The organism is Mucilaginibacter aurantiaciroseus, assembly GCF_024055595.1.
Lineage (GTDB): Bacteria > Bacteroidota > Bacteroidia > Sphingobacteriales > Sphingobacteriaceae > Mucilaginibacter > Mucilaginibacter aurantiaciroseus.
Genome location: NZ_JAMXOF010000001.1, coordinates 1 through 57,671, shown reverse-complemented (window position 1 = coordinate 57,671; position 57,671 = coordinate 1). Strand labels below are relative to the sequence as shown.

Annotated in this window: 51 protein-coding genes and 2 pseudogenes (1 of these 53 running past the window's edge); 27 read left to right on the top strand and 26 right to left on the bottom strand. The window is 43.3% G+C overall.

The window, feature by feature from the left end; genetic code table 11:
- From atpA to NAF17_RS00220, 7 genes are all read right to left on the bottom strand, one after another.
- Nucleotides 1-694: the beginning of a F0F1 ATP synthase subunit alpha gene (gene atpA / locus NAF17_RS00250; RefSeq protein ID WP_252755967.1), read on the bottom strand. 881 nt of this gene lie to the left of the window's left edge; the window shows 694 of its 1,575 coding nt (coding positions 1-694); its start codon is at nucleotides 692-694; the stop codon falls past the left edge of the window.
- 32 nt (nucleotides 695-726) lie between these two features.
- Nucleotides 727-1,275, bottom strand: a complete 549-nt coding sequence (atpH, locus tag NAF17_RS00245; RefSeq protein ID WP_252755966.1) for an ATP synthase F1 subunit delta — start codon at nucleotides 1,273-1,275, stop codon at nucleotides 727-729.
- 80 nt (nucleotides 1,276-1,355) lie between these two features.
- Nucleotides 1,356-1,850, bottom strand: coding sequence for a F0F1 ATP synthase subunit B (atpF, locus tag NAF17_RS00240; RefSeq protein WP_252755965.1), 495 nt, complete (start codon nucleotides 1,848-1,850; stop codon nucleotides 1,356-1,358).
- A gap of 104 nt (nucleotides 1,851-1,954) precedes the next feature.
- On the bottom strand, nucleotides 1,955-2,164 hold the full coding sequence (gene atpE / locus NAF17_RS00235; RefSeq protein ID WP_067062340.1) for an ATP synthase F0 subunit C: 210 nt from the start codon (nucleotides 2,162-2,164) through the stop codon (nucleotides 1,955-1,957).
- Nucleotides 2,165-2,211: 47 nt separating this feature from the next.
- Complete coding sequence (atpB, locus tag NAF17_RS00230; protein WP_252755964.1) at nucleotides 2,212-3,294, bottom strand: F0F1 ATP synthase subunit A; 1,083 nt, start codon at nucleotides 3,292-3,294, stop codon at nucleotides 2,212-2,214.
- A 32-nt stretch (nucleotides 3,295-3,326) separates the two neighbouring features.
- Nucleotides 3,327-3,713: a hypothetical protein gene (locus tag NAF17_RS00225; RefSeq protein WP_252755963.1), complete on the bottom strand. Its 387-nt coding sequence runs from the start codon at nucleotides 3,711-3,713 to the stop codon at nucleotides 3,327-3,329.
- Nucleotides 3,710-3,940, bottom strand: coding sequence for an AtpZ/AtpI family protein (locus tag NAF17_RS00220; RefSeq protein ID WP_252755962.1), 231 nt, complete (start codon nucleotides 3,938-3,940; stop codon nucleotides 3,710-3,712). Before NAF17_RS00220 ends, NAF17_RS00225 begins: the two co-directional genes overlap by 4 nt.
- 563 nt (nucleotides 3,941-4,503) lie before the next feature.
- Here NAF17_RS00220 and porW point away from each other — a divergent pair.
- From porW to uvrC, 4 genes and pseudogenes are all read left to right on the top strand, one after another.
- Nucleotides 4,504-7,407, top strand: a complete 2,904-nt coding sequence (gene porW / locus NAF17_RS00215; protein WP_252755961.1) for a type IX secretion system periplasmic lipoprotein PorW/SprE — start codon at nucleotides 4,504-4,506, stop codon at nucleotides 7,405-7,407.
- A 6-nt stretch (nucleotides 7,408-7,413) separates the two neighbouring features.
- Entirely contained in the window at nucleotides 7,414-9,654 is a 2,241-nt protein-coding gene (locus NAF17_RS00210; protein ID WP_252755960.1) for a penicillin-binding protein 1A, read from the top strand.
- 143 nt (nucleotides 9,655-9,797) lie between these two features.
- Nucleotides 9,798-9,917, top strand: a pseudogene (locus NAF17_RS18215) (four helix bundle protein); the annotation flags it as partial.
- 177 nt (nucleotides 9,918-10,094) lie between these two features.
- Nucleotides 10,095-11,918, top strand: a complete 1,824-nt coding sequence (uvrC, locus tag NAF17_RS00205) for an excinuclease ABC subunit UvrC (RefSeq protein WP_252757464.1) — start codon at nucleotides 10,095-10,097, stop codon at nucleotides 11,916-11,918.
- A gap of 173 nt (nucleotides 11,919-12,091) precedes the next feature.
- On the opposite strand, the gene porN is transcribed toward uvrC, so the two are convergent.
- The 6 genes from porN to NAF17_RS00175 all read right to left on the bottom strand — a co-directional run bounded on the left by porN (nucleotide 12,092) and on the right by NAF17_RS00175 (nucleotide 18,800).
- Nucleotides 12,092-13,069, bottom strand: coding sequence for a type IX secretion system ring subunit PorN/GldN (porN, locus tag NAF17_RS00200; protein WP_252755959.1), 978 nt, complete (start codon nucleotides 13,067-13,069; stop codon nucleotides 12,092-12,094).
- A 7-nt stretch (nucleotides 13,070-13,076) separates the two neighbouring features.
- Nucleotides 13,077-14,594 (bottom strand): type IX secretion system motor protein PorM/GldM, encoded by a 1,518-nt coding sequence (porM, locus tag NAF17_RS00195; protein ID WP_252755958.1) that lies wholly within the window; start codon nucleotides 14,592-14,594, stop codon nucleotides 13,077-13,079.
- A 35-nt stretch (nucleotides 14,595-14,629) separates the two neighbouring features.
- Nucleotides 14,630-15,439, bottom strand: coding sequence for a type IX secretion system motor protein PorL/GldL (porL, locus tag NAF17_RS00190; protein WP_252755957.1), 810 nt, complete (start codon nucleotides 15,437-15,439; stop codon nucleotides 14,630-14,632).
- A gap of 44 nt (nucleotides 15,440-15,483) precedes the next feature.
- Nucleotides 15,484-16,812: a T9SS ring complex lipoprotein PorK/GldK gene (porK, locus tag NAF17_RS00185; protein ID WP_252755956.1), complete on the bottom strand. Its 1,329-nt coding sequence runs from the start codon at nucleotides 16,810-16,812 to the stop codon at nucleotides 15,484-15,486.
- Nucleotides 16,813-17,069: 257 nt separating this feature from the next.
- The gene (locus NAF17_RS00180; RefSeq protein ID WP_252755955.1) at nucleotides 17,070-17,834 is read right to left on the bottom strand and encodes a uroporphyrinogen-III synthase; all 765 of its coding nucleotides are present in this window, start codon (nucleotides 17,832-17,834) and stop codon (nucleotides 17,070-17,072) included.
- Between the two features lie 6 nt (nucleotides 17,835-17,840).
- Complete coding sequence (locus NAF17_RS00175) at nucleotides 17,841-18,800, bottom strand: DUF4271 domain-containing protein (protein WP_252755954.1); 960 nt, start codon at nucleotides 18,798-18,800, stop codon at nucleotides 17,841-17,843.
- A gap of 194 nt (nucleotides 18,801-18,994) precedes the next feature.
- On the opposite strand from NAF17_RS00175, the gene NAF17_RS00170 reads away from it, so the two are divergent.
- The 6 genes from NAF17_RS00170 (at nucleotide 18,995) to NAF17_RS00150 (ending at nucleotide 23,737) form a co-directional block, all read left to right on the top strand.
- Entirely contained in the window at nucleotides 18,995-19,783 is a 789-nt protein-coding gene (locus NAF17_RS00170; RefSeq protein WP_252755953.1) for a PhzF family phenazine biosynthesis protein, read from the top strand.
- Between the two features lie 63 nt (nucleotides 19,784-19,846).
- Complete coding sequence (hemW, locus tag NAF17_RS00165) at nucleotides 19,847-20,968, top strand: radical SAM family heme chaperone HemW (protein WP_252755952.1); 1,122 nt, start codon at nucleotides 19,847-19,849, stop codon at nucleotides 20,966-20,968.
- Nucleotides 20,969-21,323: 355 nt separating this feature from the next.
- Nucleotides 21,324-21,872, top strand: a complete 549-nt coding sequence (locus NAF17_RS00160) for a fasciclin domain-containing protein (protein ID WP_252755951.1) — start codon at nucleotides 21,324-21,326, stop codon at nucleotides 21,870-21,872.
- A gap of 231 nt (nucleotides 21,873-22,103) precedes the next feature.
- Nucleotides 22,104-22,283, top strand: coding sequence for a cupin-like domain-containing protein (locus NAF17_RS18210; RefSeq protein ID WP_370340858.1), 180 nt, complete (start codon nucleotides 22,104-22,106; stop codon nucleotides 22,281-22,283).
- A 76-nt stretch (nucleotides 22,284-22,359) separates the two neighbouring features.
- The gene (locus NAF17_RS18205) at nucleotides 22,360-22,488 is read left to right on the top strand and encodes a hypothetical protein (protein WP_370340284.1); all 129 of its coding nucleotides are present in this window, start codon (nucleotides 22,360-22,362) and stop codon (nucleotides 22,486-22,488) included.
- 367 nt (nucleotides 22,489-22,855) lie between these two features.
- A complete protein-coding gene (locus tag NAF17_RS00150) occupies nucleotides 22,856-23,737 on the top strand; it encodes a cupin-like domain-containing protein (protein WP_252755950.1) in 882 nt (293 codons plus the stop codon).
- Between the two features lie 84 nt (nucleotides 23,738-23,821).
- Here NAF17_RS00150 and NAF17_RS00145 read toward each other — a convergent pair whose 3' ends face one another.
- The 4 genes from NAF17_RS00145 to NAF17_RS00130 all read right to left on the bottom strand — a co-directional run bounded on the left by NAF17_RS00145 (nucleotide 23,822) and on the right by NAF17_RS00130 (nucleotide 27,142).
- Nucleotides 23,822-24,925 carry an NADH:flavin oxidoreductase gene (locus NAF17_RS00145; protein ID WP_252755949.1) on the bottom strand — a complete coding sequence of 368 codons (1,104 nt, stop codon included), beginning with the start codon at nucleotides 24,923-24,925 and terminating at the stop codon, nucleotides 23,822-23,824.
- Nucleotides 24,926-24,945: 20 nt separating this feature from the next.
- Entirely contained in the window at nucleotides 24,946-25,245 is a 300-nt protein-coding gene (locus tag NAF17_RS00140) for an ArsR/SmtB family transcription factor (RefSeq protein WP_252755948.1), read from the bottom strand.
- A gap of 278 nt (nucleotides 25,246-25,523) precedes the next feature.
- Nucleotides 25,524-26,651, bottom strand: coding sequence for a TPM domain-containing protein (locus NAF17_RS00135; RefSeq protein ID WP_252755947.1), 1,128 nt, complete (start codon nucleotides 26,649-26,651; stop codon nucleotides 25,524-25,526).
- A 68-nt stretch (nucleotides 26,652-26,719) separates the two neighbouring features.
- Nucleotides 26,720-27,142 (bottom strand): YybH family protein, encoded by a 423-nt coding sequence (locus NAF17_RS00130; RefSeq protein ID WP_252755946.1) that lies wholly within the window; start codon nucleotides 27,140-27,142, stop codon nucleotides 26,720-26,722.
- 254 nt (nucleotides 27,143-27,396) lie between these two features.
- Here NAF17_RS00130 and NAF17_RS00125 point away from each other — a divergent pair, with 254 nt between their 5' ends.
- The 6 genes from NAF17_RS00125 (at nucleotide 27,397) to NAF17_RS00100 (ending at nucleotide 34,059) form a co-directional block, all read left to right on the top strand.
- On the top strand, nucleotides 27,397-28,275 hold the full coding sequence (locus NAF17_RS00125) for a carbohydrate kinase family protein (protein ID WP_252755945.1): 879 nt from the start codon (nucleotides 27,397-27,399) through the stop codon (nucleotides 28,273-28,275).
- A 120-nt stretch (nucleotides 28,276-28,395) separates the two neighbouring features.
- A complete protein-coding gene (locus tag NAF17_RS00120) occupies nucleotides 28,396-29,496 on the top strand; it encodes a vWA domain-containing protein (protein ID WP_252755944.1) in 1,101 nt (366 codons plus the stop codon).
- Nucleotides 29,497-29,584: 88 nt separating this feature from the next.
- Nucleotides 29,585-31,084 carry a sigma 54-interacting transcriptional regulator gene (locus NAF17_RS00115; RefSeq protein ID WP_252755943.1) on the top strand — a complete coding sequence of 500 codons (1,500 nt, stop codon included), beginning with the start codon at nucleotides 29,585-29,587 and terminating at the stop codon, nucleotides 31,082-31,084.
- 28 nt (nucleotides 31,085-31,112) lie between these two features.
- The gene (locus tag NAF17_RS00110) at nucleotides 31,113-32,384 is read left to right on the top strand and encodes a metallophosphoesterase (protein WP_252755942.1); all 1,272 of its coding nucleotides are present in this window, start codon (nucleotides 31,113-31,115) and stop codon (nucleotides 32,382-32,384) included.
- A 168-nt stretch (nucleotides 32,385-32,552) separates the two neighbouring features.
- Nucleotides 32,553-33,446, top strand: coding sequence for a UbiA family prenyltransferase (locus NAF17_RS00105; protein ID WP_252755941.1), 894 nt, complete (start codon nucleotides 32,553-32,555; stop codon nucleotides 33,444-33,446).
- Entirely contained in the window at nucleotides 33,436-34,059 is a 624-nt protein-coding gene (locus NAF17_RS00100; RefSeq protein WP_252755940.1) for a class I SAM-dependent methyltransferase, read from the top strand. The genes NAF17_RS00105 and NAF17_RS00100 overlap by 11 nt, the downstream gene beginning before the upstream one ends.
- Before the next feature lie 18 nt (nucleotides 34,060-34,077).
- Here NAF17_RS00100 and NAF17_RS00095 read toward each other — a convergent pair whose 3' ends face one another.
- The 3 genes from NAF17_RS00095 to NAF17_RS00085 are packed head-to-tail and all read right to left on the bottom strand — an operon-like array spanning nucleotide 34,078 to nucleotide 38,317.
- Nucleotides 34,078-34,764, bottom strand: a complete 687-nt coding sequence (locus NAF17_RS00095) for a response regulator transcription factor (protein WP_252755939.1) — start codon at nucleotides 34,762-34,764, stop codon at nucleotides 34,078-34,080.
- Nucleotides 34,765-34,777: 13 nt separating this feature from the next.
- The gene (locus NAF17_RS00090; protein ID WP_252755938.1) at nucleotides 34,778-36,421 is read right to left on the bottom strand and encodes a sensor histidine kinase; all 1,644 of its coding nucleotides are present in this window, start codon (nucleotides 36,419-36,421) and stop codon (nucleotides 34,778-34,780) included.
- Between the two features lie 6 nt (nucleotides 36,422-36,427).
- Entirely contained in the window at nucleotides 36,428-38,317 is a 1,890-nt protein-coding gene (locus NAF17_RS00085) for a S9 family peptidase (protein ID WP_252755937.1), read from the bottom strand.
- Between the two features lie 103 nt (nucleotides 38,318-38,420).
- Between NAF17_RS00085 and NAF17_RS00080 the strand changes: the two genes are divergently transcribed.
- The 7 genes from NAF17_RS00080 to NAF17_RS00050 all read left to right on the top strand — a co-directional run bounded on the left by NAF17_RS00080 (nucleotide 38,421) and on the right by NAF17_RS00050 (nucleotide 49,101).
- The gene (locus NAF17_RS00080; RefSeq protein ID WP_252755936.1) at nucleotides 38,421-40,265 is read left to right on the top strand and encodes a tetratricopeptide repeat protein; all 1,845 of its coding nucleotides are present in this window, start codon (nucleotides 38,421-38,423) and stop codon (nucleotides 40,263-40,265) included.
- Nucleotides 40,266-40,486: 221 nt separating this feature from the next.
- On the top strand, nucleotides 40,487-40,789 hold the full coding sequence (locus tag NAF17_RS00075; protein ID WP_252755935.1) for a DUF4286 family protein: 303 nt from the start codon (nucleotides 40,487-40,489) through the stop codon (nucleotides 40,787-40,789).
- 2 nt (nucleotides 40,790-40,791) lie between these two features.
- Nucleotides 40,792-41,349 (top strand): dTDP-4-dehydrorhamnose 3,5-epimerase, encoded by a 558-nt coding sequence (rfbC, locus tag NAF17_RS00070; RefSeq protein WP_252755934.1) that lies wholly within the window; start codon nucleotides 40,792-40,794, stop codon nucleotides 41,347-41,349.
- A 271-nt stretch (nucleotides 41,350-41,620) separates the two neighbouring features.
- Nucleotides 41,621-42,457 carry a M57 family metalloprotease gene (locus NAF17_RS00065; protein ID WP_252755933.1) on the top strand — a complete coding sequence of 279 codons (837 nt, stop codon included), beginning with the start codon at nucleotides 41,621-41,623 and terminating at the stop codon, nucleotides 42,455-42,457.
- A 79-nt stretch (nucleotides 42,458-42,536) separates the two neighbouring features.
- Entirely contained in the window at nucleotides 42,537-45,344 is a 2,808-nt protein-coding gene (locus tag NAF17_RS00060; protein ID WP_252755932.1) for a S8 family peptidase, read from the top strand.
- 108 nt (nucleotides 45,345-45,452) lie between these two features.
- Nucleotides 45,453-48,278, top strand: coding sequence for an outer membrane beta-barrel family protein (locus NAF17_RS00055; RefSeq protein ID WP_252755931.1), 2,826 nt, complete (start codon nucleotides 45,453-45,455; stop codon nucleotides 48,276-48,278).
- 34 nt (nucleotides 48,279-48,312) lie between these two features.
- The gene (locus tag NAF17_RS00050; RefSeq protein ID WP_252755930.1) at nucleotides 48,313-49,101 is read left to right on the top strand and encodes a GLPGLI family protein; all 789 of its coding nucleotides are present in this window, start codon (nucleotides 48,313-48,315) and stop codon (nucleotides 49,099-49,101) included.
- 48 nt (nucleotides 49,102-49,149) lie between these two features.
- Here NAF17_RS00050 and NAF17_RS00045 read toward each other — a convergent pair whose 3' ends face one another.
- A complete protein-coding gene (locus NAF17_RS00045; protein WP_252755929.1) occupies nucleotides 49,150-50,019 on the bottom strand; it encodes a sugar phosphate isomerase/epimerase family protein in 870 nt (289 codons plus the stop codon).
- A gap of 557 nt (nucleotides 50,020-50,576) precedes the next feature.
- On the bottom strand, nucleotides 50,577-51,764 hold the full coding sequence (locus NAF17_RS00040; protein ID WP_252755928.1) for a Gfo/Idh/MocA family protein: 1,188 nt from the start codon (nucleotides 51,762-51,764) through the stop codon (nucleotides 50,577-50,579).
- Between the two features lie 557 nt (nucleotides 51,765-52,321).
- Between NAF17_RS00040 and NAF17_RS18200 the strand changes: the two are divergent.
- From NAF17_RS18200 to NAF17_RS00025, 4 genes and pseudogenes are all read left to right on the top strand, one after another.
- Nucleotides 52,322-52,453: pseudogene (locus tag NAF17_RS18200) on the top strand (helix-turn-helix domain-containing protein); the annotation flags it as partial.
- Complete coding sequence (locus NAF17_RS00035) at nucleotides 52,454-53,050, top strand: MjaI family restriction endonuclease (RefSeq protein WP_252755927.1); 597 nt, start codon at nucleotides 52,454-52,456, stop codon at nucleotides 53,048-53,050.
- A complete protein-coding gene (locus NAF17_RS00030) occupies nucleotides 53,043-53,363 on the top strand; it encodes a hypothetical protein (RefSeq protein WP_252755926.1) in 321 nt (106 codons plus the stop codon). Before NAF17_RS00035 ends, NAF17_RS00030 begins: the two co-directional genes overlap by 8 nt.
- A gap of 3 nt (nucleotides 53,364-53,366) precedes the next feature.
- The gene (locus NAF17_RS00025; protein WP_252755925.1) at nucleotides 53,367-53,900 is read left to right on the top strand and encodes a hypothetical protein; all 534 of its coding nucleotides are present in this window, start codon (nucleotides 53,367-53,369) and stop codon (nucleotides 53,898-53,900) included.
- A 208-nt stretch (nucleotides 53,901-54,108) separates the two neighbouring features.
- Here NAF17_RS00025 and NAF17_RS00020 read toward each other — a convergent pair whose 3' ends face one another.
- From NAF17_RS00020 to NAF17_RS00005, 4 genes are all read right to left on the bottom strand, one after another.
- Nucleotides 54,109-55,224, bottom strand: coding sequence for a DNA-methyltransferase (locus NAF17_RS00020; protein WP_252755924.1), 1,116 nt, complete (start codon nucleotides 55,222-55,224; stop codon nucleotides 54,109-54,111).
- Nucleotides 55,225-55,308: 84 nt separating this feature from the next.
- Nucleotides 55,309-55,767: a hypothetical protein gene (locus NAF17_RS00015; RefSeq protein WP_252755923.1), complete on the bottom strand. Its 459-nt coding sequence runs from the start codon at nucleotides 55,765-55,767 to the stop codon at nucleotides 55,309-55,311.
- Nucleotides 55,768-55,803: 36 nt separating this feature from the next.
- Nucleotides 55,804-56,022 (bottom strand): hypothetical protein, encoded by a 219-nt coding sequence (locus NAF17_RS00010; RefSeq protein WP_252755922.1) that lies wholly within the window; start codon nucleotides 56,020-56,022, stop codon nucleotides 55,804-55,806.
- A gap of 156 nt (nucleotides 56,023-56,178) precedes the next feature.
- The gene (locus tag NAF17_RS00005) at nucleotides 56,179-57,342 is read right to left on the bottom strand and encodes an AAA family ATPase (protein WP_252755921.1); all 1,164 of its coding nucleotides are present in this window, start codon (nucleotides 57,340-57,342) and stop codon (nucleotides 56,179-56,181) included.
- Nucleotides 57,343-57,671 lie beyond the last annotated feature (329 nt).

Genomic DNA, 57,671 nt, shown 5'->3' with positions numbered 1-57,671 from the left:
CAACAACGATAGAGAAAGGCATAGCACCGTTCTCTTCTAATGTGCGTACAATGTTTGCAACGGTTGAAGCCTTTTGGCCACAAGCTACATATATACAATATACCGGCGCGCCGGCATCGTAAAATTCTTTTTGGTTAATAATGGTATCGATACAAACGGCAGTTTTACCTGTTTGGCGGTCACCAATAACCAACTCACGCTGGCCACGGCCAATCGGGATCATCGCGTCAATAGCTTTGATACCTGTTTGTAATGGCTCGGTTACCGGCTGGCGATAGATAACACCTGGTGCTTTACGCTCCAACGGCATCTCGTAAGTTTCGCCTAATATAGGGCCTTTACCGTCAATTGGTGTACCTAAAGTGTCTACAACACGGCCAAGCATGCCTTCGCCAACGTTGATAGAAGCAATACGGTTGGTACGTTTCACATTGTCACCTTCCTTGATATCGTCAGACCTACCCAACAATACCACACCTACGTTATCTTCTTCAAGGTTTAATACAATACCTTGTAAACCGTTATCAAATTCAACCAGCTCACCTGATTGTACTTTAGTTAGTCCGTAAACACGTGCAATACCGTCACCCACCTGGAGTACGGTACCCACTTCTTCTAATTCAGATTCTGACTTGAAGCCGGCTAATTGCTGACGCAAAATTGCTGATACTTCATCTGGTCTTACCTCTACCATTTTTGAATTTATTTTAGAGTTTTAATTTAATACTATTTAATTGCAACCTGTGCAAATTCCTTTTTCATTCGTTTTAAACTGCTGGCAATGCTGGTATCAACCTGCCTGTCGCCTACAGTTAGTACAAAACCACCAATTAACGATGGGTCTACTTTATCAGCCAGCTTAACAGTACCGCCAATTGCTTTCTGTACATCGTCAAGCATTTTTTGCTTGTTCTCGGCAGATAGCGGTGATGCTGTTACCACTTTAGCATTGGTGATGTGATTCTTAATATCGTACAAGCCAATAAACTCATTCGCGGTGGTAAATAATACTTCGCCACGGCCTTTATTAACCATAATGTTTAAGAACGCAATAGTAACCTTGCTTACTTTGTTTCCAAAAATATCGGCAAGTATGTTTACTTTTTTGCTGTGCGATATAATAGGATTGCCTAAAACAGCTGCCAACTCTGCGCTACCTTTTACAGTATTCAGAAAAAGTTCCATATCAGTCTTAACCGCTTCAAGGGCTTTTTGCTCTTCGGCAAGGTCAATTAGTGCTTTCGCGTATCTTAATGCTACTGTTATTTCTGACATCGTTCTTGAGATTAGAGATGTGAGATTAGAGATGTGAGACTATTGTATTTTGTCTCAAATCTAGTATCTCGTGTCTATTATTATAATTTCACTTCTTTCAACAACTCTGCAACTAATGCATCCTGTTTGCCCTGGTCTTCAAATTGCTTGCGTAATACTTTCTCAGCAATTTCTATTGATAAAGCAGCAACCTGGTTTTTAACATCTGCCATAGCAATTGTTTTTTGGTTGTGGATATCAATACGGGCAAGCTCTATCTGGCGTGCACCCTCTTTATGTGCAGCATCTTTAGCATCAGCTATGATCTGGTCTTTAACCTTTTTAGCTTCCTGCAAAATCGTGTCACGCTCAATACGCGCTTGTTTTAAAAGAGCTTCGTTCTCGTTGGTTAAACGAGACATTTCTTCTTTAGCAGCCTCAGCTTTTGAAAGCGCATCTTCTATAAAGCGCTCGCGGTCGTCAAGGGCGCCCATAATAGGTTTCCAGGCAAATTTGGCAAGTAAGAAAAACAGTACTGCAAATGATACCGTTGTCCAGAACACTAAACCAATCTCGGGGGTAACTAATGGATTCATTATATATGATGTATATATTTTAAAAAATCAATTTTAATAACCGTGCCCGAAGCCAATCGCAACGGGAACGGTTAATTTTTTAATCCTCTTAAAGGGATGAAATATTATTTCAAGCCTAAGAAAGATACAACCACAGCAAACAAAGCAACACCTTCAACAAGTGCAGCAGCGATGATCATTGCAGTTTGGATCTTTGAAGCAGCTTCTGGCTGACGGGCGATACCTTCGCAGGCCTTACCACCAATTTGACCGATACCGATACCGGCACCAATTACTGCTAAACCTGCACCAAGTGCAGCGATACTTCCAATCATTGTTTTAAATTTAAAGTGAATATATAGTACATAATTATTTACAAATATTAATGGTGGTGCTCCTCAACAGCTGTACCGATAAACAAAGCGGTTAACAACGTAAAGATGAAAGCCTGCAATGCCGCTACCAGCAATTCCAATACATCCATAAACACCACAAAAGCAACTGATACCGGTGCAATAGCAAAAGACTTGAACACAAATATCAATGATATTAAACTAAGCACAATAATGTGCCCTGCCGTAATATTAGCAAACAAACGTATCATCAAGGCGAAAGGCTTTGATATGATACCTACCAGCTCGATAACCCACCACAAAGGCCAGATCCAAACGGGTACATCGCCCGGCACAAAAACGTGTTGCCAGTAATGTTTGTTACCGTTTAGGTTAACCACTAATAAGGTGATAACCGAAAGCACCAGCGTAACCGCTATATTACCCGTTAAGTTTGAACCACCCGGGAAGAAAGGCACCAGGCCTATCATGTTATTTATCCAGATAAAAAAGAACACGGTTAACAACAACGGCATAAAGCGCTGGTATTTGTAACCGATGTTTGGGCGGGCAATATCATCCCTTACAAAAAGAATGATAGGCTCCATAAAAGATTGTAAACCTTTTGGCGCTTTACCCTGTCGTTTCTTATAGGCTGATGATACACTAAGGAATACAATTAAAAGCACAACGATAGACATCCACATACTTACCACGTTACGGGTAATAGAGAAATCATAAAGTTTGCTTGAGGCAGCCTCATCAACTTCGCCGGCTTCGTTAACTATTTTAACTTTATCGCTAATTAGCTTATAGTTATAGTTGCCTTTATATATGCCTGCAGCTTCCGCTTCGTGTTCGCCTGCTTCATAAGCAAATTTGGCCGATGAGAACATCTCTAAACCCTTATGGGTATAAATAATAACCGGCAAAGGCAACTGGGCATGACCAATAATATGCAGTGAATGCGAGTCGGCAATGTGCTCTAAAATAATCTCGCTTGGCTCAAACTTTTTTGCAGCGCCTTCGGCATGTTCAGCGTGCTCATCTTGCGAAAACGCCGGTATTGAAAATGCGGTTAGCGTTAAAAAAACGGCACAAATTCGTAAAAGTGTAAAAATTTTTGATTTCAAAATTGAGCTTTTATATATCTAAATAAAGTTTTTTACTTTGAATTTTGGTTGCGCAAGTTACGTAATAACACGTAAACTTCAAAGGCCGTATTTAAGAAATATAAGTAAAAGAAATTGCCTGCAAAAACGCCCTTTTCTACCTTGTTTTTCAGCAAAAATATTACCATAAATGCCAGGCAGGCCAATATTTTAAAAGTGGTTCCGGCCAAAAAAACCTGGGCGTAGTTTTCGGGGTTTATTTTTTGGGTAAATAATATTGCTATAACTATTAAAAAAGTAAGGCCTGTAATGTAGGCGAACATCCCCCAAAAATAAGGCATTAATAAATTAGTATGCCCGGCAAAAGTAAGGGCTAAAGGCAGCGATGCCAGGGCCGCTACAAAAATGGCGAAGGCAATAAGCGTTGGTTGGAGTTTCAATTTTTTACAGATCTGATAACGATGAACAATGATATAAACACCCCGCCAAGCGAAAGTGCTGCTGTTACCCACATGGTATGGTGTTGGTTGGCTTTATCTATTTTATAACCGGCGAATGCAAAGATGCCAATAATAGCTATCATCTGAAACGCCATACCGGTATATTTGGCGTAAGCATTTACCGCTTTGCCCCCATCATTGGGTTGCTTTTGTTCATTTTGTGCCATGCGGCAAATTTATTAAACCTATTGCATAATCTTTAGTATTTTAGCAATGCATTTATAAACCTTAGTAAGATTATTTAGGATACCCATAATTGGAAAAGGTGGTTAACATTATTAAGCAGGATGAAGAAGAAATGCTTTATATAGAATATTGATTAAAACAACCTGTTATTGAACGTTCAAGAGAAGTAACACGCCTTGGACATAACTACCATAAGTGACTTAATAAATCGTTTCCCGGTAAAATTGAAAAGGTTATAAATAGGCATCCGCTATGATACTTGAGAAAGATTTATAAGAATTTATTGAATGATGTAAACAAACACTAGGTTGCTTACATCATTGTGGGTGCCATGCACTATAATAATTATTGATGTTGATAACCTTACAATTAGTTATATTGGCTTAAATTACCTTATCAAGAATAAAGCAGGTACTGCAAGAAAACAAGAAATTGCTGAGCTTGAAAATCTTTATAAGTTAGCAGATTAATCAAAAACCAAAAAAGACAAAAGCAAATAATCCACACAAGATATACCCCATTGAGGCATACGTCTACCCCTTCTGTGCAAAAGTTATTGTTGCTCGCCATTATACTGGTTATTGCCGGCTGCTCGCTTGAGAAAAAGAGCGGTCTTAATCGTGGTCTGCAAAACCTTACTGCAAAATATAATATATTGTTCAATGCCAAAGAGATCCTTCGCCAAAAACAGGAAGGTTATGAGGCCGGTTACGTTGACGATTACAGCGAATTGCTAAGCGTTTACCGCGATACCGTTACCAAAAGTGATGTACCCGATAAAGACCTTGACCTGGTTAAGGAAAAAGCCAATACCATCATCAGCGTTAAAGAACAAAGCCATTACCTGGGCGATGCCTACTTTTTGTTAAGCAAAGCCAATTACCTGGATGGCAATTATTTTGACGCGGTAGAATATGCCAACTATGTGATCCGCTCGTTTGGCAAAAACACCGAATTGAAACAGGAAGCAATTGTTTATAAAGCACGCTCTTTATTATACATCAATCAGCCTAATGATGCCAAGGCTGCTTTAGACAGCGCTTTTGCTGATATCAACCCAAAAAAGAATATCACCGGCGATGTTTACGCCACAAAATTGCAGTATGATATAAACACACAGGATTATGTGGATGCCGAGGCCATGGCTAAACTGGCGGTAGAGAATGCGCACGGTAAAGAACGTGAATTACGCTGGACATTCATCCTGGCCCAATTACAGGAGATGAACCACAAGCCTGCTGATGCCATTGCTAATTATGATCGCGTGAGCAAAAGCAATGTAATATTTGACATGGCCTTTAATGCCAACCTTAACCGCATCCGCATAGAAGATATGCAGAATGGTGTAAAGGTTAGTCGGCTTACACGACTGCGCTTGTTGCTAAAAAACTCAAACAATAAAGACTTTACCGACCAGGTATATTTCCAGATAGCGCAGATCCAGTATAATGATGGCGAGATTGAAAACGCATTGAAAAGCTACAGGCAGTCTATCAACTACAGCACAAAAAACCAGAGTCAAAAAGGCCTGTCTTATCTGCGCATGGCCGATGTTTATTTTAAAAACAAAGCGGACTATACCGGCGCCAAAAACTTTTACGATAGCGCGCTGGTGAGCTTATCGCCAAATTACCCTAACTACCAGGTTATTAAAAAGAAAGCAGAGAACCTGCAGGTGCTGGCCGATAGGTTGCAAATTATAGACCGCGAAGACACCTTGCAAATGCTTGCCAAGCTTGATGAGCCAACCCGCCTTACCCGTATCGATAAGATGGTGGAGGCTAAAATACTAAGATCACAACCGACACAGGTAAGCAACGCACAGGCAAGTGGCGCCGTCAACGTAAACCAACCGGCGCAAGAAAGTTTACCCAACGGAGATAACTTTTATTTTAGCAACGCCAACGCGGTAAGCCAGGGCTTTAGCAGTTTTAAAAAGGTTTGGGGTAATCGCCGTTTAGAGGACAACTGGCGCAGGGCCAACCGCCCCGGCAGCGACATCACACAAAGTAACGCTATAACCATACAAGCCACCGACCCGGATGGTGGCGCTAATAACCTTTTAAGCAACTTTAACAAAGTGAATGCCGGCAATTACAGGCAGGAGTTGTTACAAAATTTGCCGCTTACCCCCGGCCTGTTGGCGCAATCTAATAAACGCATGTACGATGCTTATTTAGATATAGCCAATTTTTACCGCGATGTATTGAACGATAAAAAGGAAGCTATTGCAGCTTATGAGTTGATTTTAAAACGTTTCCCGAATAACGATAATACCGCGGCTATCTATTATAACCTATACCGTTTGTACAGCGATACAGATCCGGCATCGTCAAACAGGTATAAAGATCTGCTGGTGAAAAATTATCCGCAAACGCCTTTCGCCAGAATCATCCTCGACCCGGAATACAGCAAACACATTAATGATGAGGACAACGGCTTTAGCATCTTATATAATAATATATACGACCTATATGCTACCCACCAATATTCAAGGGTGATCACTGCATCTGATGCCCTGCTGGCGCAGTATCCGAATAACAGGTTTGCATCACAGATCTACTACCTGCGTACTTTCGCGGCCGGCCACCTGGAGCCACTTACTCCTTTTAATATTGATTTGCAAGGTATCGCCGCCAAATATCCCGACGATAAGTTGATCACCCCATTGGTGAACCAGCATTTGGCCTATATAAATGCACATCAATCAGAACTGGAGTTACGCAAGGTGGTAATATCTGACCGCGAAACAAATGACCCGCAGTTTACCCTGCCCATCGTTTACCAAAAAGAAACAGAATTTAGGTTGACTGCCGAAAAGTACATACCCCGCCCGGATGTGCGCAAACCCGAGCCAAAAACGGTTACGCCACCATTTAAGGCGGAAGATAAAGCATCGGCCATAAAAGCTACATCTGTGGAGGTAAAAAAAACAGCTGAAGTTGCCACAGTTAAAGAACCTTTAAAAGAAGAAAAACCGGTTGAAACCAAAACCGATATTTTGCCGCTGGTAACGCAATCGGCACAGGTTGCGGCACCAATTACCGCAGCACCAACAGTAGCGCCGGTAAAACAAGCGCCATCCATATTTAGCATGCGCGATAGCACCAACTATTACCTGGTGATAAATGTAAGCAGCGGTGCAATCAATTTATCATCGTCGCGTTTTGGTATTGGACAATTTAACAGGGTTAGTTATAATAGCGCAGGTATAAAACACCAGCTTAAAGCCGTTGGTTATGATAACCAGCTGATTTACATTGGCCGCTTTAATAACCTTGCCGGGGTTAAGGATTATGCCCGCAAAATTTTACCGCTGATGCCCGATATAATGAAGGTGCCAAAGGATAAATACAGCTTTTTTATCATAACACAAGAAAATCTGGATAAATTAGCCGACCGAAAAAAACTGGATAGTTATACAGACTATTATCAACAAAACTACTAAACAGAGATGATCAATAAAGTTCCGCAACAGAATATAAAACGTTACAACTGGTATATATGGCGTTTTGTAATTGCCTGTTTTTCGTTTTTCGTAATTATGATATTGCTCATAGCCTTCCAGGTGTTTGGCCCGCTGCCGTCTTTCCGCGAGCTGGAGAACCCAAAGAGCGACCAGGCATCAGAGATCATCTCATCCGATAAAGAGATCATAGGTAAATATTACATCAAAAACCGTTCGAGCGTTCCTTATAAGCAGATCTCGCCAAATGTTATCAATGCGTTGATAGCTACCGAGGATACCCGCTTTTACCAACACTCGGGGATTGACTTTCAACGTACATTTAGTATAGTTTTGTATAACCTTATAGGTAAAAAGCAGGGTGGCAGTACCATTACGCAGCAACTGGCACTTAACCTGTTCTCGGAGCGGTCGCACAACCCTTTTAAGCGTATTATCCAAAAATTACAGGAATGGATCACAGCGGTTAAGATAGAACGCAACTACACCAAAGAAGAGATACTTACCCTGTACCTAAATACCATTGATTTTGGGGCATATAATACTTATGGTATCAGCTCGGCATCGCGTACTTATTTTAACAGCACGCCCGATAAACTTACACCGGACCAAGCCGCGCTATTGATCGGCATGATAAACGGGCCGGGTATTTACTCGCCCATAAACCACCCCGAAAACGCCAAAAACCGCCGTAATTTCGTCCTGCGACGTATGGACGAAGAGGGCTTTTTAAGCTCGGGCCAGGCCGATGAATATAAAGCGAAACCCCTGGGTTTAACTTTTAGTCCCATAGATCATAACGAGGGTATCGCTACCTACTTTAGGGCAGTCCTAAAAAAACAGGTACAAAAGATCTTAGTTGATAAATCGATCCTAAAACCTGACGGCACCACCCCTTATGACCTTGACCGTGATGGCCTGAAAATATATACCACCATTGATGCCACCATGCAAAAATATGCCGAGGACGCGCAGAAAGAATACATGCGCATCCTTCAGGCACAATTTAACGCGCATTGGAAAGGCATCAGTCTTTGGAAAAGCATCCCGACATTCAAAAGCCTGCTTGATAAGGGCATGTATAGGTCTGACAGGTATATCGCCCTAAAATCGCAGGGAGCATCCGAAGAAGAGATCCGTGCCGATTTTAACAAGCCTGCCAAAATGAATTTGTTTACCTGGCGAGGCGATATCGATACGGTGATGAGGCCTATCGATTCGATAGTATATTGTAAAATGATGTTGCGCAATTCGTTGATGAGTATGGACCCTACTACCGGCTACATCAAAGCATGGGTGGGCGGCATCAACTTCGAGCATTTTAAATACGATCAGGTAAAAATGGGTACACGCCAGGTGGGCTCTACCGCTAAGCCATTTACTTATGCCGTGGCTATCGACGATGGGATCTCTCCTTGTCAGCAAGTAGCCAACGAGCCTATCACCATTACCGGTTATGGCGCCGACTGGACACCACGTTCATCGCCAAGCGGAACTGTGCCGGGTGTTATTACACTGCGCACTGCTCTGGCACGTTCGCAAAACTGGGTCACCGCGTATGTTATGAACGAGGTAAAACCAACGCCCGTTATGGAATTGATCAAAAAGATGGGTATCACCAGTAATGTACCGCCATACCCTTCTATCTGTTTGGGAACGTTTGACGCTTCGGTATTTGATATGACGGGGGCTTACTCGGCATTTGCCAACCAGGGCGTTTGGACGGAGCCTACCTATTTGTTACGTATCGAAGACAAAAACGGTAACGTATTATACAACAACTCGCCGCGCATTGTGCAAGCCATGAACGAGCAAACCGCTTACGTAATGACCTATATGCTTAAAGGCGTTATCGACGAAGGTACAGGCTATCGCTTACGCGGCAAATACGGCTTAACAAACCCTATTGGTGGCAAAACGGGCACCACGCAAGATAACTCCGACGGATGGTTTATGGGCATTACCCCACAACTGGTTACCGGCGTGTGGACAGGCTGCGAGGACCGCGATATCCACTTCCGATCTACCCGCCTTGGCGAAGGTGCAAATACCGCACTGCCTATTTTTGCCGGGTTTATGAAGCGGGTGTACGCCAATACATCCCTTGGCATTAAAAAGAACGTAGACTTTGTACCGCCAAAATCCGGCATATCCATCACGCTCGATTGTGGTGCCTACAGTCAGCAGCAAAAAGGCACTAACGAGGTGGATAAGAAACTTGATTTTTAAGTTTCTTAAAAGGTTGAATAGTTCAACATATTATGAGTTATTGTAATCTTGAGAACTTAGAGTTATACCAATTAGCGGAAACCTTTACCAATAACATTTGGTTATTAGTAAGCGAATGAGATTACTTTGCAAAAGATACTGTAGGCAAACAAATTGTAAGATCTGCTGATTTGATTAATGCTAATATTGTCGAAGGGTATGGCAGATTTCATTACAAGAAAAACAGAAACTTTTGTTATTACAGCTGCTGCTCCATTTTGTAAACTAAAGGTTGGCTAAAAAAAGCACGAACCAGAAACCTTGTAAGCGAAGAACAATTTAACATATTAATAGAAAAGCTTCAAACCATTCATATTAAACTGAATAGTTATTTAAAGTTTATTGGTAAATCATCTGGGCTGAAAACAGACCAATGAACAAATGAACAAATGAACCACCAGATGGAGAAATTCGATTACAAAGAGGCTTTAAAAAATATACCGCACAAACCGGGTGTATATCAGTATTGGGATAGCGAGAAACAGCTGATTTATATTGGTAAGGCAAAGGACCTGCGTAACCGTGTGGGCTCATACTTTAACAAAGATACGCAAATTAATGCTAAAACGCGGGTACTGGTATCCAAGATCCGCAACATCACGTTCACTATTGTAGATACCGAGGTAGATGCCTGGCTGCTGGAAAACAGCATGATCAAGAAGCACCAGCCGCGCTACAATGTGATGCTGAAGGATGATAAAACCTACCCGTGGATCATCATCAAAAACGAAAATTATCCCCGCATTTTTTGGACGCGCCGCATCATTAAGGATGGCTCTAAATACCTTGGCCCCTACGCTTCCGTAAGTATGATGCACACTATTTTGGGGCTGATCAAAGAAACCTACGCCCTGCGTACCTGCAACCTTAACCTTACCCGCGAGAATATCGAAAAAGGAAAGTTTAAGGTTTGCCTGGAGTACCAGTTGGGTAACTGCAAAGGCCCTTGCCAGGATTACCAGTCAGAAGCCGACTATGACAATAATATTGGCGAGATAACAGATGTACTCAATGGCAAGATAGGAAACGTTGTACGTGGCTTAAAAAGCGACCTTGACAAAGCTGTTGGTGACCTCAACTTCGAACTGGCCCACCGCCTGAACCGAAAACAAGGCCTGCTGGAGAACTATCAAAGTAAGTCGACCGTAGTAAACTCTTCTATTACTGATGTAGACGTGTTCAGCATTGCATCCGAAGAAAAATACGCCTTCGTAAACTTCCTGAAAGTGATGAACGGTACCATCACCCAAACACAAACCATCGAGCTTAAGAAACGCCTCGACGAAACCGACGAGGAGTTGCTAAGCATCGCCATAACCGAATTTAGGACCAGATATAACAGTACCTCTAAAGAGATCATCGTACCGTTTAATATCGACGTAGAGGATGAAAAGCTAAAGTTTACTGTACCCAAGCTGGGCGAGAAACGTAAGCTGTTGGATCTGTCGCAAAAGAATGTGATGTACTTTAAAAAGGAAAAGATAGACCAATACGAAAAGTTGAACCCGGATGTGCGGATAGATCGCCTGCTTACGCTGATGATGAAAGACCTGCGCATGAACACCCTGCCGCGCCACATCGAGTGTTTTGATAACTCTAATTTCCAGGGGGCGTACCCGGTATCTGCCATTGTAGTGTTTAGGGATGCCAAACCATCTAAAAAAGATTATCGCTTTTTTAATGTAAAAACCGTTGTTGGCCCGGATGACTTTGCCACTATGGAAGAGGCCGTGCACCGACGCTATCGCCGTATGCTTGATGAAGGTACAGAATTGCCGCAACTGATCATCATTGATGGTGGTAAAGGGCAGCTATCATCAGCCATGAAGAGTTTAAGGCTGTTGGGGATAGATAAACAGGTAACCGTCATAGGCATTGCCAAACGCCTGGAAGAATTGTATTACCCCGGCGACCAATACCCGCTGTATCTCGACAAACGCTCTGAAACCCTTAAAGTGATCCAGCAGTTGCGTGATGAGGCCCACCGTTTCGGTATCACCGCCCACCGTAAAAAGCGCGACAAAGGCACTTTAGCAACGGAGTTGGAACTGATACCCGGCATCGGTAAAACCACTGCCGAGAAGCTTTTAAAATACTTCAAGTCCGTTAAAAAAATTCGCGAAGCAACCGAAACCGAGTTGCAGAAAGTAGTAAACTTAAAGCAAGCGAAAGCTATTATCCAATACTTCAATCCGGCGGTTAGTGATGTAACGGGGTTGCAATAAATAAACAAAAAGGCGTAATTGCGAGGCGCGACAGCGACGTGGTAATCCTCGATAGACTTGTCTCTGCCGCTCTCTAAGTCGAAGATTACCACGCTATCGCTCGCAATAAACGCTATGGCAACAAAAATGCCCGTATGCTTACGCATACGAGCATCAATATTTTAAGCGTAAAATTATTCGCCGTATTTCCAAAGGTTAAGCTCGTAATCCAGGATCGTTTTTTTGATCCTTTCAGATTCGTATAGCTTATCAATACCTTGTGCGTAATCTCGGATGCGTTCGTCTTTATCGTTAGATTGTTTTACAATGTAACTGGTAAATATGCGTTTTACAAAGCAGTCGTCAAAACTCAGGCCTGTTGCATCGTTGTTACGGCTAACCGCTTCTTTAACGGCCAAAACTTTGCGTGCTTCATCAAAATAGATCCAAAACGCCGGTTGATAATCCAGGTCCATACCTGCCGCTTTTGGTTTGTAAAGCGGGGCTATACCGATGATGCGTGGTTCGAAAACCGAACGCTGCCTGTCAAAATACCAATCTTCTTTAATACGGAATTTAACAACGCTATCCGGGTTAAACTCGCCGGCCTGCACCCTTGATCCTATCTTGTTACCATCCTTATCAAACTGATCTACAACAGCACTATCTGCCATACGGGCACGTGCCTGTCCTGTAGCAAGCGGCTTGCTAAATCCATCACCGTTGGGGTCATCTTTAGTAGGCGCCGGGTCGTAAGCGGTAAGCTCACCCAAATCAATAGCGGCCATTAATACATCAATTAACCTGCCTTTTGGCGAACCCAAGTATTGGTTCATCTTTTCACGCAGGTCTATCTCGCGCCAAACACGTTTAGCAAACATTACGTCGGCTTCGCGCAGGTTGGCGTAAGGGGTTACCTTAGCGCTAAGGATATTATTTTTTCTGTAATAACCGTCCATAGGGCGGTCAAAAGGCTTTTTCCTGGTGGTATCAACAGGTGATAATCCCGCGTTTGCGGCACCGGAAACCTGTTTATTTGGGTTTACACCCGAAGCAACAGGGGCCTGTATTTTTGCCCTCGTACCAGCTTTTTTGGTTGTCCTTTTTTTGGTTTGCGCAAATGAAGCGCTGCAAGCCAGACAAAGTACAATGATCAAAAATCTTGTTTTCATAATCTTCTTAATTAGCCTGTAATACTATACCGTCAAGTCCGCGCTGTGTGCCGTCAGGGCCAACAGCAATAATATCCTGGAATACTACCGTTGTACCCGGTGTAACACTACCCATAGCAGCACGCATAGGGCCCGATAGTTCGCCACTTGTCGCGGTGTAGCTAACAGCATCCTGGCGTGGTTTTATAATGACCAGGCTAAACCTGGTAACGTTAAATTTTGCGTCAAATTCAAATCCGTCCAATTTGGCAAAAAGCCTGTCTTGCGCGCGGATGTTGGCTGCACTGGTTTTACCACCGCTTTTGCCGGCAAACATCGCTTTAGGATCCGGGATCCGTTTAACACGGAATTCCGAAGCACCCAATACCATGCCTTTATCGCCCAATACGGTTACCTTAGCGGTACCTATGGTAGTTACATTTGCAGTATAATGGCCGCCTGAACCGCTTACCGAACCACCGCTCATGCTTACTTTTATACTTTCTTTAGGTACACCCGGTGCCGAAACTGACAAAGGGTTTGGTACACCAATGTATAATACGTTCATTTTATCCGGCGATACTACTGCCGATGGTCTTGCAACCATGTAGCTACCATCAACCGTGTAAGATTTTGCCGGCCCATCTACCTGTTTTACTAATAACGAAGCTGTCCATTTGTGCATCCCTTCACCACTTGCGGTTGTGGTATATGTACCAATACCATTGGCAGTTGGAACTGGCGAACCACCTACGGTAATAACGGGGTTAGTTTTATCGTCATATGCGGTTAAATAGATATCGGCTTTGTATTGCTGGCCTGATAATACATAACCGGTGGGTGCAACGATAACAGCCCGAAATTGATTAAGGGTTACCTGCGCCTGGTCAACTTTACCTAATATTTTTTTTACTACTTCGTTTTCGGCATTTTTATTATCTGCCTGTATTTTAGCCAATGTGGTTAAAGCCGCTCCCAATGGGATGCCTTCGCCAAAATAACCTGTCTGGAAGGTTTTACCGGGATAACCCGGGCGCACAGGCGGGTCGTTAGCATTTAAAGAAAAGTTAACGCCTGCCGCGTCTTTACCCAAAAGAGAGATCAGTTTCGCTTTAGTAGCCTCGATCTTTTCTTTTAACACATCGGCCTTTTTATCGTTTATCATCACCTCTGATGATATATCAAGGCTTTCTCTTGCATTAACATCATTGATCTCCTGGTTTATGCCGCCACCTTTTTCAACAAGTTCTTTTTTAAGTTCTTCGATATACGCGTTAAGCTCGCCAGATGTTTTAGTGGCTTCTTTTGCATTAGCTAGTAGTTTACCTGCTTTTTCGGGCTGCTCTTTTAGTTTAGTAGCCTCGAAAGCAGAATACGTATTATCTAAACCGGTGGTAACGTTTACGCGCGATTGATCTAAGCTGTTTGTGATATTTTTAAATGAGTCCAATAGGCTGTCCGGAACGTTTAGTGCTATAAGCCCTAAAAGTACCAGGTACAGTATACCTATCATCCGCTGTCTTGGGGTTTCTTTACCTCCGGCCATGCTTTATATTATTCTGTGTGGTATACTTAAATATGTTAGTTAACCCTTGGCTGGTTCATTGCTGTAAGCATGTTACCATAAACTGAATTTAACGAAGCAAGGTTTTTAGCTAAACGGCTAACCTCCTCTTTAAACTGTTTCGAATCATCTAACGATTCGTTAAAGTTATTCATCGTTAACGACAGGTTTTTGTAGAAGCTGTTCATCGCTTTCAGATGCGCGCTTGAATCCTGTAACTCCAGTTCGTATACCGCGTTTAATGACGATAAGTTTTTAGCCAAATTGTTAACCTGGTCATGGTATGCCTTTGAATCGATATTGGTATTTGCCATTTCGTTAAGGTTGGCAGATGCTTTTTCAAATGCCGTGCTTAAACCATCGTAGCTTGCAGTTGCCTGTTTTACTTTGTTTGTAAAAGCGACGGTAGCGTCGCCTGCGTCAGTTACCCTTGATATAGCGTTAACCTTATCACCAAAGGTACGAAGGCCATCGCCTAAGCTGCCGATAAGCTCGGGGCCAATTTTAGCATCAGATAGCATTTTGTCTAAAGCGGCCGTGTTTGAAAAGTTATCGCCGCCTGATAGTGCCGGCCTTGAAGATGATTTTGGCAATTCGCCCGAAAAGTCTTCATTCAATTCAGGATATACACGTACCCAATCCACATCTTTGTCTTCGCGTTGTAAACCGAGGATAAAGAACAATATAGCTTCAGTACCTAATCCAAGTGTTATAAATTCAGAAGCGAACTTCCAGTGTTGAATTTTAAACAGCAAACCAATTATAACAACTGTTGCTCCAATTGATATAATATTCCCAATTCCGAAAGGTTTCTTTTTCCCAGCCATAAACTTTTGTAAAGATGATTATGTATAATTTTAGTTTGATTTGTTTAGCGTTTGTCCTTGATATCGCGGCCAAGGAATGGTGTTACACAACGGAAACCGATGTATGATTTCGCGGTATCCTGGTACTCGAAAGTACGGGTAGAGTTTTGTAGGAAGTAACCGATATCTTTCCATGAACCGCCGCGTACAACTTTACGTTTCAGCACTTCGGGGTCATTTCTTTTTGCTTCGTAATCAAATGTTGGCGATAAGTCATGCACGAATGTTGATGCAGATTCATCATATGCAGATGATGTCCACTCGGCAACGTTACCGGCCATATTGTACAAGCCAAAATCGTTAGGGAAGTAAGATCTTACGTTAACGGTGTAAGCGCCACCATCATCGGTATAATTACCACGGCCCGGTTTAAAGTTGGCCAATAAACATCCTTTAGCATTTTTAATATAAGGACCGCCCCATGGGTAATCGGTACCTATACGGCCACCACGTGCGGCGTACTCAAATTCAGCATCATTTGGTAATACATAAGGTTGATTGTGCGGGATATGGCGCTTATCTTTAGCACCATCGCTTAAACGTGTGCGCCATGCGGTGAACGCACGGGCCTGGCGCCAGGTAACACCTACAACAGGGTAGTTACGGTATGCCGGGTGAGAGAAGTAACCCTCAACCATTGGCTCGTTGGCAGCGTACGAGAAATCGTTAAGCCAAACCAGTGTATCCGGGTAAACCCCTACAGTGTCACGTAATATGAAATCCGAACGTTTTTTTGTTTTATCGTTGCGAAAGTTTGATGCATCGCGCAGGGTAAATAAAGCGTAATTGTATTTTAATAAACGTACGTCTATCTCGTTACGGTCAAACACGCGGTCATCGCCCTGGTAGTATAATCCCTGTAGTTTTTGTTGGTTTGCTGATGCATTTTTACCACGTGTGCTAAACACCGGGTTGTTCTCAACATATCTCCAGTTGATGTATTTCTTGCCGTTTGGATCCGCCGCGGCGCCTTTTTTAGGCTGGTAATAATACTTTGCGTCGTTTAGGTAATTGGTAATGGCAATAGAATCGCGCACCCAAAATACAAACTGTTTGTATTTTGTGTTGGATATCTCCGTATCGTCCATAAAAAATGGGGGTACCGTTACCTGTTTTGTTTGAGCTGTTTGGGCAAAGGTTACATCCTGGTCTGTTTGGCCCATTAAAAATGTACCGCCTTTGATATAAACCATGTTTAAGGGGGTTGTTGCCCTGAAAGATCGTTGCCTTACCCCTATAACCTCACCACTTGAAGCACCACCGCCGCCGCCTATGCCGCAGCCTGTTAATATAGTACCGGCCAAAACTATTATTAAAAAGTATACTTGTTTCATTTTGTATCCAAAATCTGTAATATCTATTAATCCTATGTAACAGAACGCACCCCCGAATATATCACTTTTACACTAACCAAACAGAAAAAATGTTTTTATATATAAAAGTTGCTATTATAAGTTATAAAAAAAACGCCTTCTATATAGTTAAAAAAGCAAAGAGTACGATAAAAATATTTCGTTATTGCATAAATATTTTCACCGTTATACGGGGTTTTTTGGAAGAATGTTGCAGTATTACAACTGTTAAAATTTATTTATTTGTTAGCTTGCTTAACATATTGGTCAATTGCCATGGTCATAGAAGGTGCAGCAGGTGTTGGCGCGGGGATATCCAGGATCAATCCGGCTTCTAAAACTGCTTTGTGGGTTGTGGCACCAAAAGCCGCTATACGGGTATTATTCTGTTGAAAATCGGGGAAGTTTTTATGTAGAGACTGGATGCTAGACGGGCTAAAGAATGCGATAACGTCATAAAACACCTCGGCAAGGTCGCTCAGGTCGCTGCATACGGTGCGGAAAAGAACTGCAGGTGTAAAATCGTAACCGTTATCTAATAGGAATTTTTGGGTTTCCTCGGCAGCTACGTCAGAACAAGGACATAGGAATTTTTCGGCAGAGTGTTTTTTCAAAACCTCGGCCAGGTCGGCAGCGGTTTGTTTGCCAAAAAATATCTTCCGCTTACGGTATTGAATGTATTTTTGAAGATACAGGGCGATAGTTTCTGAAAGGCAGAAGTATTTCATTTCTACCGGTACCTCAAAACGCATCTCCTCGCATATACGGAAAAAATGGTCTGCAGAGTTACGGCTGGTGAAGATCACAGCGGTAAAATCGGCCAGGTTAATTTTTTCCTTACGGAAATCTTTAGCAGGCACCCCCTCTACGTGAATAAACGACCTAAAGTCAATTTTTAAATTAAGCTTTTTGGCCAATTCAGCATAAGGATTTTTATCATTCTCAGGTTTTGGAAGCGTAACTAATATGCTTTTAACCTTTTTTTTTCTATCTTCCAAAGCCATGTGTATCTACCTAAATCCTATATCAAGTGCCTTGATCAATATCAATATGGGGCAAAATTCAAGGGCACAAAGATAGATAAATAAATAAAATTTATGAAATCGAAAATTTGAAATAATACTTACGCTGCTGCGCAGGTATTGCCATATAAATATAACTACTACAAACAGTAATGTTAACACCAGTAAAAAGGGGATGAACTTATCTGAGATGAGGCTGAAACATAGCGCTACAGGCAAAAAAACAAAGGTTATATTAAAATAGGTAAGTGATAGTGCCGATATATAATCGGTCACCAGCTTATTAATATTAAACACAAAACCTAAGAACTTTAATATCAGGAACTTACTGGCAAACAACGCAATGATAATTAAGGACAGCGTCGCAAAAAGCTGGAAACCGGCAATTGTATAATAAACTTTATAGTAACCTGTAGTTAATAAGTACAGGAACAAACCGCAGGTAAAACCAAATAGCAGAAACAAACCCACAAACGTCCAAAAGTTGATGGGGCTATCCTCCTTCCCTGCCTGGGCGCTGCTTTTACGGTTGTAAAACGATTGGAAAACATTGCTCATATCCTTACTGGAGAATATGTTCAATCCTGATGCAAATAGCAATAAAATGATGATAATGGCAATAACCCAAATATCGCGAGATGGACGCGTATGACCGTAACCCTGCTTTATCCGCGCTTTGATGGAGAGGCTAAAATAGTGGTCGCCTTTGTAGGCATTGGCCTTTAAGATACTATCCACAAACATATTAGTGCGATTAGGATCGGGGGCCTGAACGTATAGCATCGCCAACGAATCCGACTCGAATTTTTCGCGTACTGCTGTTGCGTGTGCTACTGAATCCAGGAAAGGCAGTGGCCCTTTAAACCTTGGCCGGGCGCGGATGCTATCTACGGGTTTCTGTACAGAATCTGCCTGCGCATACGCGGCAGTGCATCCTGTAACAACCATAAATAAAAAGCAAATAAACCAGCGCATGTATATAAAACCGTGTAATAGGCGCAAATTTAGGCAAATAAAAGCGGTTAGGCTAAAGCATGCGTAATTTCATTTACTTAACAAAATTGCCTTAGGTGATGGTTGGTGTGTTTATATTTAGCGGCATTATAAAGTTCAGTCAAACAAGTAATTCTTAACTTCGGAACATGAAATTAGATCTGTTCCAGGTTGACAGCTTTACAAGGGAAACTTTTAAAGGCAACCCGGCTTGTGTAGTGCCGTTAGATTTTTGGCTTAGCGACGATGTGTTAATGAATATCGCAAAAGAGAATGCCGTAGCCGAAACGGCATTTTTTATCATAGAAAAAGACCACGTACACCTAAAATGGTTTACCCCCGAAATTGAAATGGACCTATGTGGCCACGCCACTTTAGCTGCGGCACACGTACTTAAAACATGTTTGCATTACCCAGAGAAAGACATCCTGTTTAAAACCCTAAGCGGCGATCTGTTAGTGTCGGAGCTGGATGGCTTATATACCTTAGATTTCCCCTCCAGGAAACCTGTTTTAAGTGAGTTGCCCGAGATCATCAAGAAAGCATTAAATATACAACCTGCAATTGTGCTTAAATCGCGCGATTATGTGCTGATTTACAATAGCGAAAAAGAAGTGAGGGATATTCAGATTGACCGCCGGCTGTTTGACCAGATCAACCTTGATCCGGGTGGCGTGGTGGTTACGGCAAAAGGTGATGTATATGATTTTGTTTCAAGGTATTTCACCTCGCAATCGAGCATCTTAGAAGACCCGGTAACCGGCTCATCGCACTGCTCTTTAATACCCTATTGGGCAGAGCGGCTTCAAAAAAATGAAATGAAGGCCATACAGTTATCAGACCGGACAGGCGAACTATATTGCGTTGATAAAGGAGACCGGGTACTAATTTCAGGCTATGCCAAAACTTATGCTATCGGGGTGCTTTGGACCGAATAATAAAATCAACAATCCGGGCAATTCTATTAGATACTAATTTGGTTAAACGCTTACCTTTGTGGCATGGCAGGTATTTACATCCACATCCCTTTTTGCAAGCAAGCCTGCCATTACTGCGATTTCCATTTCAGCACATCACCTAAGTATAAGGATGAGATGGTGGCGGCCATCCTGAAAGAGATAACCCTGCAAAAAAACTATCTCACCAACGAAACTATAGAAACCATTTATTTTGGTGGTGGCACGCCGTCGGTACTTTCGCCAGGCGAGATCATCCGCATTATTAATGCCATTACAGAGCTACATACTGTTAGTGCCGATGTCGAAATAACGCTGGAGGCTAACCCGGACGACCTGGACCATCATAAAATAAACGCTTTCCGCCACACGCCGGTCAACCGTTTCAGTATAGGCATCCAGTCGTTTTTTGATGAGGACCTGCAATGGATGAACCGCGTGCATCGCGCCGGCGAAGCCGAAGCATCTGTAAAACGCGCGCAGGATGCAGGCTTTGAGAATATAACTGTCGACCTTATTTATGGCTATCCTTTACTCACAGATGTTAAGTGGAAGCATAACCTCCAAAAAGTTTTTGAACTGGGCATCCCCCACGTATCCGCTTACAGCATGACAGTCGAACCGCAAACCGCGCTGGCAACCTTCATCAGCAAAAAAAAGCAGCAGCCCATGAGCGAGGCCCAAAGCGCCGAACAATTTAACATGATGCTACATGCTATGCAAATTAATGGCTTTGAGCAATACGAGATCTCTAACTTTTGCAAGCAGGGCCTTTTCTCGCGCCATAACTCAAATTATTGGAAGGGTGTAAAATATCTGGGCATCGGCCCATCGGCCCATTCCTTTAATGGCGATACCCGCCAATGGAACATTGCTAATAATGCTAATTACATAAAAAGTTTAGCAGAAAACACTATCCCGGCCGAAATTGAGATCCTGACGGAAACCAACCGTTTGAATGAATACATCATGACCTCGCTCCGCACCAGCTGGGGCATGGACCTTGACAAACTTGACAGCATTGCATCCGGCGCTAAAAACGATGTTTTAAAAGCCGCCAGGCAATATTTTGATGATGGCAGCCTTACCCAAACCGGCAATATTTTAACCCTTACCCCCCACGGCAAGCTCTACGCAGATAATATAGCGGCGAGTTTGTTTTTTTAACTTTTCATTGCTTCTCATTAATACTTTCCCACCGATCATATTCTTAAATTTTATTACCGTCCCTTTTAAGGGGCGGGATAGCAATTAATTTAAATGGCTTTAGCCAAATATTACTGTCTCGTTTCGGTTAGAGCCGGGCACGCCTACTTGTTATCTGTTGGCTAAAGCCAACGGCAATAATATTTTGTTTACCCTATTTCCGCGTAGCGAAGGTCGGCTACTTTGTTGCGATAGCTACTGGTATTGGGACGAGTAAATATATTATTGCAAATGATCGTTAGAAATATTTTAATTAATTAAAAACCGCCTGCAATTTTACTGCGTATCTTCTAACAAATAAATTCATCTAAATAACATGAAAAAATTAATCATCGCGGCCTTTGCTTTAGCAGCTATAGCAATAGCCCCAAACGCAAATGCACAAACTAAAATGGTTGGTGGCGCAGCAATGTACCCAACAAAAAACATTGTAGAAAACGCAGTAAATTCTAAAGACCACACCACATTGGTTGCTGCTGTAAAAGCTGCAGGTTTAGTAGAAACTTTATCATCGGCAGGCCCATTCACTGTGTTTGCACCAACTAACGAAGCTTTTGACAAATTGCCAAAAGGCACTGTTGAAACTTTGGTAAAACCAGAGAACAAAGCAACTCTTACCAAAATTTTAACTTACCACGTTGTAGCAGGTAAAGTTAGTGCTAAAGACCTAATTGCTAAAATTAAAGCGGGTAAAGGTACTGCCGAATTAACTACCGTTAGCGGTGGCGTACTAAAAGCGAAAATGACCCACAAAAAAATATACATTGTTGACGAAAAAGGTGGCAAAAGCTGGGTAACCATTGCTGATGTTAACCAAAGCAACGGTGTTATCCACGTGGTGAATGCTGTGTTGATGCCGAAATAAAAGCGGCAGTAGCGGCTGCACATAATACTGCCACTGCAACTATTTAATACTACCTATCAAGCCCGGTTGCAAAAGCGCCGGGCTTATTTTTTTGTCAAAAAAACATCACAAATGGCGTTTCAAATGTTATGCCTATGTTAGGCAATTAATTTTGTATCGTTTTTTAGTATACCATATGAGTTTGCCCCTTACCCCTGTAGACGGCGTTGATAATAACAGTAAAAAAGATTTATTAATAATTATTTAAAGTCACGCAAGCCGCTGGTTATCCGCAAGGCTACCCAAAACTGGCCTGCCCTGCAAAAGTGGACCTTTGATTATTTAAAGGAAGCTGTTTTTTGGAGGGAAAGGCTCCGTTACATTTTTACATTACGATATCGACCTGGCGCACATCTTCCATATGCACTTTAATGGCCGCAAGCACGTGATATTGTTTGATAATAAATGAAGCGAGCGACTTTATAAGATTCCCTTTACTACTTATGCATTGGAGGATTATGATATTGAGCATCCCGATTTTAAAAAGTTACCGGCGCTGGATGGCATAGAAGGGCAGGAATTTATTTTAGAAAACGGAGACACCCTATTTATAGCCAGCGGTTTTGGCATTGAATGAAGTACCTGGATGGGTCGTTCTCTATTTCGTTACGTGCATGAGATAGCTCTTGGGTTAACAAGGCAAAAGCCTTTACAACCTTAGTATACAGCGCAAGTTTGATGACATCACGAAAAAGAATTTCAGGATAAGTTATATGGACTGGAAAGAAAGGCTGGCCGTTAAACGTGCAGATAAAGCTTTGGCTGCGGATAAACCGTAAAACAGTCTTCGTAAAGAAACGATACTTCGCGTCATTTTGCATTTATAAATGCCCTTAACGTATTCTTAATATCTCTATCTGCTTTTTATTTTGTTATTTTGATAACTTTCGGGTAATAGTTACGTCCTAAAAGTAACTATTTGTAAAATCCGATACGTTAGCGATATGAGCTTTATACTGCACCCGATTGATACTGTTGAGAACATAAGCCCCGAAGATTTTAAGAAAAACTACCTTAACCCACGCCGCCCGCTGGTTATTAAAGGCATGACCAAAAGCTGGCCCGCCCGCGATAAATGGACGCCCGAATACCTGAAAGAGGTAGTAGGCAAAAAGGTGGTGCCGTTGTATGATAACTCTAAGGCCGACCCTTCCAAGCCCATCAACTCATCGGCGGCAGAAATGCCTTTTGATGATTATATCGACCTGATCAAATCGCAACCAACCGAACTGCGTATCTTCTTCTTTAACATATTTAAACAGGCCCCGCAATTGCTGGATGATATTGTTTTCCCTAAAGACCTGATGGGTGGCTTTATCGAAAGCATGCCATCTATGTTTTTTGGCGGTTCAAACTCGGTTACGTTTTTACATTACGATATTGATCTTCCGCACATTTTCCACACTCATTTTGGTGGCCGCAAGCATGTAATATTGTTCGAGAATAAATGGAAACGCCGCTTATATTGTATCCCTAATGCTACTTATGCTTTAGAGGATTATGATGTACAAAACCCCGACATTAAAAAATTCCCTGCCCTTGAAGGAGTAGAAGGCACCGAAGTGTTCCTGGAACATGGCGACACCCTGTTTATGCCCACCGGCTACTGGCATTGGATGAAGTATATCGATGGCTCATACTCGCTAAGCCTGCGCGCATGGGACGCTTCCATTACCCGCAAAGCTGCCAGTATTTATAACCTGGCAATAAAAGGCGGTGTGGATAGCCTGCTAAAAATGGCCTTTAAAGAAAAATACGCTAAATACCGCGAACACATCGCCATTAAATGGGCCGAGCAGGAACTGGCTTCCGGCAAACCATATTAAGGCAAATTTGATTACAAATTAATAAAAAGAGAAGTCCGGGCTACGTATATAAACCTAAACTTCTCTTTTTTCTCTTCAAGCTAATTACATTACCAGTTCGCCAAGGGCTTCTTTAGTAAAACCTTTAAGCTCACCGGTGCGGCCTTCGCGGATCTTTTGGGTCCAGAATGGGTCTGCCAATAAAGGCCTGCCCACTCCAACCAGGTCAAAATCGCCACGGTCAAACCTTCTTAGTAATTCATCAAGCGAACTTGGTTGTGAACTTTCACCTGCAAAAGCGGCTAAAAATTCGCCCGTTAAACCTACCGAACCAACGGTTATGGTGGTTTTACCACTTACCTTTTTGGCCCAGCCGGCAAAGTTTAGGTCGCTGCCTTCAAATTCGGGTTCCCAAAAACGGCGTTGCGAGCAATGGAAAATATCTACACCGGCATCGGCCAATGGGTTTATCCAGGCTTCCATTTCCTGCGGAGTTTTCGCCAGTTTGGTATCGTATGCGGATGGTTTAAACTGTGACAGACGAATGATCAAGGCAAAATCTTCACCCACACGTTTGCGAACTTCTTTAATTACTTCAATGGCAAAACGGCTACGCTCGGCAAGGGTTTTACCACCATAAATATCAGTGCGCTGGTTAGTAGCGTCCCAAAAGAACTGGTCAATCAAATAATCGTGCGCTCCGTGGATCTCTACGGTATCAAAACCTAAAGCTTTGGCATCTGCCGCTGCCTGGCCATAAGCCGCGATGGTATCGGCAATATCTTTCTCGGTCATGGTTTTACCGTTACTGTTGCCCGGCCTGTTTAAGCCCGACGGGCCTTCGAACGGTTGTGAGGGCACCCAGCCCGAAGCATGGTTATCCATAATACCCATATGCCATATTTGCGGGCCCATGGCACCGTTTTCCGCGTGTACGTCATCGATCACATTTTTCCATCCGGCCAAAGCATCCTTACCATAAAAATGCGGGATGTTGGCATCGTTTGATGAAGACACTCGGTTGATAACCGTACCTTCCGACAAAATCAAACCTACCTCGCCTTCGGCACGTTTACGGTAATAGGCGGCAACATCCGCCGTTGGTACGCCGTTTGGCGAAAAAGAGCGCGTCATTGGCGCCATCACGATGCGGTTTTTGATGTTTAATGATTTCAGACTGAACGGCCTGAATAAGCTATTTGTGTTCATAATATATATATTCTTGTTGATTAAATTTCTGATTGAATAAGCCGGCTTAAAGCGGCAAACGTTTCTTCGTTACGTTTATAATAGGTCCACTGCCCGGCACGGGTAGCCGTTACCAAACCGGCACGCTGCAGGCTGGTTAAATATTCGGACACGGTAGATTGGGTAAGCCCGGCTTTTTGATGGATGCGGCCAACGCAAACTCCATGCTCAAAACCATTTTCCTTTTGCTCGGGGAAATGCAATTCGGGTTCTTTAAGCCAGTTGAGTATCTGCAACCTGGTTTTATTGGAGAGCGCCTTAAAAATTTCTACCTGATCCATATCACAAAGATATATCGGCTTTTCCCGATATACCAATTAATATGTAGGATATGACAGTGGGTTGATAATAGAAAAGTCCGCTAATTGTTATCTTGATACTTCTTGAGGGATTTTAACCAGTTTATGTGATATAATGTTGTTTTTGGTTAACTCCGGCCTGCCGTTCATGTAAGTTATCGAATCACCAATAGTCATCCAGCTAAGCTGCTGTTGCGGGGGTAAAAGGAGATGGTTATGGTGAAAAGGATAAGGATGGTGAAGACTTTTTTCATACGAATTTACCAGTTTGAAGTTGACCCTCCATCTCCCGATGAACCGCTATCAGCACTGTCTGAGAAACCACTGTCGCCTGACGAGCCACTGTCTGATGAACTGCTGTCATCTCTATCGCTAAAGCCACTATCGTCGCTGTCGTCACCGCTACCCCAATTGCCCCAATTACCAGAATTGTTATCACTTGATATTTCAGGACTGAATGTATCTCTTACAGGCGTTGTGTCATTATCAGCGTTGTGATGTTCATTTAATTTATCCTGCAAATAACGGGCACCATAACCACCTGCTGCACCTAAAGCGGCGCCGGTTACAAAGCTGCCTATCCCCGATGATCCGCGATTCCCCTGTGACCTGCTTCCGGAGTTGTAGCCTCCGCCACCAGTATTGTAGCCGGTATTATTAAAGTCACCTTGATTATAATCTCCGTTATTGCGATACTGCTGCTGCTGTTGCATTAAGGCGTAATTCTCGGCTATTAGCCTTTGTTGCCTGCGTTTAAAATAACGGTAAATTAAAACAATCGCCACTACACCACATACAAATAAGAACCCAATCAACGCATCTCCATCGTCGTTTTTCTTTTGCTTGTCGTCCACAACCGCTTCTTTTGCCGGCGCTGGATTAGGCGTAGGCTCTGCTACGGTAGGCTCAGATTTATTGCTTGCAGGCACAAGGGTGGTGTGAATTTTATTTATCAAAATATTTAACCCGCCGCTATAATCCTCATTACGATAGGCATTTTTGGTGGCTGAAAGAATTTCTTCTAATTTAGAATCTGTAAATTTTGAATGAAGGTTTTGAGCTACAGCAAGGCGCTGTAAATGCTGCTGAATTGCAGCTACATACACCAAGCCCCGTTTTTTAGTGCCTATATGCCACTTTTTACCAATTTGCGTAGTGTAGGTTATTATAGTATAGCCCTGGGGGATCTCGTTTACCAAAACAACAGCCAATTGCACCCCGGTTTCCTTTTGAATCTTGTAAATTTTTTGATTTAAGGAAGTTATGTCCGCAGCGGCAAGCACATTGGCATTATCATTAATAAATGTATTTTTTTTAGGCTTAGGTATTTGCGCGGTAGCTACATTTATCGAAAAAAGCAATCCTGCAAGTAAAAGTATTCTCATCATTAATTGGTTGATTTTATTTCGTATTGAATGTAGCACTTTCGTGGCTAACATTCATAATATTTAGAAAATTAACTCGTATGGTCACAAACTATTTTCCACTCTCCGTTTATCTTTCTAAACCATAAGGTAAAGTATCCGCCGGGCGCATCTTTTTCACGCTGTAGGCTCCAGGCACCCATCAAAAAGGCGTCGGTTTTGCTGAGGAGTTGGACCTTATCTATCCTGAAGGTAAGCTTGCCCATGGCGGCTTTATCGGGGTAGCCTTTCTTATAATTATCAAGGGTTTGCTGCCAGCCATAAGTTGGGCCACGCTTCCCTATAAACATCAGCGAATCTGATTTCCAATAACCTTGCATAAAGCCATCCAGGTCGCCGTTGCTCCAGGCAATTTGCTGGTTGTGCATCACTTTGATAATGGCTTCCCTGTCTTGTGCCTTAATAACAAAGCAGGTGATAAGCAGCAGGAAACAGGATAAGATAAGCTTTTTCATAGGGATAAATATAATTGTTTTGAACCATGATTTACTTGATTAATTGATGACATGATTTATCTAATAATAACATAATTGGAATCAAGCTGATCCAGAAATCCTTCAATCATGGTTCAGAAACTGAAATTTAAACCTAAGGGTATTCAACCCCATTGTTAAACAATTGTTAACAAATGATACAAGCTATTATTACAAATTTAACATGGTTTACCATAAATCCTTTTTAGCTTTGCGGCCTTACTGTTCCACTATATATGAAAAACAGGGTACTGTGTTTTGGTGAAGTTTTATGGGATGCCTTTGGCGATGAAAAAAAAGCCGGCGGCGCGCCAATGAATGTTGCAAGGCACCTGGTGCAGCAGCATGTGGATGTAAAATTTGCCAGTCGCGTTGGCAGCGATGCTTCGGGCGATGAACTGGTAACATTTCTTAAAGGCAATGGCCTGTATTCTCCTATGATCCAAAGGGATAATACCTTGCCAACCTGCGAGGTTACCGTGAAGCTTGACGATAAAAACCAAGCCACCTATATTATACCCGAGCCTGTTTCTTGGGACAATATCCAGTTGGATAACAACCTTAAAGAGGGCGGAAAAGGTGCTTCTATCATTGTTTTCGGCAGCCTGGCCTGCCGCGAAAAAATCACGCACTACACCCTGCTTAACCTGCTGGACGAAACTGACGCTATTAAAATATTCGACGTAAACCTGCGCCATCCGCATTATACACTGGCAACTATAGAGACCCTTGCCGCCCGTGCCAGCGTTATAAAAATGAACGAAGAAGAGGCCGACCTGCTTATTGGCGGCGGCAGTGGCGATTTAAAAGGCAAAATAAAAGAGTTCCAAAAAAAGTACCACACCAAAACCATTTGCGTAACCCGTGGCGAGAACGGCGCCATCATCTGGCACGATCACGAGTTTTTTGAACACCCCGGTTTTACGGTTGATGTTGTTGATACTGTTGGTGCCGGCGATGCTTTCCTGGCTACATTTATCGCAGGTATAATTGACAATAAACCCTTCCCTAAAATATTACTGAATGCCTGCGCTATTGGTGCATACGTTACCAGCCAGCGCGGTGCAAACCCGGTTTATGTACAGGACGAGATTGTGAGGATCAAAAAAAGTTAAATCGTTTAAAGTTTTGGCCCCGTATTGTCATGCTTAATTAACAATTGCGCTAAATTGGCTCGGGTTCAAACTTTTCAATCAAATAATCCGTTACTTTATGCTCATACGAAAGGGTAACATATGCGTGGTTTTGGATTTTCACAGTTTAAACCAAACCAAATCCCCAAAGGCGGATTTGAAGAATTACTAAAACTATTTCTGGAATTATTGAACTACACCGCCGGTGATGCCGGGGAGGCTTTGGCGTGGCTTAATGAGTTAGATAAGCAATACAATATCACCAATGACGAGTATGGCATGGGCGATTTTATTGACGAGCTAAAGCAAAAAGGCTATTTGAACGAGGATAACAAAAGCGGCGATTTTAGCATCACGGCCAAAACGGAACAAAGCATCCGTACTTCGGCTTTAGAAGAGATCTTTGGGAAACTAAAAAAATCGGGCAAGGGTAACCACCGTTCGCCGCAAAGTGGACAGGGCGATGAAAAAAATGCCGAACGCCGTGAGTTTGAGTTTGGCGACAGCCTGGACCAGATAGACATGACGCAATCCATCCAGAACGCACAGGTTAACCACGGTATAGGCGGCGATTTTATGATGACCGAGCGCGATTTGGAAGTGGAGGAAATGGACTATAAAACCCTCACCTCTACTGTGCTGATGATAGATATATCGCACTCCATGATCCTTTACGGTGAGGATAGGATAACCCCCGCTAAAAAAGTAGCGATGGCCTTGGCCGAACTGATCCGCACCAAGTACCCTAAAGATACTTTGGATATAGTGGTGTTTGGTAATGATGCATGGCCTATTACGTTACAGGATCTGCCTTATTTGCAAGTCGGGCCGTACCATACTAACACTTATGCGGGGCTTGAACTGGCTACCGATCTGCTTCGCCGCCGTAAAACGCACAACAAGCAAATTTTTATGATAACCGATGGTAAGCCTACTTGCTTAAAAGAAGGCACCAAGTATTATAAAAACAGCATCGGGCTGGATAGGAAGGTGGTGAACAAAACGTTAAACATGGCCGCGCAATGCAAGAGGCTTAAAATACCTATCACCACGTTTATGATAGCAAAAGACCCCTACCTGCAGCAGTTTGTACGCCAGTTTACGGAGACCAATGGAGGCAAGGCGTTCTACAGTTCGCTAAACAACCTGGGCGAATACATTTTTGAAGATTACGCTAAGAATAGAAGAAAAAACGTGAGGTAGAATCAGGACAGTAAGAGTCAGGAATCAAGATAAAAATCATAAATAATCATCGTATTAATCAACATAATCGGTGAAATCAAAATAAAAAATGGATACAAAAAATATAAAAACCCTTGGCGAGCTTAAGAAAAGCGGTTACAAAAGCCGTTCTGTTAAGGATGAGTTAAGGGCTAACTTAATTAAACAATTACAACAAAAAGAAGGTGGGTTTGAAGGCATTATCGGTTTTGAGGATACCGTTATTCCCGATCTGCAGACTGCTATCTTATCGCGCCATAACATTTTACTGTTAGGCTTACGCGGACAGGCAAAAACCCGTATCGCGCGTTTGCTGGTAAACCTTTTGGATGAATATGTGCCTTACATTGAAGGATCAGAATTATTTGATGACCCGTTGGCACCCATCAGCTGGTTTGGGCACAGCACGGTAGAAAGCAAGGGCGATGATACGCCAATCGGCTGGATTCACCGCAGCGAACGTTACACCGAAAAATTGGCTACGCCCGATGTTACCGTTGCCGATCTGATCGGTGATGTTGACCCGATAAAGGCAGCCACTATGAAACTAACTTACTCTGACGAGCGCGTTATTCACTTTGGTTTGATCCCGCGTGCACACAGGGGTATCTTTGTAATAAACGAATTGCCCGATCTGCAGGCACGTATCCAGGTATCATTATTCAATATTTTACAGGAGCGCGATATCCAGATCCGTGGATTTAAACTGCGATTACCTTTAGATATCCAGTTTGTGTTTACCGCCAACCCGGAAGATTATACCAACCGTGGTTCGATAGTTACACCACTTAAAGACCGTATAGAAAGTCAGATTTTGACCCACTACCCGCGCACGGTAGAGATCTCTCGTAAGATCACCCAGCAGGAAGCGTTGCTAACCGATGAGCAGCGCAGCACTATTGAGGCTGATGGTTTGGTGAAGGATATGGTAGAGCAAATTGCGTTTGAAGCGCGAAACTCCGAATATATCGACAAAAAATCTGGCGTATCCGCCCGTTTAACCATATCATCATACGAAAACCTGATCAGCAACGCCGAGCGCCGCATGATCATCAATGGCGAGAAAAGTACGTTCGTCCGAATCTCCGATTTCCTGGGTGTTATCCCGGCCATAACCGGTAAAATCGAACTGGTTTACGAAGGCGAACTGGAAGGCCCGGGTAAAGTGGCTAACATTTTGATAGGTAAAGCCATCAAAACATTGCTGCTACAATTCTTCCCGGATCCGGAGAAAACCAAGAAAGCCAAAACGCCGAACCCGTATGCTGAGATCATTAACTGGTTTAGCGATGGTAATACGCTATCGTTGGTGGATGATTTATCGTTATTGGATTACAAAAAAGGCCTAAACGCTGTACCGGGGTTGAAAGATGTTGTTAAAAAATTCCATCCAAAACTAAGCGAGAATCAAACACTACTATTAATGGAGTTCATATTGCACGGGTTGGCCGAGTTTTCGCAACTGAATAAAGGATTTTTAGATAATGGGTTTGCTTTTTCGGATATGTTTAACAGCTTGTTTAACTTAGAGCCGGACGAAGATGACCTTGATCTCGACGACCGCTACTAATCTTCTTATTCATCAGTTTTAATACGTAATGCAGGGAAACGCCCTATATTTTGTAATAGTACCGCTTGTACTTATCATCATAGACTACTACATTTTACGGGGCATCCAAACCGCCTTTATTAAACGGCAGTTTACCCGTAAAAAGTGGTTTTTAAGCCTGTATTGGTTTGGTTCGATATTCCTGATCACTATTCTGCTGCTGAGTATTTACAGCAAAATGTCTGTTGGGGCACGCGGTGCGTTCCTGTTCCTGTTCTTTATTACGTTTCTTTTCAAGATCTTTTACGTACTGTTCATCGCGGTTGATGATTTGCGCAGGTTTATCATCTACCTCATCCATAAAAACAAAACCGCGCCCGATCCTGAAAAGGATAAGGGCTTTAAATCTATCCCGAGGTCGGAGTTTTTGATGAAGGCGGGGATACTCGCCGGTGCTGTTCCGCTGTATCTGATCAAACACAACATGTCTAAAGGGTTGTATGATTACCATGTGATCAATGTAGAACTTTATCTGCCCAACCTGCCAAAAGCATTTGATGGCATGCGCATTGGGCAAATTTCCGACATTCACTCGGGCAGTTTCCACAACGTGTATAACATGCAGGGCGGCGTGCAAATGCTGCTTAACCAAAAAACCGACGTTATATTTTTTACCGGCGATTTGGTTAACGGCCAAACATCAGAAGTGAACCGTGTTATTGATGTATTTAAAAAAGTGAAAGCGCCATTAGGTGTTTACTCTATATTGGGCAACCACGATTATGGCGATTATGTCAACTGGCCTAACCCGGCCGCGAAAGCTAAAAACCTGCAGGACATGCACCAGGCACATAAAACGTTGGGCTGGGACCTGTTGACCGATGAACATCGCCGTCTAAAAATTGATGGCCAGGAACTGGGCATTTTAGGCATAGGTAACTGGGGCGAAATGAGCCGCTTCCCTAAATACGGCAAAATGGAACAAGCTGTAAAGGGCACGGATGACCTGCCGGTAAAACTCCTGCTCTCGCATGATCCATCGCACTGGCGCGCCGAGGTAATCCCAAAATATCCGCAGATTGATGTAATGTTTAGCGGCCATACCCATGGGATGCAGTTTGGTGTCCGCACACCGGATTTCCAATGGAGCCCAATCGAATACGTATACTCGGAATGGGCGGGAATGTATCGCGAAAAGCACCAGCAAATTTACGTGAACGTAGGCTACGGCTTTTTAGGGTACCCCGGCAGGATAGGTATGTTACCCGAAATTACGGTGTTTACCCTTAAAGCTGGTGAAGACCCTTTGCTTAAAGCTTAAGCAACTGCAAATAACTGTTTTATATTTTTGTCCGCATAGTGTCTCACATCTTGAACCCTGCGTTTGCCTACGTGCGCAGGGTCTCTTTCAGAAGACCATGCGAGGACGTGTGTATTCAACAAATATTTGTTCCTTTTTTACCTGCATTGCCGTATTTTAGCAAAACCGATGAAAAAAGCCTTCCAAAGCGCGTTTGATTTTTTGCTATTTAGTAACATCTTCATGTCGTTGTGTGCTGTGGCGCAGGCTTTGGTTACGTTTCATCTTATCGATGCCAAACCGGTTTATGCCATATTAGCGCTGCTATTCACTTCCACCCTCGGCATCTATAACTTTAGCATTTTATTAAGCAAACCAAAGCACCCCGAGCGGTCGCCATACAAGCGTGTACGCTGGTTTTTTGCGCATTACAGGTTAATGGTAACGTTCACCATCATCTCGCTACTATCACTTATTCCGCTGTTCTTTTTACTGTCTATGGAATCGCGGATCCTGCTGGTGTTTTTAGCCATATTGTCTTTCTGCTATAGTTTGCCCCTGTTTACCGTGGGTGAGCAAAAGTTTGGCCTGCGCAATATACCCGGGCTAAAAACCTTTTTAATAAGCCTGGTTTGGACATTAAGCTCGGTACTATTACCAGTGTTGGAAGCAAAAGACCTGCACATGGCAGATATAACCACAAGGGATATCACCATTATGATGGCGAAGCGCTTCCTGCTGATATTTGCTTTGGCTATCCCCTTCGACATCCGCGACCTTTTCAGCGACCGCCAGGCAGGCCTTAAAACCATCCCTGTTGCCTGGGGCGAAAAAAACGCGTACCTTTTATGCCAGTTTCTGCTGGCCGGTTATATTGTACTTCTTTTCTTATTCAGGAATAATGGTTTCAATGTTGATTTTTTCGCGCTTACTACTACAGCTGTTTTAATGGGTTGGCTTATTTTCAAATCTAAATGGGAGAAGAATGAGTATTACTATTTTTTTTACATGGATGGCGTATTGATCCTACAGTATGTGATCTTAATAGGTTTTAGTTTGATGTACGGACACTATGCCGGCTAATTACGATAACTCGGCAAGTTTTTATGACCGCTTGTCGCGGTTGTTTTTTGGTAAAGTTTTGATAAACGCCCAAGTTTACTTGTTACCACACATCCCGCAAAATTCAACGATCCTGATTGTTGGCGGCGGTACCGGTTGGATATTGGAAGAGATTAGCAAAATACATCCCTCCGGCTTAAGCGTTACTTATGTGGAGGTTTCGGCCAATATGATGGCTTTATCGCGTAAGCGAAATATTGGCGGCAATAATATTATTTATATTAACCAGGCCGTAGAACAAGCTCATCTTGTACAGGCCTTTGATGTGGTTATTACCTCCTTCCTGTTCGATAATTTTACGGAAGCAAACCTGCTTCCAATTTTTGCTCACATCCATCAAACCCTAAAACCCGGCGGACTTTGGCTCAATACTGATTTCCAGCTAACGGGCAAATGGTGGCAATACGCCATGCTGAAAAGCATGCTGTTATTCTTTAAAATACTTTGCGGGGTAAAATCCTGGCACTTGCCGGATGTGGCGAGGGCGTTTAATGCGACTGGCTATAAGGTGTTGGAAGAAAAAAACTTTTTCGGGGATTTTGTAGTGACGAAAGTTTATAAAAAGCTTATTTAAACCTGTTATTGCGAAATATTAATAAACAAACTTATACCCTATACCCCTTACCGTTTGCAGGTAGGTTGGCGAATCGGGGTTGCTTTCTATCTTTTTGCGAAGGCGCACAATGTGCATATCAAGTGTACGGGTGTTAACATCGGCGTTGTAGCCCCACACTTCCATCATCAGTTCTTCGCGGTTTATTACCTTATTTTTGTTTTTTAAGAAATACAGCAGGATGCGGTTCTCTAAAATGGTCAGCTCTGTTTTACGGCCATCGCGAATAAGCAAATGGGTATTTGGCAGGTGCTCCATATTGCCAAACTTGTGAGATTCGGCTTTCTCATTATTCAGCGAGAATTTGATCTTACTATCTATCATAGCCACCAAAACATCCATATTAAATGGCTTGGTAATGTAATCGCTTACGCCAAAGTTATAGGCGCCTATCTTGTCGATATCCTGTGCCTTCGCCGTCATCATGATGATCAGCCTGTCAAAACCTTTTTCGCGCAGGCTGGCGCATACGTCGCTGCCCTGTTTGCCGGGAAGCATCCAGTCAAGCAAAACAATATCGGGTTGCTCGGCAACTATCATAGCTTCGGCTTCTTCGCCATTACCGCTTTCTAAAACTTTATATCCTTCGCTTTGCAGGCGTTCAGATACTAAAAACCTAAGGTTCTCATCATCTTCAACCAGCGCTATTTTAATTTCTTTGTTCATTTTTAATGATTGTCTAATTGTCTAACGGTAACGTTACTATAAACACCGAACCCACATTAAGCTTGCTTGTAACGTCAATTTCTCCGTTCATAAAGTTAACCAGTTCTTTGCAAAAAGCAAGCCCCAGGCCAACACTGCCGTTTTGGTTGTATTGGTTCTCTATCCGATAAAATTTTTTAAATACATCGCGCTGTTCATAACGGGCCATGCCAATGCCTTTATCAGTGAATGATAATACAACATTGCGCTTTTCGGGCTTAATATTTATAAATAATTCCTTTTTGCCGGGGTGCGAATATTTGTAGGCATTCTCCATTAAATTCTGGAATACGCTACCCAGTAACACAGGGTCGCTGTGGAACTTTGTTACACCTTCAATATTAAACTCCAGCTTAAAATCGGGGTATTTTATTTTAAAGGTTTCAATGTATCCTTGTACAAAATCTTTAAGAACAATTTCCTCGCGCTTAACGGTTATGGATTTATTCTCCAATTGCGTAAACGACAGCAGCCTGTTCATCAACTCGTTCAGCTTATCCGCTTCCTCATCCAATATCTTACCGTAATGCCTGCGCTGGCGCTCGCTCAGTTCGGCATCGCCCTTAAGGTTAGATCCCGCGATCTTGATCACGCTCACCGGCGTCTTAAACTCGTGTGTAAAGTTGTTGATAAAATCGTACTGGAGCTTAAACACTTTTAAGTTGACATTTAAGTTTCGATAGATCAACCAGCTTATCAGCACCAAAAAGAAATAGATGAGCAGTACAATGGCGCCTATTGGCAAAAAGCGACGGCCAATCTCGCGGCTAAGGTGTTTATCGGTTGATGTAAAGTACAACTTAAAGTTGGAGAACGCGCCTGTAAGCGCAGCCTCCGTTACTTTGCGGCCTCCTTCCACATCAAGCGGGTCGTACACCACGGGTTGTATGGTAACCTGCTGGTACAGTTCCGGGTGGGTGTTTTTTACTTTTAACTGGTGCGCATCCAGCAAAAACGTCATCATATTTTGCTTGTAGAATGCTTTGATGTGCTCATTCTTCAATAACGATTTATAGATACGTATATCCTCGCGTCGGGGGATGTTCAGGTAACTGATCTTATCGGGCGTTACGTTATAAAACGTACGGAAGATCTCGTCCTGCGTAGGCAACCTCGAAGTATCGGCCACGCTGATAAACTCACTCAGCTTTAAAGCCATCTGCCTAAAGTCGTCGGTATTGGACCATGCCATATCTTTAACCCCTCTTACATTGCCCCGTTTGGGCTTGTATTGATAGATGGCTTTTACCGATATCCCCACGTTATTACTAAATTTCGTTTTTGATTCGAGGTTACTAATCTGCATATCGTAAAACAAAATACGGCGCACAAACGGGTAGCTTTTAAACACCTTAGCCGAATAATTTGCCGCGGATGAGGAATCTAAAAAGCCTTGGTAAGAGGTTATCTCGGGGATTTTTATCTGAAAGAAATCATAGTAAGGTTTGATAGTTTGGTCGAGCACCTCTATTTTTTTTGAGGCAAACTCGTTCTCTACATACTTGGCGGTAAGGTTATAGGAAATGATGACCGCTATAACAAGGCTCACGGTTATTAGCACCAGAAAAGCGGTTATCAGCGAAAAATTTTTGCGATATATATTTTTCTGCCCTTTCATAACAGGTTAGGGTTTAACCTGCATGTTGGTGTTCAGGAATGTCTCTATTTCGGCATACATCTCCATACGGTTATGCTCGCTTTTAAAGTAGGTGCGTTCATTTTCCTTTAAGCGGTAAGTTACCGGCACGTTACGTTTCTTCAACTCGCGCACAAACTGGTTAAGCTCGCTGATGTTGGCCCTCGGGTCTTTTGCCCCCTGGAATATTAATAGCGGACTTTTGATCTTATCGGTATGAAAGACCGGCGATATAGCCCTTAGTTGCTCGGCGTCCGTTTCGGGGTTACCAACCATTTCATAGGTCATTTTTAAGAAGGGCTTAAAAAATGGCGGCGCATCTTTTAAATAGGTAAAAAAGTTGATCAACCCGTATTTTACAATAGCACAATTATATAGTTCCGGGTGGAAGGATACGCCATACAAGGCCGAGAACCCGCCGAAACTACCACCAAATATGGCTATCTTTTTAGGATTAGCAATTTTATTCGCAATTAGCCATTTTACGCCATCGGTAATATCCTGTTGTATTTTGCCGCCTACCTGCTTGAAGCCCGCGGTACGAAATGCCTTACCATACCCTGCCGAGCCCCTAAAGTTCACCTGGAAAACCGCGTAACCACGGTTAGCCAAAAACTGCACCTCGGCATTATAATCCCATGAATTTCGGCCCCAGATCCCGTCATGTGGCATCACCACCACCGGCAGGTTCTTGCGTTCTCTCCCTTTGGGGATAGTTAGGTAACCGTTGATCATAAGGCCATCGCTTGCCTTAAATGATACAGGTTGCATATCCGATAACTCGGCCGAGTTTATCTCCGGGTTAATGTCCGCCAGCTTGGTCAGCTTATTTAAATTACGTTCGTATAAAAAGTACGAACCAGGGTTTTTATCGTTAGAACCCGATATAATAAATTTATTCTCTGCGCTATCGCGGTCTACTATGTCTAACTGGTTGCCTTTGATCTTATTAGACAGATCGGTGTAAATCTTTTCAATACCCTTATCTAAAAAATATTTTTGGGATTTAGCTTCCTCCCATGATACCAGCTCGATGCGGCGTTTGATCTTGGAATAACCAACATCTAAAATATCCGCCTTATCGCTGGCGTAAATCACTTTATTCTCTTTACCGGTTTGGGCGTTGATTGCAACCAAGGCTGTTTTATCCCGGTTAACGTTTGATAGCGCGTAAAAATTATCACCGTCGCCGGTAAAGGCAATAGGCTCCACCTTATCATTAAAATTACTTTTGATGATAGATTTAAACGACGCGTTGTCATTCGCGCGGTAAAGGATGCTCTCGTTCACACCGTCAGATACTTTTACCAAACGGATGTTACCATTCGGGTCCGGGTACCATTTGGTGATGTTGCCGGGGTTAAGCAGGTATGGTTTTAATTCACCGGTTTTAACGTTAAGGCGGTACACATCAAAGTTGACCGGGTCGCGCTTATTCATAGCCACGGTGATAACATCGGGCTGCTGGCGGTTGCGGTTAAGGATGCGAATGCGGGCCTTATCAAGGTTTAAAAGATTCTTAAATTTAAGCGTAGCCACATCCAGCGTGTAGATCCTGAACTCATCTACCGCGATGATATCCTGCGTAAATACGATCTGATTATTGTACGTCCAGGTGTAATCGCGTACCGAGTAATCGGTAAAGGTGGTAGCCATTTGTTCGGTGCCATCTGCAAAAGACCGGATGTATATATTTTGTTTATCTTTATAAGGCTTTAAATAGGAGATGTATTTACCATCGGGCGAGATCTTGAAAAAGCTTTTTTCGGGGGTCTTAAAAAAATCACTAACAGGGATTTGCCTTACGTTGTTTTGTTTACAGGCGCAGGCAAATAGTAGTACGGTAACAAATAAAAATGATCTTAAACGACCCAGCATTTGGTTTATCCTAATTCTAATGAGTGGTTAAATTAGTTATTTTAGTTAACCTTTATACAAATGTCACTACAATTTTACCCGCTTTTTACGTTACATAACCTATATGCCGGCCCTGCTAAACTATAAAGAAATAATGAAGCGACTGTATGTACTAATGCTGTTACTAATTATTGGAAGCACAAAGCTTTTTGCCCAAAATAACGACCTGCTGCTGGCCCGCCAGTACACAGCAAATGGCGAGCGGCAAAAAGCGCTTGATATATACCAGAAGCTGTTTAAACAAGACGGTGAAACTTACTTTCAGCAATATTTTAATACCCTGTTGAACTTTAAGAAATACGACGATGCCGAAATCATCGCCAAAAAAATGCTGCGTAAATATCCCGGCAATAACGAGTACACTATTGCGCTGGGTTCGGCTTATACGCAACAGGGTAATACCGCTAAAGCGGATGCATTGTACAACGACCTGATCAAAAACCTGCCTGCCGATCAAAACGCCATTGCGGGCATCGCTTCCCAGTTTTACCAGAGCGCCAATGCAGATTATGCCATCAAAATTTTCCTGCAAGGCCGCAAACTTCTCCATAACGAATCTGCTTTTGCATTTGAGCTGATCACCCTTTACCGTTACAAACGCGATAAAGAAGAACTGACCGAAGAATACCTCAACTTTTTGCCAACCAACCCGGTATTCATCAGCCAGGCCGAAAGCACCCTGGCCAACGTTTACGAAGGTCCAGAGGATTACGAGATGCTGAAAGTGGCCTTGCTAAAACGCATCCAGAAAGACCCGCAGCAAATTATTTACCCTAACCTGCTTACCTGGCAATACCTGCAGCAAAAAGAGTATGATATGGCACTTAACCAGTCGCTGGCTTTAAGCCGCCGCCAAAATGATGATGGCTCGGCAATATTTGAACTATGCCGTACGCTGGTAGCCAACGAGGCATACGATGCCGCCATCCGTGGTTACGGGTACATTATTGGTAAAGGCGGCGATAAGGATAATCAAAACTACATCCAGGCCAAGGTGGAGCTCATCAACACCAAAAACCTAAAAGTAACATCGGGTAAATACGTGCAGGCAGATCTGGTCAGCCTGGAGAAAGATTACATCAGCCTTTTGGACGAGGTTGGCCGCAACCGCAGTACCGTTTTTGCGATGGAGAAGCTGGCGAACCTGCAGGCCTTTAAACTGCATAAATTAAAAGATGCGCAGGCACTATTGGAGAGTGCCATTGCCATACAAGGCGTTAGGCCTGCGCTTATAGCCGCTTGTAAGCTCGACCTCGGCGATGTTTACCTGCTTAACAACCAACCCTGGGACGCTACCTTATTATATAGCCAGGTAGAGAAGGATAACCCCAACAGCAGCATTGCCCAGGAAGCACTTTTACGCAACGCCAAAATGGCCTACTACACCGGCGACTTTAACTGGGCACGCCGCCAGCTGGATATTTTAAAAGCCGCGACCACACAACTGATCGCTAACGACGCGCTTAATTTATCCTTATTAATATCTGATAACCTGCATGCCGATAGTAGCGGTAACGCCCTTAAGATCTACTCGCGTGCAGACCTGCTGATATTTGCCGAACAGCCCGAGAAAGCGGTGATGACCCTGGATAGCATCGACAAAAAATATCCCGGGAATGCTTTGGAGGCGGATATATTGATGGCAAAGGCCCGCATCCTGATCCAGCAGAAGGATTTTACCAATGCGGTTATCGTTTTAAAAACCATCGAAGAAAAACACAGCTACGACCTTTGGGCCGATGACGCCGTGTACATGCTTGGCGATATTTATGATACCAAACTGAACGACGCCAACATCGCTAAAACCTATTACCAAAAAATAATTACCAACTACCCCGCCAGCCTTTGGATAAACGATGCCCGAAAAAGATTTAGGGTATTGAGGGGGGATAAAAATGATGCTTCTTAATAGTGATTAGAGGCTGGTGATTGGAGATTAGTTAAAAAAGCATGTCATTTCGATGCGATAGTGAGGAGAACCGACCGAAGGGAGCTCATCGCAGATAAATCTTGTTAGATATGCACAGCCGCTTGCAGAGTTCGCTTATCTGATCTAACAAGATTTCTCGCTATCGCATCGAAATGACATAGGGTAATTGTAATCCCAAACCCAAATTGTAGCTTTGCAGCATGATCGTATATAATGACACCGTAATTTTAGATGATACCGTTGAGCAGGAATGGCTGGACTGGATGAAGAACGTACACATCCCGTTGGTAATGTCTACCGGCTACTTCAGTTCGTACCGCTTGTTAACCATTGTAGATTCGCCTAACGACGGCATCACTTACTGTGTACAGTTTAACGCGGATACTATTGAGCAGTTCCAGGAATATTACTCCAAGCATTTGTTTAAGCATCAGGATTTACACCAGGCGCAGTTTAATGAGCGTTTTGTATTGTTCAATACTTTAATGAAAACTGTAGACTAGCCATGGGCTTTACCGAAACCATCATACCCGGCGTATTCCTGTTCGAGCCAAAAGTATTTAGCGACGACCGCGGCTACTTTTATGAAAGCTACAGCAAACGTGCTTTCACAGAGGCGGGTATCGATGCAGATTTCGTGCAGGATAATCAATCCTTATCCCAAAAGAATACCATCCGCGGTTTGCACGCGCAGGCACCGCCGTATGCCCAGGGCAAACTGGTACGGGTGCTGCAAGGCGCCGTTTTAGATGTTGCGGTTGATGCCCGCAAGGGCTCGCCCACTTACGGCAGGCATGTGGCGGTAGAGCTTAGTGCCGATAATAAATTACAGCTATGGATCCCTCCCGGCTGTGTGCATGGTTTTTTAACCCTGCAGGATAATACCCTATTTGTTTACAAAGTTAGCGGCGGCCTGTACAACAAAGAATCGGAGATTGGCCTGGCCTGGAACGACCCCAAACTGGCCATTGGCTGGGGCATTGCCGAAAAAGATGCCCTGCTATCGGCAAAAGACCAGGAACAACCCGCTTTCGATACTTTCGACAGCCCGTTTACTTATTAAAATCTTCCGCAAAAACCTCCATTAGCCGTCAATACTACATTTCTTAATAATTAACTCAATTAATTTCAGGATTAATTGGCGCCTGCTACTACACTTAATATTGGCCATTAAACTACCTTAAAGCAGCAGTGTTTGTTTTTCAAGAAAAAAAATAATTATTTGTTAACTCAAATGAAACTTTGTTATATTGCTATCGTATACAATACATAGCTGGCCGGCTATACTACGTCTATAATTAAAACTTATCAAACACTAAACAACTTTCAAACACATGAAAACAAGATTATTATTCAAAACCGGCGTTATCGCTGCGTTTGGCGCAACCGTTTTATTTGCCTGCACAAAAGACAGCAAATCTACTAAAGAAGTAACCGCTGTTTCAAAAACAGAGGTATCTGCAGCCGTATTAAAAAACATTAACGACCTTGGTTTTAGTACAGACCAGGTACGTAAAGTGAATAATGGCTACCTGGTAGAAGGCGACATTTTATTGACCGAGGCCAACCTGACCGAGGCAAGCACCAGCCCGAATGTTCGTATTGCTGAAACGGAGCAGTACCGAACAACCAATGTGGTAAAAAACCTGCCGCGTACGGTTACGGTATCAATATCTAACCTGCCAACGGTGTATGGTACGGCTACACAAAATGCAATTGCACGTTACAACGCGCTTAACTTAACCCTAAAATTCCAGTTTGTAAGCAGCGGCGGCCAAATCCAGATCATTGGGTTTAACGAAGGCCCAAGCGGGGGTTACATCACTTTAGGCTCATCAGGCTTCCCAACAAGTTCTGGCAACCCATATAACGAGATCCAGATGAATACCAATGCAGCAGCTTACGGCAGCAACCCGGATGTTAGTTACTTAACCTCTGTTTTACAGCACGAAATGGGCCATTGCATTGGTTTTCGCCATACCGATTATTACAATCGCGCTTACAGCTGTGGTGGTACCGCAGTTAATGAGGGTGCATCAAACATTGGCGCAGTACGTATCCCGGGCACACCATCTACTGCTGATGCTGCTTCCTGGATGCTTGCCTGCTCTAACGGCGGCGACCGCACCTTTAACGCGAATGATAAAATAGCACTTAACTATTTGTACTAAGCCATATCGCTTTTAAGATCAACTAAATAGTATTACTTTAAGGGGGAGTTTTACCGGCTCCCCCTTGTTTTGTATAGATATGATAAAAAAGACCGTATGCCTTTTTCTTTTTATTGCCTGCTTCAACATATCATACGCCCAAAAAACACTAAGCGATCAATCGGTAACGCAGATGTATGCCGCGCCAAAGGTGGAAACACTTAAAACCGACAGCCTACATTACTATCTTATTAAAGTAAACCAGCCATCCCGGCTTAAAAACTTAAACCTTGTAAAAAGGGTATCTTATTATTACTACATCGCTTCATCGCGAAGCAACATTACCCCAACCGAAAATATCATCAGCGCTGTACCATCAAACGCGTTATGGAAGGCCGACGATAATCTGGTGCGTTTAAACGCCAGCCATCCCCATACCACTAAAGTGGTTAACCTGGTGCTTAAAAAACATAGCACAGCCACACTTGCCGCAATCACAAAATACGGCACCATTGTTTCCACTAACGGGAACATCATTAACCTGAAAATAAAACTAAACCAACTGCCGGCGCTGTTACAGCAGCCGGATATTGCCTTTGCCGGGCTGGACAGGAAACCCCACCCCGAGCTGGTTATTGACGACCTTGACCTTGGCGCGAACAATATATCGGCGGTGGCCGATAATTTTACAGATCTAACCGGCAGCGGCATTAACGTAAGCGTTAAAGAGGAACGATATGATGAGGATGACCTGGACCTGCTTGGCCGTTCGTTCACCTCCATTACCCCTGCCAAAAAAAATTCCGGCCATGCTACCATTATGGCTACGCTGATAGGCGGCAACGGCAATTCATTTATAAAAGGCAAAGGTGCTACCCCGGCGGCAAAATTTACCTCGTCAGATTTCGCCAGGCTTTTGCCCGATACCATTACCGCTTTTAAAACCTTTAACATCAAACTGCAAAACCACTCGTACGGTACGGGTATCGAAAATTATTACGGTATCGAGGCCGAAGCTTACGACAGACAGGTTTATGGCAACGATGATATTGTCCACGTATTCTCATCCGGCAATATCGGCACAACCGCGCCTGCTACGGGTGTGTACAGCGGTATAGCCAATATGGCTAACCTGTCCGGAACTTTTAAGCAGGCCAAAAACGTGCTGGTTGTGGGTGGTACAGGCCGCACAGCTATACCCGAAGCATTAAGCTCTGCAGGGCCGGCCTACGACGGCCGTATAAAGCCCGAATTGGTGGCCGATGGAGAAGACGGCACATCGGGCGCGGCGGCGTTTACATCGGGCGCTGTGGCCTTATTACAGCAAGCCTACAAAAAGCAAAACAATGCGCTGCCATCATCTGCATTAATAAAAGCAATATTGATAAACAGTGCCGATGATATTGGCACAGCCGCGGTAGATTATAAAACGGGATACGGTAAATTAAACGCGTTGGAGGCTGTACGTACCCTAACCGACGCTCGTTTTAAAACAGGCAATGTTGCCAATAAAGCGCAAACCAGTTACCAGGTAACTGTCCCCGCTAATTGTAACGCACTCAAAATTTCTTTGGCATGGAATGATGCACCGGCGCAGCTTAACGCACCCTATGCTTTAATAAATGATTTGGACCTTTCGGTTACTACGCCAACAGGTGCTACCCTGCTACCATGGACGCTAAGCACCTACCCGCTTATCGATTCGTTATTAAGCCCGGCTAAAAGGCAACGCGATACGTTGAACAACACCGAGCAGGTAACCTTGCAAAACCCTCCCGCGGGGGTTTACACTATCAATATAAAAGGCAGCAGGGTACCACAAGGGCCGCAGGCTTTTTACATTGCCTATCAAAGCAAACTTAATAACCAGTTTGAGTGGACGGCCCCATCTGGCAAGAATGAGTTTTTGGCAAATGAAGATAACTACCTGCGCTGGCAAAGCACTTTTAGCAACACTACAGGCAACTTAAGTGTGAGTTACGATCATGGGGCTACCTGGCAGGTGCAGGCAAACGGGATCTCGCTAAATGCCAATACCTATGAATGGGCTACGCCCGACAAATTTACGCAGGCGATGTTAAAAATGCACATTGGTACGCAGCATTATATTAGTAAAGAGTTTACCATATCCCAACCCTTAACCTTGCAGGTGGGCTATAACTGCACCAGCGGCACTTTATTGTACTGGAACCTGCAACCCGGCGCAACAGGATATGTGATCTATACCATCAAAGATAATCTTCTGCAAAAACTGACCACATCTACCGATACCTCTATTGTGATCCCTGCGGACGCGCAATCTTCCAAATACTTTGCGGTAAGCGCGCAGGGTAACGGTTTTGAAGGTGTAAAAAGTTTTACCATTGATGCTACCACCCAGGGCGTAGGCTGCTACATCCGCACGCTACTGGCAGAGGTTAGGGATAACAAAACCATTGAGCTGAGTTTGCAAGTGGGCAGTACCCTCAATTTAAAAACCATTATGTGGGAAAAGCTGACGGGTACAGATCGATACACTACCTTCGGTACAAGCAATGTTGTTACTGGCGTGTTAGCATACAAGTTTACTGATGCTTCACCCAAAAAAGGCATCAACTATTACCGCGCAAGGCTTACTACTGTAGATGGCACCAACGTTAATTCAGACCTGGCAAGCGCCATACTTTTACAAAGCAACCAGTTTACCCTGTACCCAAACCCGGTGAACACCCAACTCACTATTTTAAGCGGCGAGGCTAACGATTACGAGTTAAAGCTTTATGATGCCATAGGGAGGCTGAGCCTTACAAAAACCTTTAACGGGTTACAAAACACAGTCCCCATCAATGTATATCCGGGTGTTTATACGAGCGTAATCACCCAAAAAGGAAAAATAATTTACAGTACAAAAATTGTGAAGGCACCGTAACAATTATGTGACTGATATGCGCTAAACGCAGATTTAACACTTTTTAACAACAAAGGCCTTTCTATTACTAAGGTTTTAGTTATATCTTAGTAGCTCATTAAACCTGTTATGAAACTCACAATTACGGCGCTCGTATTATGCTTCGTTTGCGCCCTATCTGCGCTTGCGCAAACCAACTATTCGGTAAAAGGCGTATCTGTTGATAGCGTTGCTCATGTAAAATTGGCCAATACTTCCATCAGCGTATTAAACGCTAAAGACTCTACACTTCGTAAATTTACAAGGGCTTCGTCCACTGGGTCGTTCAGTTTAACAAACCTTAACAAAGGCAAGTTCATCCTGCTGGTAACCTACCCTGGGTATGCCGACTATGTAGAAAACTTTACGCTTGATTCTGCCAAAACCACTTTTAACGTTGGCAGCATCGCCATGAACCTTAAATCGAGGTTATTGAACGAGGTGCTGATAAAAGGCACCATTGCCGCCATTAAGATCAAGGGTGATACTACCGAATTTAACGCGAAGGCTTACACCATCCAGCCAAACTCCAAGGTAGAAGACCTGCTGAAACAGCTACCCGGCATACAGGTTGATAAGGATGGCAAGATAACCGCCCAGGGCCAAACCGTACAAAAAGTATTGGTAGATGGCGAAGAGTTTTTTGGCGATGACCCCACCCTGGTTACCAAAAACATCCGTGGCGACATGGTAGATAAAGTACAGCTTTACGACAAGAAAAGCGACCAGGCTACCTTTACGGGGATTGACGACGGGCAGAAAACCAAAACCATTAACATTAAGCTAAAAGAAGATAAAAAGAACGGCTACTTTGGTAAGGTGGATGCCGGTATTGGTACCGACGGTTACTACCAGGCGCAAGGCCTTTACAATAAATTTAAGGGTAAAAAGAAGTTTAGCGTTTACGGTATTGGTGCCAACACCGGTAAAATAGGCCTTAGCTGGCAGGACAACAACAAGTTGGGTACCAGCGAGGGGATGCAATTTAGCGATGACGGCGGTATGTATTTTAGCAGCGGTGGCAACGATGAGCTGGATTCGTTTGATGGCCGCTACAACAACCAGGGTATCCCGAAAGCATACACAGGTGGTGTTCACTACGATGATAAATGGAAAAGCGACAAGTATGCGCTAAATACCAATTACAAAGCAGGCTCGTTAGAGGTTGATGGTACCCGCAACAACAAATCACAACAAAACTTACCGGAAAACCCTGTCGACCCCACAGCTAACCGGGTAATAAAAACAGCATCTGACAATACCTTTAACAATAGCATTTTCAGGCAAAAACTGGATGCAACTTATTCGGTTAAGCTGGATACCACATCAAACCTAAAGATCTCTATGGATGGTACGCTTAAAAATAGCGATACCCACACCAGGGATACCTCTACCAGCAGGCGCGAGAACGAAACCTTATTGAACACCAACCAAAAACGGATAGATAACCGTGTTGACCAGCAATTGTATAACGCCTCTATCTTTTACAATAAAAAGTTTAAGAAACCGGGCCGTACTATATCGTTTAACGTAACGGCAGGCCGTACCGAAAACAAGGCAGACGGCTTCCTGAGATCGGAGATCGACTATTTTGACCTTACCGGCGCTCCAACTACGCAGGAGATCATCAATCAGCGAAAAACGGATAATACTAAAACATCCAGATTAAATACCAACTTAACGTATACCGAGCCTATCACCAAAGCTTTGGCGGTAGTGTTTAATTATGGTTTCGATTTAAATAACAGCGATGCGGATAGAAAATCCTTCGATAGATTGGCAGGCGGCGAGTATGATCTTTTAAATACATCGTTAAGTAACCACTACATATTTAACCAAACATTAAACCAGGGAGGCATCAACTTCAATTACAAAAAAGGCAAAAGTAACCTGCGTTTTGGCACACGCGTTACCAATGTAGATTATAAACAGGAGAACGAGATCACCAATACATCTATAGGCCGTAATTTTACCAACTGGGCGCCACAGGCAAACTACTCGTACAAGTTTTCTACCTATAGCAATTTAAACCTGGGCTATTATGGTAACCAAACCCAGCCAACGATAGATCAGTTACAACCCGTTCTGGTAAATACCGATCCGTTGAACATTACCATTGGTAACCCTAACTTAAAACCATCATTCACCAATAGCTTTTATGGCTATTACAACATGTACAAGGTATTAAGCGACCAATCGGTATGGTTAAACGGTAACTACAGCTTTACCACAAACCCTATCGTTAACAACGTAATCACCGATAAAACCTTAGGTAAAAGTACCACCCAGGCGGTTAACCTGCCGGGCCAAAAACCCTACAACTTTAGTTTTGACCTGCAAATGAGCCGCAAACTTGGTTTTGCCGGCATAAGCTTAAACGCCAGGTTAAATACGAATGGTAACACCTACTTTAGTATGCAGGATAATGCGCTGAATAAAACCAAATCCAACACCTATGGCGGTACTTTAGGCCTGTCGAAAAACAAGGAGAAAAAGTACTCGATATATTTAAGCGGTGGCCCTACTTACACCGTTGCGCAATCGTCACTTAACACGGACGTTAACAACAACGGCCGTGGTTTTAGTGCCAATTACTGGGTACAGGTTTACCTGCCATGGAAGATAGAAGTTAGCAGCGATGGCCAGTACCAGTATACTGCGGCTACGCAATCCTTCGCTACCGATTTTCGCCAAACTATTATTAACGCACGTTTGAGCAAAGCGTTCCTGAAAGGCGACGGTTTAAAACTAACCCTAAGTGGTAACGACTTACTGAACCAAAACGCGGGTTTTACCCGTAGCGCATCAAGCACCTACATTACCGAGAACCGTTACACCACCATCCGCAGGTATTACATGGTATCGTTAAGCTGGGATTTTAGCGGAATGGGCGGCGGTACACCGGCAAAAAAATAAGTTAAGGGAACTACAACACAGAAAATATATAGCAATGAAAAAGCACCTATTACTACTACTATTACTACTACTAACCTGCCTCATTAGCGGCAGCGCTTTATTTGCACAGAACGCACATTTCACCACATCGGGCACTATCGAGTTTGAGAAAAGGGTGAACATGTACGGTGTAATAAAAGCCGTAATTAACAAGGATAACGAAAGCTGGTACGCCCCCGCTTTTGAGCAGTACAAAAAAAGCAACCCGCAGTTTAAGGTGCTGAAAAGCACGCTTACCTTTGGCAGCAACAAAACCCTTTACGCCCCCGTTGCAGACAACGCCCCCGCATCAAACAGCTGGTTTAGCGATATGCCCCTGGCACAGCAAATAAACACCACGTATACCGACCTGAACACCAACCTGAGCGCCACCAACAAAAAGGTATTTGAGGAAACGTTTCTGGTAAAGGATACCGCCCGCAAGATCAACTGGAAGATCACCGAAGAAACCCGCGAGATTGCCGGCTACATGTGCCGCCGCGCCAACGCCATTGTAATGGATTCCATTTACGTGGTAGCTTTTTACAGCGATGAGATCCCTTTATCGGGCGGACCCGAATCGTTCAGCGGTTTACCGGGGATGATATTGGGCCTTGCCCTGCCGCATGAGAACGTTACCTGGTTTGCCACCAAAGTTACCGATGCGCCCGTTGCCGAAACCAGCCTGCGTGCCCCTGTAAAAGGTAAGGTAACTACTTCTGCCGCCCTTAAAACCACCCTCACCAAAGCCATGGAAGGTTGGGGCGAATACGGCAAACGCTTCTTTAAGATCTATTTATTGTAGGGATTCGGGAGATCAAGAGATAAAAAAAACCTCTCTTATGAAGAGGATTTAGGTGAGGCGTAACCCCTTCAAATACGCCATATTCTTTTGCGCGCTTTGCAGTGGGGTTTGGTGGTAAAAGCGGCTTTGCTCTACAAAAAAGTATTGCATGCCGGTATCCTGCCCGGTGGTAATAAACTTCCTGAAGTTGATGATCCCCTCGCCCATATCACAGGCAGATTCCTCTTTGCTATTTGCAGGGAGGCGCTTCTTCAGCACATCGCGCAGGTGGGCGAGTTTGAAGCGGCCTTTGTGGTTGCGCATGTAGGCGTATGGGTCGGCACCCCCGGTTACGGTGTAGTACACATCCATCTCAAAATCTACCAGTGCCTTATCTGTACCGGCCAGCAGTACATCAATAGGTAACTCGCCGCCTACCGGTTTGTAGGGGTAATCGTGCGGGTGGTAGCCAAAGCGCAGGCCATGCTTTTTGCAGATAGCGCCGCGCTTGTTAAAATCATCGGCAAAGGTTTTAAACGCGTTGATGGTTTTTTGCGGGCCAAGCCAGGGGCAAATGAGGTACTTCATACCTACCTCGGCACCCTGCGCGGCAAGCCTGTTAAACTCCTCTAAAGTGCAGGGGTTGTAGTGGGTGCTTACCAGGTTAAGGCCATAACCAGCGGCAATCTTTTTAAACTCGGTGTTGGTTTTGCCCCAAAAAATGCCTTTGTCGCTGCCGTAGCTTTCAATTTGGGTGTAGCCCAAGGCGCCCAGTTGTTTAAGCGTGCCTGCAGGGTCGCGCTCCATATCTTCTTTTACCATGTAAAGCTGAATGCCACGGGCAGGTTTTGTGCGCCCGATTAGCGTTGCCCCCATCGCATCCGATGCGGACAATGCCGCCAGCATCCCGCTGCTGTATATAAAGTTTCTTCTGTTCATAATTGGTTTACTGGTTCATTGGTCCTTATTTAACATCGCGACTTTGCGAGCGATAGCGTGGCAATCTCTTTACTTTACAGAGCCGCCTATTAGTTCTTCGTTAGGTGCGGTAGCGAGTTTCCATCAGCCTGTGGATGTTCATTTTCTTTGCCTTAGCCGCAAAGAAAACGAACCAAAAGAAAAGGCCAAGTCAAAGCGACGCTTCCGCCCACCCTGCCGGTTCTTAACGCTTTCTCCCGCATGCGCGAGTTCGAAAGCTAAACCGTCATTCCCGCCATACTCCCGGCCCGCCCGCTTTGACGTTTGGGCCAACGCTTTTCAAAACCCTCCCTTACAGCAATAACGCGCGGTGAATGGTTGTAGAGAAGCGATACCTCGCGTTGCCCGCCATGCAAGACCTTCGCGTTAGGGATTGCAGCGGATACCGGCCTTGCGCCTAAGGCCTGCAGGCGTATGAGCGGAAAGCCCGGCCCGCAGGGAACGCCATTAAAGAAGTGGCAGGTTTTTAGTAGCCGTTGCAGTAATCCATCCCAAACCGTTACCGCAACTCCCTAAACCTACACATCCCTCACCACTACCTCCCCGGTTGTTTTATCTTTCAAGATCAGTTTGCGCTCGCCGTGGGGCAATATCTCTTCTTTTATTAAATAGTACTGGTCGTTAAAACTGGTAAAATTGGTGGCTATTTGGGTGTTGGTGCTGCCGCGCCAATCGGTGATCTGCACAGGTTCCCAGGCGCCGGTTTTGGCCGATGCGTAGGCCGCGTCGATAATGGCGTTCACCACGTAGCCGTCGTAAAACGTTTCGGCCGGGGGGCGGTTTTGGTCAATGGCGTCAAACATATCCGTAAACATGTGGTTGTAGCCCAGCTCGTTCACCTCGTCGCCCACGGGGAAGAGCCAGCCGCTGCTGCTCTCGGCCTTTTCGGCCACGTAGCCGCCGCCCTTGCCGGTGCTAAACATATCAAACCCGGTGCGCATAAAGTTGTTGATCCAGATGGTGCCCTCGGTACCCATTACCTCGTCGCGCAGGTCCATCCCGCCGCGAAAGCACCAGCTTACCTCAAACTGCCCAATGGCGCCGTTAGCGTACTTTACCATGCCTATGGCATTGTCCTCCGCATCAATAGGGTGCACCTGCGTGGCCGCCCAACACATCACCTCTACCGGGCGAACGTCCTTGCCGATGTAGTTCCGGGCGATCTCGATACAGTGGCAGCCCAGGTCTACAATGGCGCCGCCGCCGCTTTGCTCCTTATCCCAAAACCAGTTGCTGTGGGGGCCGGGGTGCGCCTCGCGGCTTTTGGCCCACAATATGCGGCCCAATGCGCCCGCCTTTACGCTGGCCAGGCTTTTATTAAACTTGGGGGTGTAACACAAATCTTCCAGGTAGCCGCCCATTACGCCCGCCTGCTCTACCATATCCAGCATTTGTTTGGCCTCGGCAGCGGTGCGGCCAAGTGGTTTGGTACACAGCACGTGCTTACCCGCTTTGGCGCAGGCGGCTACGGCGGCCAGGTGTAAATCATTAGGGAGCGAGATCACCACCACATCCACCTCGGGGTTGTTCACCACCTCGTGCATGCTATCGCTGTATACAGGCAGCTTATAATCGGTAGCAAATTGTTTGGCCTTGTCTATATTACGACTGTACACGGCATGCAGCGCATCCAGCCTGCGGTGCCCGATCAGCGAATCGGCATAGAAACGCGCAATAAAGCCCGAGCCAAGCATAGCAATTTTCATAACGGTAAAATTTATGGTTTTAGGATTACACCGATGAAGATAGGGTTACATGTGCAGATATGCAAATGTGCGGATATGTTTTAGACGGGAAGATATGCGGATGTGCAGATATGCAGATGGGAGGAATATGCTTTAGATGGGAAGATGTGCGGATATGCAGATGGGAGGAATATGCTTTAGATGTGCGGATATGTTTTAGATAGGAAGATATACAGATGTGCGGATATGCGGATGTGCGGATATGCAGATGGGAGGATATGCAGATGGACAGGCACTAATGAACCAATGAACCAAAAGGAAAAGGTACTGTAGTGCTACGTACGGATGCCGCAGCCCCGCTATTTGTACAAGCTTTGCCCTAACGCGCAGGCCTACGCAGCAAAGGCTTTCCCGCCTATCGGGTTTAGGGGGGGAATTAAAAATACAATGTGTTACTTATAGTCTTTGGCTTATAGTCTACATTCCATCATCTTTACTAAATGGAAATTAAATCCAATGTAGGCAAACGTATAAAAGAGATCAGGGAACAAAATAGCATTTCCTAAAAAGATCTATCATATGCTGCTGATTTAGATAGAAGTTACATAGCAAGTGTAGAAAACGGGCAAAGGAATATCTCCATTGTCAATTTAGAAAAGATTTCAAAAGCACTTAAAGTAAGTTTAAGTGAATTGTTTCAAGGAATATAAATGAAAATAAAAATACCAAATGCACAAGTACAGGAATTACTTTCCGGTAAAAAATATAGCTATTCTAAGTATGCTACTCAAATCATGAATTTGGCCAATCAAAATGCTCAAGGAACAAGAGCAAGAATGGTTGGGCAAATGAGCGATCTAATACAACAATTTGAGGGCACATCGCTTGCGGAGTGGGAAAAATGGTATCTCGAAAAGCACCCAAAAGCTATTGATGATGCATCTGACAAAGTTTGGGAAATGGTAAAAGCATTTCAGGAAGGCATACAGAAAATTGACCGTGATATAGTAAGACAATGGGTTGAAGAGCTTGTGATAGTTAAAACTTTTGCAGGATTAAAATTCCAGCAAGCGATTTTGAAAGCTATTGCTGCAAAATATGATAAGGATTATCGGTTAGCCACAGCTGACGAAGAAAGTAAAGGAATTGATGGTGTAATCGGCGGTATTCCTGTAAGCATTAAACCAATTACTTATAAAAACAAACGGGGCTTAAACGAAGTAATTGATGTACCAATTATTTTTTATGATAAAAAGAAAAGTGAACTTGTTATAGAATTTGATTTACCTAATATAGAAAATGACTAAAGAAGAAGTTAAAGAAGAAATCGCAAATATAATACTTGGTGTTTCACCAAATTTTATAAAATCAGATGAAATTTATGAAAGCTTAACGGCTAAGGTTGACCCTGGTCGAACACAAGAAACTATCAGAAGCATGATAAGAAAAATGGTTAAAGATGGTGATTACTTAATTGGAAGTACAAATAAAGGCTATTTTCATATCACAAAAGAAGCCGATTTGGCCGTTGCTAAACAATCATTGCTAAGTAGAATAACGCACCTAAAGAATCGCGCTGACAATCTTCAAGCGATGTGGGATGATCGACAAAATCATTAGGTGATGGATGAATTTATTTTACCGATAGACGCTAATAAATTCAGATCAACCAACCAAATATGGAATGACCTGATACTAAACGATCCATGGTCGGTTGGTTATGTTACCAGCCTAATTATCATTGAAGAATTTTCCAGCAAAGAAGATTGGGAGGCATTTTATTACAACAGCGGGCAATACAGAAATGAGCAAATTCAACAATTAAATAACGAGCAACAGACATTGTTAAACGATGAACAACTTGTTTTAAAAGATAGTTCAATAGCAAGGCGATTGCCTTGGGATTTAAAAAATCTAAATTTTCAATTTGGCAGAATTGAAAAGCAATTAAGAGTTAAAGCTCACTTATTATACGAAGCAGTAAAAGACAATGGCTTTAATTTAACAACTGAGGAATGTTTTCAATGCGTTCGATTTCGCGTGATTTGTGAAACATGGAATGGTGTTGTAATAAGAGAAAATAACACTATTGTAACGCTACAACGCTTATTCCCAGAAGCTGAATTTAAAAAGGTAAGCGGTGAATTTGATCATTAATATGGTGTTGACTATGAGGTTTTTAAAGACGGGCAATTGACTTATGGACTTCAAATTAAACCCGAATCATACACGCGGTACGCTCCTTATATAAATAAAGCCCGATCTGCAAATCAGCGCAAAAATCAACAGTATCAAATAGAATTCGGGATGCCTGTATACGATATTATAGCAGGCAGCAATGGGTACATAATTAATCAGGAAATAATTAAAAATTTATAATTATCTGTGCTGGCATCTTATGCTTTTTAAGTACAAGGTCTTCGCTTTTTGTTACTTCGGTGTAGTTCACCTTATATTCGTCTTCTATCTTGGTAACATCTTTTACATAAGACATTTTTATACCTGTTTCCTGTGAAGTCATAACTGGAAAATTCAGGTTCGAATTAAAATGCTTAATCTCGTTTTTACTTGCATCACTTTTACGCTCAACTAAAAAAGATTTGTGTTGCTCAATGCGGTTTTGGATATATCTATTCAACTGCAAAGGGGCGGCATTAATTATATGGTCTTCGATAATCGGTAGAAAGGTAGCATCTATCTCTACACCAACACTATTTCTTTCTGACGCTATAGCTGCCAGTGTGGTAGTGCCTGTTCCCAAAAATGGATCCAATACGACGTCCTCTTTAACAGAATACATATTAATTAAACGGTATGGCAATTCGAATGGATAAGCGGCACTACGACTTCGAGATAATGGACTTTCAATCTTTTGTCTTGTCCCTTTTAAATCCCACAGGTCAGAAAACCAAACATTTCGCTCTTCCCAAAAAAAAGCACTTTCTCTTCTTAATTCCTTATCAATATCCTTTTTAAAAATACGTTTCCCACCTTTACGAAATATCAATATCCACTCGTGTTCTAATGTTACATAAGCACCGGCTGGAAGCATTCCAGATCCCATAAATTTATTTGGAGCATTAGTTTGCTTACGCCAGATAATGTTAGGCATGTTTGTAAAACCTAACTTTATAAACGCGGATACGATACGAGAATGATTATTGTACAAGGAAAAATGTTCATTAATAGTCCGCGTTGCATCACCAATATTTATACATGCGAAGCCTCCGGGGGATAAAACTCTTTCTACTTGTTTCCAAATTCGATCAAGCTCTATATGCATAAGTTCAAAACTTAAGACGCCATTCCCTTTTGCTTTAATAATAGCCTCGTTTTGATCCGCCATAATTTCATCCCACATTTCAATCATAGGATATGGAGGGGAGGTAACAATTAAGTTGACTGAGTTATCATTCAACTCTTGCAATTTATCATTAGCAGGACCAAACAAAATTTTGTGATTTGTGAAACGAGAAAACATATTACAAAAATAGCAATAAGTTACTTAAAGTCAACACTGCTCATATGTTATAAATTGATAAAAACGGTGTTTAAGTGCCTAAGCTCAATTCTTATTCAAATACGGCCAAACGTTGTATATTTCCCTGTAAGCTACTTTTAGTTTAGGCTTATCTTTTTCCCAAGTGATTTCTTCGGGTGCATAGATAACTTTTGCGGTAAACACGTCAATGGCTACACACAACTTCCTATCGAATTTTACTTCGAACTGCTCCTCTAAATGATCTTTTATAAGCCCTGCAATTAGCTGCCCTTGCTGATAGGTTAACCTTACTGTAGTTTTTTTCAAAAAATTTAACTTTATAAAGCCTGCTATTTTTTTAGTTACTCTATCATATATGGCAAAATCTGGCGACAGGGAAACATCTACACCTTCAGAAAATACATGAGTATTTTGTCTTTTAAAATTTTTTTTTGAAAAATGATCTTTATAACGAATAAATAATTTTGATGAATTAAGTTTTAAGACATGTAAAGCTTCTAATGAACAGCGTTGATCTATCACTTTAAAATCACTATCAAGTAACCTTTTGTTTTCCTTTTAAATAAAGTCGTCAAATATCGAATTTTTCCTTTCAACACCTTTTATAAAATTATTAATAGCAGATTTAGGACTTGAGTATCTTGCTACCATAAACGTATTTTGGAATTTAGCCTTTACAAGAATTTTTTCTTTTTTACTTCCATCCGCAGTAATATATCTGTCTAAAGGTATTACAGAAATAGTCGGCTCTTTTCTTATAATAGTTTCTTTTGCCATAACTCATTGATTTTATAAAAATTAACAAATAAAAAATTAAGTTTATAAAACAGTTAGCTAACATAAATAGCAATTTTACTAACAATTATAGTTAATACTTTAAGTTGCAAAGGGCGTACTTCGTTTACATGGCAGAATTTTGAAACCAATATAAGTTTACCTCTCCATCAACTTATTAACCAACCCTACAGCAATACCCAATTCATTACTTATTTGGCGTTGGTTGTAACCAGCGGCAGCAAGTTGGGCTACTTTGGGGGCTAATACCTGCTGGTTGGTTAGGCGGGTACGCAGATGCAGGTATTCGTGGCTTTGGCCTTCAAACTGCATTTGTAAAAAGTCGCCGGGCTTAGTAATGCGGCAAAGGCATACATTATCTTCGCCATAGATCTGCGCGGTGTTACGCTGTTTAATTTGTTTCAGGTAACGCAGATGTGGGTCGGCCGCGCTGGTGCCCAGGGCAAAGGCGCTATCGGCAAAGTTCATTAGCAGCTTGCTGCCATGCAAGTCGTCGGCCGAGAGCGGCACACCCGGGTTACGGCGTTTAGGCGTATGGGCCAGCACCAAAATAGATAGGTTATAATCGTTTTTTAGTGCCTTAAAATTTTTCATAAGGCTCAGCGCTACATGGGCGCTTTCGGTACCGCCGCGCAGGCAACTAATATTATCAATGATGAGTACCGTGGCCTTTAATTGCTGGATCCTGTACTCAATACCGGCAATCAGATGATCGTCATTGTTACTATCGCCGCCGGGCAGGCCGGTATTGGGGTTAAACTGGGCGCGTATAAACCTATCGGTAAAACTATAACTCCCCTGCGCATTGGTATAACGTGTGTAAAACTGCATCAGGCCAAGTTCAAAATCAATGTATAGTACTTTGGCAGGTTCGGCCTGCAGGGCAAAGGCCGCAATGGGTTTGCCTTCGGCTATGCTATTACCAATTTGTACGGCCAGTACGCTTTTACCCACATTGGTATCAGCAAACAGTATAGCGAGTTCGCCTTGGTACCAAAGCTCACCAAAAAGCATTTGAGGCGTGGGCTCGCGTTCGCCAAGTTCCATCCAGCGGTTACCGGTAGCAACGTTAAACAGGTAGCGGCATTCGTCGGGGTCGGGTGGTGGGGCTACTTCTTTTTTCCTTTTAGCCGGGCGGTAAGTTACGCCCCGGGCTTCGGCGCGAATTTTTTCAATAAAGTCAGGCCGTACTGCGGAGTGGTTTTGGGTCATTTTGGGGCGGTTTTTAGGTGATTGAAATAGGGCTACAGGACGTAGTTTACCCTCAAATATACCGGTAATAACCACAGGCGGTGGTGGCACGATATTGTCAGTAGTATAATTTTGGAAGGTTTGATTGTGAGCGCTTTACAAAAACGCGTGTGTGTTCACCAGCGTGAACGTGAACATTTGGCTTGTTGGAAAGGCGTAGTTTTACAGGCTCTCCATGGCAAACAGGAAAAGGTTATAAACAAAGAAACCCCTCAACTTTTGGTTGAAGGGTTCTCGTTTAGTCCGTTTACTAACGGATTAAGATAGGGCTACAGGACGTAGTTTACCCTCAAATATACCGGTAATAACCACAGGCGGTGGTGGCACGATATTGTCAGTAGTATAATTTTGGAAGGTTTGATTGTGAGCGCATTATAAAA

Coding starts and splice junctions, on each gene's coding strand:
- NAF17_RS00130 (WP_252755946.1), bottom strand. CDS start 27,142: ATGAAAAAGCTTATCTTATCCTGTTTCCTGCTGCTTATCACCTGCTTT.
- NAF17_RS00055 (WP_252755931.1), top strand. CDS start 45,453: ATGAAACTCACAATTACGGCGCTCGTATTATGCTTCGTTTGCGCCCTA.
- NAF17_RS00090 (WP_252755938.1), bottom strand. CDS start 36,421: ATGAAAGGGCAGAAAAATATATATCGCAAAAATTTTTCGCTGATAACC.
- NAF17_RS00140 (WP_252755948.1), bottom strand. CDS start 25,245: ATGGATCAGGTAGAAATTTTTAAGGCGCTCTCCAATAAAACCAGGTTG.
- NAF17_RS00035 (WP_252755927.1), top strand. CDS start 52,454: ATGAAAATAAAAATACCAAATGCACAAGTACAGGAATTACTTTCCGGT.
- porN (WP_252755959.1), bottom strand. CDS start 13,069: ATGAAAACAAGATTTTTGATCATTGTACTTTGTCTGGCTTGCAGCGCT.
- NAF17_RS00060 (WP_252755932.1), top strand. CDS start 42,537: ATGATAAAAAAGACCGTATGCCTTTTTCTTTTTATTGCCTGCTTCAAC.
- NAF17_RS00020 (WP_252755924.1), bottom strand. CDS start 55,224: ATGTTTTCTCGTTTCACAAATCACAAAATTTTGTTTGGTCCTGCTAAT.
- atpF (WP_252755965.1), bottom strand. CDS start 1,850: ATGAATCCATTAGTTACCCCCGAGATTGGTTTAGTGTTCTGGACAACG.
- NAF17_RS00080 (WP_252755936.1), top strand. CDS start 38,421: ATGCCGGCCCTGCTAAACTATAAAGAAATAATGAAGCGACTGTATGTA.
- NAF17_RS00050 (WP_252755930.1), top strand. CDS start 48,313: ATGAAAAAGCACCTATTACTACTACTATTACTACTACTAACCTGCCTC.
- uvrC (WP_252757464.1), top strand. CDS start 10,095: ATGGAGAAATTCGATTACAAAGAGGCTTTAAAAAATATACCGCACAAA.
- NAF17_RS00170 (WP_252755953.1), top strand. CDS start 18,995: ATGAAATTAGATCTGTTCCAGGTTGACAGCTTTACAAGGGAAACTTTT.
- NAF17_RS00220 (WP_252755962.1), bottom strand. CDS start 3,940: ATGGCACAAAATGAACAAAAGCAACCCAATGATGGGGGCAAAGCGGTA.
- NAF17_RS00135 (WP_252755947.1), bottom strand. CDS start 26,651: ATGATGAGAATACTTTTACTTGCAGGATTGCTTTTTTCGATAAATGTA.
- NAF17_RS00100 (WP_252755940.1), top strand. CDS start 33,436: ATGCCGGCTAATTACGATAACTCGGCAAGTTTTTATGACCGCTTGTCG.
- NAF17_RS00210 (WP_252755960.1), top strand. CDS start 7,414: ATGATCAATAAAGTTCCGCAACAGAATATAAAACGTTACAACTGGTAT.
- NAF17_RS00125 (WP_252755945.1), top strand. CDS start 27,397: ATGAAAAACAGGGTACTGTGTTTTGGTGAAGTTTTATGGGATGCCTTT.
- NAF17_RS00120 (WP_252755944.1), top strand. CDS start 28,396: ATGCGTGGTTTTGGATTTTCACAGTTTAAACCAAACCAAATCCCCAAA.
- NAF17_RS00025 (WP_252755925.1), top strand. CDS start 53,367: ATGGATGAATTTATTTTACCGATAGACGCTAATAAATTCAGATCAACC.
- porK (WP_252755956.1), bottom strand. CDS start 16,812: ATGAAACAAGTATACTTTTTAATAATAGTTTTGGCCGGTACTATATTA.
- NAF17_RS00145 (WP_252755949.1), bottom strand. CDS start 24,925: ATGAACACAAATAGCTTATTCAGGCCGTTCAGTCTGAAATCATTAAAC.
- NAF17_RS00085 (WP_252755937.1), bottom strand. CDS start 38,317: ATGCTGGGTCGTTTAAGATCATTTTTATTTGTTACCGTACTACTATTT.
- NAF17_RS00105 (WP_252755941.1), top strand. CDS start 32,553: ATGAAAAAAGCCTTCCAAAGCGCGTTTGATTTTTTGCTATTTAGTAAC.
- NAF17_RS00065 (WP_252755933.1), top strand. CDS start 41,621: ATGAAAACAAGATTATTATTCAAAACCGGCGTTATCGCTGCGTTTGGC.
- NAF17_RS00115 (WP_252755943.1), top strand. CDS start 29,585: ATGGATACAAAAAATATAAAAACCCTTGGCGAGCTTAAGAAAAGCGGT.
- NAF17_RS00160 (WP_252755951.1), top strand. CDS start 21,324: ATGAAAAAATTAATCATCGCGGCCTTTGCTTTAGCAGCTATAGCAATA.
- NAF17_RS00010 (WP_252755922.1), bottom strand. CDS start 56,022: ATGGCAAAAGAAACTATTATAAGAAAAGAGCCGACTATTTCTGTAATA.
- hemW (WP_252755952.1), top strand. CDS start 19,847: ATGGCAGGTATTTACATCCACATCCCTTTTTGCAAGCAAGCCTGCCAT.
- rfbC (WP_252755934.1), top strand. CDS start 40,792: ATGGGCTTTACCGAAACCATCATACCCGGCGTATTCCTGTTCGAGCCA.
- porM (WP_252755958.1), bottom strand. CDS start 14,594: ATGGCCGGAGGTAAAGAAACCCCAAGACAGCGGATGATAGGTATACTG.
- atpE (WP_067062340.1), bottom strand. CDS start 2,164: ATGATTGGAAGTATCGCTGCACTTGGTGCAGGTTTAGCAGTAATTGGT.
- NAF17_RS00110 (WP_252755942.1), top strand. CDS start 31,113: ATGCAGGGAAACGCCCTATATTTTGTAATAGTACCGCTTGTACTTATC.
- NAF17_RS00150 (WP_252755950.1), top strand. CDS start 22,856: ATGAGCTTTATACTGCACCCGATTGATACTGTTGAGAACATAAGCCCC.
- NAF17_RS00095 (WP_252755939.1), bottom strand. CDS start 34,764: ATGAACAAAGAAATTAAAATAGCGCTGGTTGAAGATGATGAGAACCTT.
- NAF17_RS00180 (WP_252755955.1), bottom strand. CDS start 17,834: ATGGCTTTGGAAGATAGAAAAAAAAAGGTTAAAAGCATATTAGTTACG.
- NAF17_RS00040 (WP_252755928.1), bottom strand. CDS start 51,764: ATGAAAATTGCTATGCTTGGCTCGGGCTTTATTGCGCGTTTCTATGCC.
- NAF17_RS00030 (WP_252755926.1), top strand. CDS start 53,043: ATGACTAAAGAAGAAGTTAAAGAAGAAATCGCAAATATAATACTTGGT.
- atpH (WP_252755966.1), bottom strand. CDS start 1,275: ATGTCAGAAATAACAGTAGCATTAAGATACGCGAAAGCACTAATTGAC.
- NAF17_RS00175 (WP_252755954.1), bottom strand. CDS start 18,800: ATGGTTGTTACAGGATGCACTGCCGCGTATGCGCAGGCAGATTCTGTA.
- NAF17_RS00045 (WP_252755929.1), bottom strand. CDS start 50,019: ATGAACAGAAGAAACTTTATATACAGCAGCGGGATGCTGGCGGCATTG.
- NAF17_RS00075 (WP_252755935.1), top strand. CDS start 40,487: ATGATCGTATATAATGACACCGTAATTTTAGATGATACCGTTGAGCAG.
- porL (WP_252755957.1), bottom strand. CDS start 15,439: ATGGCTGGGAAAAAGAAACCTTTCGGAATTGGGAATATTATATCAATT.